Annotated in this window: 44 protein-coding genes and 1 tRNA gene (2 of these 45 running past the window's edge); 21 read left to right on the top strand and 24 right to left on the bottom strand. The window is 54.1% G+C overall.

Going from position 1 to position 57671, the window contains the following annotated elements; all coding sequences use genetic code 11:
- From FOE74_RS12675 to FOE74_RS12695, 5 genes are all read right to left on the bottom strand, one after another.
- Nucleotides 1-683, bottom strand: partial view of a tetratricopeptide repeat protein gene (locus FOE74_RS12675; RefSeq protein ID WP_149098993.1) — the beginning only. 1075 nt of this gene lie to the left of the window's left edge; the window shows 683 of its 1758 coding nt (coding positions 1-683); its start codon is at nucleotides 681-683; the stop codon falls past the left edge of the window.
- A 16-nt stretch (nucleotides 684-699) separates the two neighbouring features.
- Nucleotides 700-1707 (bottom strand): sugar phosphate nucleotidyltransferase, encoded by a 1008-nt coding sequence (locus tag FOE74_RS12680; protein ID WP_149098994.1) that lies wholly within the window; start codon nucleotides 1705-1707, stop codon nucleotides 700-702.
- 123 nt (nucleotides 1708-1830) lie between these two features.
- Nucleotides 1831-2277 (bottom strand): dUTP diphosphatase, encoded by a 447-nt coding sequence (dut, locus tag FOE74_RS12685; RefSeq protein ID WP_149098995.1) that lies wholly within the window; start codon nucleotides 2275-2277, stop codon nucleotides 1831-1833.
- A 19-nt stretch (nucleotides 2278-2296) separates the two neighbouring features.
- Nucleotides 2297-3796 carry a lipopolysaccharide biosynthesis protein gene (locus FOE74_RS12690; protein ID WP_149098996.1) on the bottom strand — a complete coding sequence of 500 codons (1500 nt, stop codon included), beginning with the start codon at nucleotides 3794-3796 and terminating at the stop codon, nucleotides 2297-2299.
- Nucleotides 3797-3945: 149 nt separating this feature from the next.
- Nucleotides 3946-4728: an enoyl-CoA hydratase/isomerase family protein gene (locus FOE74_RS12695; RefSeq protein ID WP_149098997.1), complete on the bottom strand. Its 783-nt coding sequence runs from the start codon at nucleotides 4726-4728 to the stop codon at nucleotides 3946-3948.
- A gap of 243 nt (nucleotides 4729-4971) precedes the next feature.
- Here FOE74_RS12695 and FOE74_RS12700 point away from each other — a divergent pair, with 243 nt between their 5' ends.
- Complete coding sequence (locus tag FOE74_RS12700; protein ID WP_188686735.1) at nucleotides 4972-5403, top strand: hypothetical protein; 432 nt, start codon at nucleotides 4972-4974, stop codon at nucleotides 5401-5403.
- A 622-nt stretch (nucleotides 5404-6025) separates the two neighbouring features.
- On the opposite strand, the gene infB is transcribed toward FOE74_RS12700, so the two are convergent.
- The 6 genes from infB to FOE74_RS12730 form a co-directional block, all read right to left on the bottom strand.
- Nucleotides 6026-9283: a translation initiation factor IF-2 gene (infB, locus tag FOE74_RS12705; protein WP_408014893.1), complete on the bottom strand. Its 3258-nt coding sequence runs from the start codon at nucleotides 9281-9283 to the stop codon at nucleotides 6026-6028.
- A 188-nt stretch (nucleotides 9284-9471) separates the two neighbouring features.
- Nucleotides 9472-10725 (bottom strand): transcription termination factor NusA, encoded by a 1254-nt coding sequence (gene nusA, locus FOE74_RS12710; protein ID WP_149099000.1) that lies wholly within the window; start codon nucleotides 10723-10725, stop codon nucleotides 9472-9474.
- Nucleotides 10726-10732: 7 nt separating this feature from the next.
- Nucleotides 10733-11206 carry a ribosome maturation factor RimP gene (locus tag FOE74_RS12715; RefSeq protein WP_149099001.1) on the bottom strand — a complete coding sequence of 158 codons (474 nt, stop codon included), beginning with the start codon at nucleotides 11204-11206 and terminating at the stop codon, nucleotides 10733-10735.
- 473 nt (nucleotides 11207-11679) lie between these two features.
- On the bottom strand, nucleotides 11680-13839 hold the full coding sequence (gene feoB / locus FOE74_RS12720; RefSeq protein WP_149099002.1) for a ferrous iron transport protein B: 2160 nt from the start codon (nucleotides 13837-13839) through the stop codon (nucleotides 11680-11682).
- An 11-nt stretch (nucleotides 13840-13850) separates the two neighbouring features.
- Entirely contained in the window at nucleotides 13851-14051 is a 201-nt protein-coding gene (locus tag FOE74_RS12725; protein ID WP_149099003.1) for a FeoA family protein, read from the bottom strand.
- 205 nt (nucleotides 14052-14256) lie between these two features.
- Nucleotides 14257-16536: a hypothetical protein gene (locus tag FOE74_RS12730; protein WP_149099004.1), complete on the bottom strand. Its 2280-nt coding sequence runs from the start codon at nucleotides 16534-16536 to the stop codon at nucleotides 14257-14259.
- Nucleotides 16537-16702: 166 nt separating this feature from the next.
- On the opposite strand from FOE74_RS12730, the gene FOE74_RS12735 reads away from it, so the two are divergent.
- Both FOE74_RS12735 and FOE74_RS12740 read left to right on the top strand, forming a co-directional pair.
- Nucleotides 16703-17401, top strand: a complete 699-nt coding sequence (locus tag FOE74_RS12735) for a glycosyltransferase (protein WP_188686732.1) — start codon at nucleotides 16703-16705, stop codon at nucleotides 17399-17401.
- Nucleotides 17402-17495: 94 nt separating this feature from the next.
- Nucleotides 17496-18245: a Bax inhibitor-1/YccA family protein gene (locus tag FOE74_RS12740; protein ID WP_149099006.1), complete on the top strand. Its 750-nt coding sequence runs from the start codon at nucleotides 17496-17498 to the stop codon at nucleotides 18243-18245.
- A 283-nt stretch (nucleotides 18246-18528) separates the two neighbouring features.
- Here the strand turns inward: FOE74_RS12740 and FOE74_RS12745 are convergent, their stop codons facing one another.
- Entirely contained in the window at nucleotides 18529-21000 is a 2472-nt protein-coding gene (locus FOE74_RS12745; protein ID WP_149099007.1) for a bifunctional UDP-N-acetylmuramoyl-tripeptide:D-alanyl-D-alanine ligase/alanine racemase, read from the bottom strand.
- Nucleotides 21001-21244: 244 nt separating this feature from the next.
- Here FOE74_RS12745 and FOE74_RS12750 point away from each other — a divergent pair, with 244 nt between their 5' ends.
- From FOE74_RS12750 to FOE74_RS12760, 3 genes are all read left to right on the top strand, one after another.
- The gene (locus FOE74_RS12750) at nucleotides 21245-22150 is read left to right on the top strand and encodes an EamA family transporter (protein WP_149099008.1); all 906 of its coding nucleotides are present in this window, start codon (nucleotides 21245-21247) and stop codon (nucleotides 22148-22150) included.
- Nucleotides 22151-22217: 67 nt separating this feature from the next.
- Nucleotides 22218-22685, top strand: coding sequence for a hypothetical protein (locus FOE74_RS12755; RefSeq protein ID WP_192576615.1), 468 nt, complete (start codon nucleotides 22218-22220; stop codon nucleotides 22683-22685).
- Between the two features lie 351 nt (nucleotides 22686-23036).
- Entirely contained in the window at nucleotides 23037-23474 is a 438-nt protein-coding gene (locus FOE74_RS12760) for a hypothetical protein (protein WP_149099010.1), read from the top strand.
- Nucleotides 23475-23580: 106 nt separating this feature from the next.
- On the opposite strand, the gene FOE74_RS12765 is transcribed toward FOE74_RS12760, so the two are convergent.
- The 3 genes from FOE74_RS12765 to FOE74_RS12775 form a co-directional block, all read right to left on the bottom strand.
- A complete protein-coding gene (locus FOE74_RS12765) occupies nucleotides 23581-23970 on the bottom strand; it encodes a VOC family protein (RefSeq protein ID WP_149099011.1) in 390 nt (129 codons plus the stop codon).
- Between the two features lie 76 nt (nucleotides 23971-24046).
- Entirely contained in the window at nucleotides 24047-26647 is a 2601-nt protein-coding gene (locus FOE74_RS12770; protein WP_149099245.1) for a DUF5686 and carboxypeptidase regulatory-like domain-containing protein, read from the bottom strand.
- Nucleotides 26648-26893: 246 nt separating this feature from the next.
- Complete coding sequence (locus FOE74_RS12775) at nucleotides 26894-27757, bottom strand: DMT family transporter (RefSeq protein WP_225840800.1); 864 nt, start codon at nucleotides 27755-27757, stop codon at nucleotides 26894-26896.
- A 171-nt stretch (nucleotides 27758-27928) separates the two neighbouring features.
- Here FOE74_RS12775 and FOE74_RS12780 point away from each other — a divergent pair, with 171 nt between their 5' ends.
- Nucleotides 27929-28411: a regulatory protein RecX gene (locus tag FOE74_RS12780; protein WP_149099012.1), complete on the top strand. Its 483-nt coding sequence runs from the start codon at nucleotides 27929-27931 to the stop codon at nucleotides 28409-28411.
- 600 nt (nucleotides 28412-29011) lie between these two features.
- On the opposite strand, the gene FOE74_RS12785 is transcribed toward FOE74_RS12780, so the two are convergent.
- Nucleotides 29012-29650: a DUF4230 domain-containing protein gene (locus tag FOE74_RS12785; RefSeq protein ID WP_149099013.1), complete on the bottom strand. Its 639-nt coding sequence runs from the start codon at nucleotides 29648-29650 to the stop codon at nucleotides 29012-29014.
- Nucleotides 29651-29809: 159 nt separating this feature from the next.
- Here FOE74_RS12785 and FOE74_RS12790 point away from each other — a divergent pair, with 159 nt between their 5' ends.
- Nucleotides 29810-30943: a hypothetical protein gene (locus FOE74_RS12790; protein ID WP_149099014.1), complete on the top strand. Its 1134-nt coding sequence runs from the start codon at nucleotides 29810-29812 to the stop codon at nucleotides 30941-30943.
- Nucleotides 30944-30974: 31 nt separating this feature from the next.
- On the opposite strand, the gene FOE74_RS12795 is transcribed toward FOE74_RS12790, so the two are convergent.
- The 5 genes from FOE74_RS12795 to FOE74_RS12815 form a co-directional block, all read right to left on the bottom strand.
- Nucleotides 30975-31901 carry a 1-aminocyclopropane-1-carboxylate deaminase/D-cysteine desulfhydrase gene (locus tag FOE74_RS12795; RefSeq protein ID WP_149099015.1) on the bottom strand — a complete coding sequence of 309 codons (927 nt, stop codon included), beginning with the start codon at nucleotides 31899-31901 and terminating at the stop codon, nucleotides 30975-30977.
- A 9-nt stretch (nucleotides 31902-31910) separates the two neighbouring features.
- Nucleotides 31911-32714, bottom strand: coding sequence for a cation transporter (locus FOE74_RS12800; protein ID WP_149099016.1), 804 nt, complete (start codon nucleotides 32712-32714; stop codon nucleotides 31911-31913).
- A gap of 120 nt (nucleotides 32715-32834) precedes the next feature.
- Nucleotides 32835-35252, bottom strand: a complete 2418-nt coding sequence (locus FOE74_RS12805; protein ID WP_149099017.1) for a YfhO family protein — start codon at nucleotides 35250-35252, stop codon at nucleotides 32835-32837.
- Nucleotides 35253-35314: 62 nt separating this feature from the next.
- Entirely contained in the window at nucleotides 35315-35608 is a 294-nt protein-coding gene (locus FOE74_RS12810; protein ID WP_149099018.1) for a DUF4834 family protein, read from the bottom strand.
- Nucleotides 35608-36360, bottom strand: a complete 753-nt coding sequence (locus FOE74_RS12815; RefSeq protein ID WP_149099019.1) for an FkbM family methyltransferase — start codon at nucleotides 36358-36360, stop codon at nucleotides 35608-35610. The genes FOE74_RS12810 and FOE74_RS12815 overlap by 1 nt, the downstream gene beginning before the upstream one ends.
- Nucleotides 36361-36689: 329 nt before the next feature.
- Between FOE74_RS12815 and FOE74_RS12820 the strand changes: the two genes are divergently transcribed.
- The 6 genes from FOE74_RS12820 (at nucleotide 36690) to FOE74_RS12845 (ending at nucleotide 44478) form a co-directional block, all read left to right on the top strand.
- Nucleotides 36690-37910: an acyloxyacyl hydrolase gene (locus tag FOE74_RS12820; RefSeq protein ID WP_149099020.1), complete on the top strand. Its 1221-nt coding sequence runs from the start codon at nucleotides 36690-36692 to the stop codon at nucleotides 37908-37910.
- A gap of 411 nt (nucleotides 37911-38321) precedes the next feature.
- Nucleotides 38322-39056, top strand: coding sequence for an oxygen-binding di-iron domain-containing protein (locus FOE74_RS12825; RefSeq protein WP_149099021.1), 735 nt, complete (start codon nucleotides 38322-38324; stop codon nucleotides 39054-39056).
- A 191-nt stretch (nucleotides 39057-39247) separates the two neighbouring features.
- Nucleotides 39248-40594, top strand: coding sequence for a serine hydrolase domain-containing protein (locus tag FOE74_RS12830; RefSeq protein ID WP_149099022.1), 1347 nt, complete (start codon nucleotides 39248-39250; stop codon nucleotides 40592-40594).
- A 237-nt stretch (nucleotides 40595-40831) separates the two neighbouring features.
- Entirely contained in the window at nucleotides 40832-42382 is a 1551-nt protein-coding gene (locus tag FOE74_RS12835) for a glucuronyl esterase domain-containing protein (protein WP_149099023.1), read from the top strand.
- A gap of 103 nt (nucleotides 42383-42485) precedes the next feature.
- Complete coding sequence (locus FOE74_RS12840; RefSeq protein WP_149099024.1) at nucleotides 42486-43715, top strand: serine hydrolase domain-containing protein; 1230 nt, start codon at nucleotides 42486-42488, stop codon at nucleotides 43713-43715.
- A 133-nt stretch (nucleotides 43716-43848) separates the two neighbouring features.
- Complete coding sequence (locus tag FOE74_RS12845) at nucleotides 43849-44478, top strand: transposase (protein ID WP_149099025.1); 630 nt, start codon at nucleotides 43849-43851, stop codon at nucleotides 44476-44478.
- Between the two features lie 160 nt (nucleotides 44479-44638).
- Here FOE74_RS12845 and FOE74_RS12850 read toward each other — a convergent pair whose 3' ends face one another.
- Entirely contained in the window at nucleotides 44639-45679 is a 1041-nt protein-coding gene (locus tag FOE74_RS12850; protein WP_149099026.1) for an LLM class flavin-dependent oxidoreductase, read from the bottom strand.
- Between the two features lie 150 nt (nucleotides 45680-45829).
- Between FOE74_RS12850 and FOE74_RS12855 the strand changes: the two genes are divergently transcribed.
- Nucleotides 45830-46744, top strand: coding sequence for a pirin family protein (locus FOE74_RS12855; RefSeq protein WP_149099027.1), 915 nt, complete (start codon nucleotides 45830-45832; stop codon nucleotides 46742-46744).
- 174 nt (nucleotides 46745-46918) lie between these two features.
- Entirely contained in the window at nucleotides 46919-47191 is a 273-nt protein-coding gene (locus tag FOE74_RS12860; RefSeq protein ID WP_149099028.1) for a DUF4242 domain-containing protein, read from the top strand.
- 379 nt (nucleotides 47192-47570) lie between these two features.
- Here FOE74_RS12860 and FOE74_RS12865 read toward each other — a convergent pair whose 3' ends face one another.
- Complete coding sequence (locus FOE74_RS12865; RefSeq protein WP_149099029.1) at nucleotides 47571-48506, bottom strand: hypothetical protein; 936 nt, start codon at nucleotides 48504-48506, stop codon at nucleotides 47571-47573.
- Nucleotides 48507-48545: 39 nt separating this feature from the next.
- A tRNA-Gly gene (locus FOE74_RS12870) sits at nucleotides 48546-48621 on the bottom strand.
- A gap of 179 nt (nucleotides 48622-48800) precedes the next feature.
- Here FOE74_RS12870 and FOE74_RS12875 point away from each other — a divergent pair.
- The 5 genes from FOE74_RS12875 to FOE74_RS12895 all read left to right on the top strand — a co-directional run.
- Nucleotides 48801-49979, top strand: coding sequence for an alpha/beta hydrolase (locus FOE74_RS12875; protein ID WP_225840801.1), 1179 nt, complete (start codon nucleotides 48801-48803; stop codon nucleotides 49977-49979).
- 800 nt (nucleotides 49980-50779) lie between these two features.
- A complete protein-coding gene (locus FOE74_RS12880; RefSeq protein WP_225840802.1) occupies nucleotides 50780-52729 on the top strand; it encodes an LTA synthase family protein in 1950 nt (649 codons plus the stop codon).
- 164 nt (nucleotides 52730-52893) lie between these two features.
- On the top strand, nucleotides 52894-53352 hold the full coding sequence (locus FOE74_RS12885) for a MarR family winged helix-turn-helix transcriptional regulator (RefSeq protein WP_149099030.1): 459 nt from the start codon (nucleotides 52894-52896) through the stop codon (nucleotides 53350-53352).
- Between the two features lie 56 nt (nucleotides 53353-53408).
- Entirely contained in the window at nucleotides 53409-54530 is a 1122-nt protein-coding gene (locus FOE74_RS12890; protein WP_149099031.1) for an alkene reductase, read from the top strand.
- A 496-nt stretch (nucleotides 54531-55026) separates the two neighbouring features.
- Nucleotides 55027-57671 carry the 5' portion of an ATP-dependent DNA helicase gene (locus FOE74_RS12895; RefSeq protein WP_149099032.1) on the top strand. 298 nt of this gene lie beyond the right edge of the window, so the window shows 2645 of its 2943 coding nt (coding positions 1-2645); its start codon is at nucleotides 55027-55029; its stop codon lies off the right edge, out of view.

Raw genomic sequence — 57671 nt, forward strand, 5'->3', positions numbered from 1 at the left:
AATAGATAGCGGACTTCCTCTGGTTTGGAGGAGATGAGGTTATCTCCTTCCTGAAGCGCCTTTACCAGGTTGTTCTGCTTGAGGTAGATTTGCTGCTTTTTAAAGGAGATTTCCTCAATCAGGCCGTATTTCTGCTCAATCTTATCCAGAGTGCGCAAGGCATCTTCCAGGCGGTTCTTGGCCAGGTACAGGTCGGTGAGGTTGAAGAGGTATTGTTCAGTGTTAGGGAGCTCTTGGGTAAGCCGAGCGTAGACTTTGATGGCATTGTCATACTCCTGCTGGTTCGTGTAAATCTGGGCCAGCAGCAGATGGTAATAGGCATTCTTGGGTTGCAGCTCCAGGGCAGCTTTGGCAAAGGGCAGAGCGCCCCGCACGTTGCCCAGCAGCAGGCTGGTTTCCGCTAATTTGTAATTGACCGCCGCGTTGTTGGGGCTGATGGCGTACGTCCGCTGGAAACGGTCAAGGGCTTTGTTATACTCCTCCAGCACGAAGAACTTCATGCCTTCCAGAAAATAGGACTCACTTAGCTGCTGCTCCTGCGGGCTCAAGCTAAGGGAAGGTGCTCCGGCGGTTTGCACCGCCGTCTCCTTCTCTTTCTTGCGCTCAGATTGGGCATAGCTTTTTTCTCCCGCCACTACCAACCCGCACAAAGCGGCCACTATCGTGAGTCCTCTTTTCAACATAACTTAATCCTCCTGTCTAGCCACGCAGGGTATTGTAGTCGCCTAAGCTCAAGTCTGACGGCATTCCTTCATATACAACGTGATTGCCTACCATTGAGTTAGCAATATGCGCATGGTTTATTTTGGTGCTTTCCTGCACAATGCTGTTGCTGATCACGGACCCGGTTACCTGGGTGTTGTTCCCTATGGAAACGTGCGGACCTACCACAGAATTGTTCAACACCACGTTTTCTCCCAGATAAACCGGCGGAATAATCACGCTGTTGTTCACTTGGGCCGAACCGGATACCAAACCTTCTTCATCCTGGATATACTCCAGGTACCGCTGGTTCGTGAACACGGTAGAATCTTTGTTTCCGCAGTCCAGCCACTCAGAGATCTGGCCGGGGATGAACACCGATCCTTTGCTCTTCATGTTCTCCAGGGCGTTGGTGATCTGGTACTCGCCTTTGTCTTTGATGTCGTTATCCAGCAGGTACTGCAACTCGCTGCGCAGGTACTCGCCGTCTTTGAAATAGTAGATGCCAATGATGGCTAAGTCAGACACGAAGTCCTGTGGTTTCTCCACAAACTCGGTGATATGACCAGCTTCGTTCAGCTTTACCACGCCAAACGGACGCGGGTCTTCTACTTTCTGCACCCAGATGGTACCTTCAGCAGAGGTATCCAGCTTGAAATCTGCTTTGAACAAGGTATCGGCGAAGGCCACTACCACGTTTCCTTTCAAGGCGCTCTGGGCGCACAAGATGGCGTGGGCGGTACCCAGCGGTTGATCCTGGTAGTGGATAGAACCTACGGCACCCACAGACTCTGCGATCTTCATTAACCGCGCTTCTACTTCTTTCCCAAAGTTACCAATGATAAAGGCTACTTCTTCAATGGGCTCCTGGCACACCTTGGCAATGTCTTCCACCAACCGCTGCACGATTGGTTTACCCGCAATTGGGATAAGGGGTTTAGGAACTGTAAGGGTGTGCGGGCGCATACGTTTGCCCATGCCGGCCATTGGTACAATGATTCTCATAGTGTCTCTTAAATAGGTTGCTTAAGTATGGCCTACCTACGGGTTTTTCCAGATTTAGATATGCTAATCTCCCGTTTGCAGGCTATTTCCTCGAAAATATAGTAAAAACCGAAGATAGCCAATTTATTGTTTACCCGTGCTGCCGTACCCGCCGGCCCCACGCTGGGTTTCAGTCAGCTCTTCTACGGCCTGCCAGGCCACGCGCTCGTAGCGCGCCACTACCATCTGCGCGATCCGCTCCCCGTCTTCCACCACAAAATCAGTGTCTGAGAGATTGACCAATAATACCTTGATCTCGCCGCGGTAGTCAGCGTCAATGGTGCCGGGACTGTTTACAACGGAAATGCCGTGTTTGAAAGCCAGGCCGCTGCGGGGCCTGATCTGGGCCTCGTGCCCCTCTGGTAGTTCAATACAAATCCCGGTGGGGATAAGCGTGCGCTGCAAGGGCTTCAGGGTCACAGACGCCTCCAGATTGGCTCTAAGGTCTAACCCAGCAGAGTGTTCCGTGGCGTAGGCGGGCAGCGGGTGCTTGCCCAGGTTGATGACGTTAACGGGGAGAGTTGTATTCATAGGAAGCTAATATACGGAATTATCTATTTACCTGCCGCTGCAGAGGCTTTTCCACCACCCATACCACCGCTAAAAATACCGCACACAGCCCCAGGTGGTAGGCTTGCCGCAGCCAGAAGTTCTCCATTTCCCAGGCATAAGCCAGCCAGATAAGGCCTGAAGCCAGTAACAGGTACCCAAAAATAGCTTTAATGGGGTAAGGCACCGGGAAATACTTCTGCCCAATGGCGTAGCACACCACCGCCATGGAAAAGTAGCAGAGAAACGCGGCAATGGCACTGCCCATGTAGCCCAGCACCGGAATCAGCAGATAATTGGCCACCACCGTGACAATGGCTCCAAAGATGGTGATGTACGTACCGTAGTGGGTCTTGTCAGTGAGCTTGAACCAGACGGTGAGGTTGTAGTAGACACCGTTGAACAGGTAGGCCAGCAGCAGCACCGGCACTATTTCTAATCCCGTCCGGTACTCTTCCTGCCCCAGGAAATACTGGAAGATGTCCAGGTTGGCACTGATCCCCAAATAGGCCAAGGCGCACACAATCACAAACCACCGCATGACCACGGCAAAAGTGGCAGGGGAATTCTTATCCTGCGCCTGCGCAAAGAAGAACGGTTCCGCCGAATATCGGAAGGCCTGGATCATGAGGCTCATCATGATGGCCAGCTTATAAGTGGCTCCAAACACGCCCACCGCCTGTTTATTGGTTACCCCTGGATAAAAGCCTTCGGGCAGCCAATGCTCCAACATAACCCTAGAGAGCATCTCATTGGTAGCCCCAGCCAGCCCCATGACCAGTATAGGAAAGGCGTACCCTAGCATAGGCTTCATCTGGCCCAGATCTAACTTAAACCGGAAATCAGAGAACTCGCGCCACAGCATGGGAATGAACAACAGGTTGGCTACCATGTTCACCAGAAAGATATACCCAACCCCTAAGGTTGGGTCATAGATGGCTTCTATCAGTGGCCGTAGTTCCGCCAGGTATTTCCCTTCATACACCTGCTGGCAGAATACGAGGAAAAAAAGGTTTCCGCCAATCACCAGGAAAATGTTGACCAGCCTGATCACCGCAAACCGGATGGCCTGGTTCTCTAACCGCAACCGGGCAAACGGAATAGCGGAGAGGGCATCAACCGCCATGGTAATGGCTAGCCAAATAATATACTTTTCCTTACCAGGATAGTCTAAGGCAGCGGCAATGGATGCTGCGTTAAGTAGAATAAGAACTGTTAGAAGAAGACTGGAAACCAGAATGAGCGTCTGCACCTTGTGGTAGAGTTCTCTCCTGTCCACCCCTGGCTTGTTGGCAAACCTGAAAAAGGCCGTTTCCATGCCATAGGTGTAGACAATATTCAGGAAGGCCACAATAGCGTAGAGATAGGTGACGACACCGTATTCTTCACGCTCAAAGACGGTGGTGTACAGGGGCACCAACAGATAGTTCAGGGCGCGGCCCACAATGCTGCTGAGTCCGTAGGCTGCGGTCTGCCCTACCAGTTTCTTAGCTAAACTCATAGTTGGTTAGGCAAGGGAATGGTGCCAGGAAAGGAAGTAGGCAAGGGATAGAAGTTTCTTATTTACACCTACTCCCGATTTTAGCCGCTTTTCTGAAAAACAGGCTAAAATCGGGAGTAGGCAATGATTTAAATGGGAGCGAGTGTATCTTATACTCCTTTGAAGGCTGGCTTGCGCTTCTCTAAAAAGGCCGAGGTGCCTTCTTTGAAGTCATCTGACCCGCAGCAGCGGCTGAAGGAGTTGGCCTCGGTCTGGTAGCCGTTCTCTTCTTTGTCATACCAGGCGTTCACGCAGTCCACGATCATGCCTACGGCCAACGGCGCTTTGGCCACAATCTTCTGCATGATCTCCAAACATTTGGCGTTCAGTTCTTCCAGGGTGGTCACGTGGTTCACCAAGCCTATCTCCTTGGCCTCTGCCGCAGAGATCAGGTCTCCGGTCATCATGAGTTCCATGGCTTTGCCTTTGCCCACCAATTGGGTTAGGCGCTGGGTTCCGCCGTACCCGGGGATAAGCCCAAGGTTTACTTCCGGCTGCCCAAAGCGGGCATTCTCGCTGGCGACTCTGATGTGGCAGGCCATGGCTAACTCACAGCCTCCGCCTAAGGCGAACCCGTTCACGGCAGCAATGACTGGTTTAGGGCATTCCTCAATCATGGAGAAAACGTCCTGGCCCCGTTCCGCGAAACGGCGCCCGTTCACCTCGTTCAGTTCCGCGATCTCTGAAATATCGGCCCCGGCCACAAAGGCCTTCTCCCCGCTTCCCGTCAGGATTACCCCCCGCACTTCGGTATCATCATACACTTCCTGGAAGGCGCTGTTGATTTCCTTTACCGTCTCAATGTTGAGGGCATTCATCTTGTTAGGACGATTTACCGTGATAAACAAAATACCGCCTTTGTTTTCCAGCAGAAGGTTATTGTAATGGGCCATGTTCTATTGTCTAAACGTCTGTTTTTCCCAAAAATAAGAACCGCAAATATAAAGAAATCCACACAGAATATTTCTCTTGTGGGGGTCCCTTTAAAAATACTCTTCATGCCGCCCTTTCCCGGCTTAAACCTTAGGAAAGTATAAAAATATTCTTCAACTTAACCTTGTCTTTGCGGAACAGTTCTCTGCCGTTTACCGTTACCCAGAATATAATATTTCCACCCCCTCAGCCCTTATTATCGGATGACACGATTCCTAAGATACATTGCCTTTGCAATGACGCTTGTCTTGTTGGGCGCGAACGCGTCTGAGGCCAAGGCGCAAAAGCCCCGCAAGGGAAAGCGTGAAGCGGCCCGGCGCGGCCCTGAAGGCATCAAGAAAGGCCAGGTTGGCACGGGCAACTTTGAGCGCACCATGCTGCTGGAGCGGCAGAAAGCCGTGGCCTCTGCCAAGACCAGCGGTGGCATGTACTCCGGCCCGCGGTACTCCATGCCAGATAACAAATATGACACGGGCGTAGGAAGGTTCTCTACGGGTTCTTACAAAAACAAGGCGACCTCTAAAAGAGCCACTAAAACTCGCAAGTCCAAGCGCCTCATTGACCAGGACAACCCCAACGGTAAGCTTTACCAGCAGAGCCTTAACAAGCGCAACCGTAAATTTTTGATTTTCTAATCTCTGCCAGCTGCTACAGCTATAAACAGGAAAGCCTCTTCTACCCGTAGAAGGGGCTTTCCTGTTTATAGCCCTTTTTCCAGAAACCTGGCCTAAAACAAAACCTGTGAAAGGTGCGTGCTGAGCCGCCCTTGGCAGAGACACTCGTAGGACCTGCGGACACTACGAGGTCTTTCTGAGAAACGGGATAGCGGCGGAAAAGAACTTCCCTTGGTTAAAAATGCACCAGTTGTTTTACGGCTCTTTTATTCTAAATGAGGCAGAAAAGGACCAGCACCTGAACCAAATAGCTCTAACTCAAAAGACCTCGTAGTGTCCGCAGGTCCTACGAGTGTCTCCGCCCATAGCCTTGCCTGTACAACTCTCTCTCCTGGCCATTCCCAAGAATCCATAGTCTCTTACGTGCCATTGTTGGTGGTATCACCAACAATCCTTTATCAGGCACTTTTATCAGGCACTTTCCAAAAACCACCATCAGACTGAAATGGATAGGAGTTGGTGGTGAGAACACCAACAACGGCACCCCTTTCCCGACTTTATTCTGAAAAACGAGCCTAAAGCCCCCAAACAAAAAGCCCCACCTGGGTAGGCGGGGCTCTCTTTTTATGTGAAACGGGGCAGGTTAAAGTGTCCGTTTGATTTCACGCTCTTCGTAGGCCTCAATGATATCTCCTTGCTGAAGATCATTGAAGTTCTTGATACTGATACCGCACTCGTAGCCTTGGCGTACCTCAGAGGCATCGTCTTTGAAGCGTTTCAGAGCCAGGATCTCACCGGAGTGTACCACGATCCCATCACGCACCAATCGGATTTTCGAGTTCCGGGTGATGGTACCATCTGTGACCATACAGCCGGCAATGGTGCCCACCTTGGTGATCTTGAACACCTCGCGTACCTCTACGTTGGCCATCACCACCTCTTGAACGGTTGGTGCCAACATACCTTCCATGGCGTCTTTCAACTCATTGATGGCATTGTAGATGATAGAGTACAGGCGGATATCGATTTGCTCGTTCTCTGCCAGTTTGCGGGCATTCACGGATGGACGTACCTGGAAACCAATGATGATGGCATCTGAGGCCGAAGCCAACAGTACGTCTGACTCTGAGATCTGGCCTACGCCTTTGCTCAGGATGTTCACCTGCACCTCTTCGGTAGACAGTTTCAGTAAGGAGTCAGAAAGTGCCTCCACAGAACCATCCACGTCACCGCGTACAATCACATTCAGTTCCTTGAAGGTACCAATGGCCAAACGACGACCGATCTCATCAAGGGTGATGTGTTTCTTGGTACGCATGCTCTGCTCACGCTGCAACTGCTGGCGGCTCACGGCAATCTCACGGGCTTCACGCTCCGTCTCCATCACCACGAACTTGTCACCGGCTTGCGGCGCCCCGTCAATCCCCAACACCTGGATAGGCATGGAAGGACCGGCTTTCTTATGGCGGCGGCCCAACACGTCGGTCATGGCTTTCACCCTTCCGTAATGCGAACCAGCTACCAGAATATCCCCTATTTGCAGGGTTCCGGTTTGTACCAGCACGGTAGCCACGTAGCCACGGCCTTTATCCAGGGCGGCTTCAATCACGGTACCCACCGCACGGCGTTCTGGGTTGGCTTTCAGATCCAGTAATTCGGCTTCCAGCAACACTTTCTCCAACAGCTCGTCAATTCCTTGTCCGGTCTTAGCTGAGATCTCCTGGGACTGGTACTTACCACCCCACTCTTCCACCAATACGTTCAACTGGGCAAGTTCCTCACGGATTTTGTCTGGGTTGGCGGTTGGTTTATCAACTTTGTTGATGGCAATCACGATAGGCGACCCGGCCGCTTGCGCGTGGTTCAGGGCTTCCTTCGTCTGTGGCATCACGCTGTCGTCAGCAGCTACCACAATGATTACCACGTCTGTCACCTTGGCACCACGGGCACGCATGGCGGTAAAGGCCTCGTGACCCGGAGTATCCAGGAACGTGATGTCTTTTCCGGCCTCAGTGGTCACCTGGTAGGCGCCAATGTGCTGCGTGATTCCCCCCGCCTCACCGGCGGTTACCTTGGTTCTTCTTATGTAGTCAAGCAAAGAGGTTTTACCGTGGTCAACGTGACCCATGATGGTCACAATTGGAGCCCGCGGCCGCAGATCCTCTTCGGCATCGTCCTCTTCAATTCCAATGTTCTCCTCTTCCTCCGCAGAAGCGAACTGCACGTCATAACCGAATTCATCGGCAATGATGGTGATGGCTTCAGCGTCAAGGCGCTGGTTGATAGACACGAACATACCCAGGTTCATACAGGTCTTGATCACGTCGTTCACGCTCACGTCCATCAGGGCGGCCAAGTCATTGGCTGACACGAACTCCGTTACGCGAAGGATCTTAGACTCCAGCTGTTCCTGTAATCTGCGCTCATCTGCGGCATCTGCCACGGCAGAGCGTTTTTCTCTCCGGTATTTGGCGCGGTTTCCTTGGTTTCCGCCTTTGCCTCCGCTCAAGCGGGCCAGAGTGGCCTTGATCTGATCCTGGATTTCCTTGTCCGTTAATTCAGCACGTGGCGCATTGGGTGCACCCGTCCGCTGTCCTGGTCCGCCGGGGCGCTGGCCTGGGCCTCCGCCGCCTGGACGGTTGCCTTGGTAGCCACCGCCAGCAGGACGGTTGCCTTGCTGGGCTCCACCGGCTCCGCCTTGGCGGTTAGCGGCTTGGCCTGTTCCTAACGGACGGTTACTGGTGGCTCTATCACCGGCGCGGTGTCCTTGCGGAGCAGCCGGGTTAGTACCGCCTTGGGCACCGGTTTTAGGTACTTCAATGCGTTTGCGTTTCTTCTTGTCTCCGCCGCCTTGGCCTGGCTGGCCGGGCGTGCCTGGCTGGTTGCCCCGCCGGCGCTCATCTGAAGATGCCACCGGTTTGCCGCCCTTGCCACGACCACCGCTTACCGGTAATTCAATCTTACCAAGTACGGTCAAGCCTTTCAGCTGGTCTGCCTGGGCTTTGATGGTTTCTTTTGGAGCCTCTGGTGTACTTGCCTCAGCTGGTTCATCGGGTTTTGAATGAGCAGCAGCAGGGGCCGGAGCTGGGCTAGCGGCTGCGGCTGGTGCCGAAGCCACCGGGGCTGGAGCCGCTGGTTGCTGGGCCTCTGGAGCCGGCGCTTTAGGCGCTTCCGCCACTGGGGCTGGCGCAGGTGCTGCCACTGGTGCAGCAGGCGCAGGGGTTGGTTCCACTGGCGCTGGCGCAGCGGGTTTCTCTACCGCAACGGGGGCCTCAGGAGCCTTTGCTTCTACCGGAGCGGGAGCGGGAGCCGCTGCCGGGGCTGCTGCCACGGGTTGCGCGGGCGCAACAGGTTTCTCTGCTGCCGGGGCTTCAGGCGCTTTTGCTTCTACCGGTGCCTCTGCCGGCTTGGCCGGTTGGGCCACAGGCGCCTGGGCTGCCGGAGCCGCAGGGGCTGGAGCCTGCTTGGGAACTGGTCTGCCTTTGGCATCCAACTCAATCTTACCCAGGATTTTGATACCGGGCAAAGAAGACGCAGGCGTAGCCGCCGCGGCTGGTTCTGGAGCAGGCGCCTGCACCGCTGGTGCGGCGGGCTTGGGCTGCTCTGCCGGCTGCGTTCTCACCTGGTTGGATTTGATAAACATTTCCGGCTCAGGCTCCGGTTGCTGCTTCTTAGGCTCTGGGCGCTCCTCTGGTTGCGGCTTCTTCCCAGGAAGGTTCAGATCTGCCGCCTCGGCCTTGGCCTGCATAGAGGAAGCAAACTCTTTCGACAGCATATTGAACTGCTCCGGGGTAATTTTTGAAGTAGGTTTATTCTCGATCTCAACCCCTTTTTTCCCCAGGAATTCCACTACCGTGGAAAGGCTGATGTTCAAAGTGGTTGCTACCTGTTTAAGCCTCATCGTTCTTTCTTCTGACATGTTCAAATATGCTGTTATAATTTACTTTTAGTAGTTACTTGTTTCTTACTCATTAAAAAGGATGGGTGGCCTTGACGACTTCGCGTTTTTGTCCTCTTCCCCGGAAAATAGGCCAAAAATGGCACCCACCCTCCAGTAAGGTCAAATAACCCGGCACATAAAGCGCACCACTAGTTGTTTTCTTCTGAATCAAACTCTTGGCGGATGATCTGGAGCAAATCCTCTACGGTCTCTTCTTCAAGCTCCGTACGGCGCACCAAATCTTCCTTGCTGACGGCCATCACGCTGCGGGCTGTATCCAGACCAATGCGCTTCAGTTCGTCAATCACCCAGCTTTCAATCTCGTCAGAGAATTCAGTCAGGTCAATATCCTCGTCAAACTCCTCGGCTTCGCGGAACACGTCAATCTCCAGGCCTACCAGTTTACTGGCCAGCTTGATGTTCTGCCCGCCTTTACCAATGGCCAGGGAAACCTGGTCTGGTTTCAGGAACACAGAGGCGCGTCCGGTTTCTTCGTTTATCTTGATGCTGCTGATCTTGGCAGGGCTCAGCGCCCGCTGGATGTACAGCTCCATGTTGTCTGTGTAGTTGATCACGTCAATGTTCTCGTTCTCCAACTCCCGCACAATGGTGTGGATACGCGAACCTTTCATGCCCACGCAAGCTCCTACCGGGTCAATACGGTCATCATACGACTCCACGGCCACCTTGGCGCGCTCACCTGGCTCGCGCACGATCTTCTTGATGGTGATGAGGCCGTCAAAGATCTCGGGCACTTCGCCTTCAAACAGACGCTCCAGGAATTGTGGAGAGGTACGGGAAAGAATGATCTTTGGGTTACCGTTGATGATCTCCACGCGCTGCACCACCGCCCGCACCACGTCACCTTTGCGGTAACGGTCTTTGGGGATCTGCTCAGATTTAGGGATCAGCAACTCGTTGTCTTCTGAGTCCAGGATCAACACCTCGCGGTTCCATACCTGATAGACCTCGCCGGAGATGATCTCCCCTACCTGGTCTTTGTATTTCTGGTACAGCAAGTCTTTCTCCAGGTCTTTCACGCGCTGAATAAGGGTCTGGCGCGCTGTCAGCACGGCTCTACGGCCGAAGTCTTCCAGCTTGATCAGCTCAGAAACCTCTTCCCCTACTTCAAAGTCGGGCTCAATCTTGCGGGCCTCAGAAAGGCTGATCTTGTCATCGTCCCAGATATCCTCTGAGTTATCGTCTACGATCTCGCGGTTACGCCAAATCTCCAAGTCGCCTTTCTCTACGTTCAGGATGATGTCAAAATTCTCATCTGTCGTCCACTTCTTCCGGATCATAGTGCGGAACACGTCCTCCAAGATCCGCATCATGGTAGGGCGGTCAATGTTCTTGAATTTAGCGAACTCCGCAAACGACTCGATTAATATTGAACTATCCATGTCTTTCTTATTTAAAAGAGATTACAATCTGCGCTTTCACAATGTCTACGTAGGGCACTTTCACGGGCTCCTGCAAAGACACCTTATGTTTCTGTTTTACCTCTTCGGCAAATAAAATTCCGTCTTCCACTACTTCCTGCAGCACCCCCACTTTCTCTCCGCCTGCCGCCAAGGTGATCTTGATGTTGCGGCCCACGTTCTTGGCGTACTGGCGGGCCTCCGTAAGGGGATAGTCTACGCCTGGTGAGGAAACCTCAATGGAATACTCCATCTCTTCGCCGTACACCTCCTCAATCTTCTTGGACACCCGACGGCTGATCTTGGCGCACTGCTGGATGGTGATCCCCTGGTCGCCATCGGCTAGAATGGTCACCTTGGGCCGCACCGGTGTATCTGACACCTGTACTGACACCAGGAACAAGTCTGGCTCCGGCAACGCTTCCTGCGCAAAATCTGTTATTGTTTTCTGATCTAAGGCCATTCGTGCTCTGGATAACAAATAAAAAGGGGGACTCTCTCGTCCCCTCCATTTCACTTTAATCGCACAAATGTACAAACAAATCCACTGAAACACAAGCAACAGCGCATTATGTACGCGTTAAGATATTATCTGGTGAGAACTGAGAGAAGAAAATACCCAAAACCCATAGCCATAGAACCCAAGGACGCAGGGCTTTCTATATAGGAATTAACCTATTGGCTGGGTGAATAGTTCAACGGGCTTATGCTAGATTGAGCCTCTTTTTTAGGAAAAAAGGCAAAAAGCAGCTTCTGAATAGTGAACCCCGTAGAGACCAGGCACAGTTTTACTCCACGAACTACAGTTTTCAGCAACGGTTGCTTTTGCTTCACGAAATGCAATGACCGAGACCGAAGGCTAACGCTGAGACAAGGCAGTGCCTTGTCTCTACCATTTTTGAACCTATTTCCCCAAAATTTGGCTAAAAACGCTTTCTAAGAGAACAACCGGAACACCAGGAACGCAGAGCCATACGCCAGGCCTGTCATATACAACAACTGCAGGATAGGCCATTTCCAGCCTTTGGTTTCGCGGTACACCACGGCCAGGGTGCTCATGCATTGCATGGCAAAAACGTAGAAGATGAGCAGCGAGAAAGCCCGGGCCGGGGTGAAGAACGGCTGTCCGTTGGCATCTTTCTCGGCCATCAGTTTTTCTTTCACGGTAGAGATGTTCTCAGAATCACCCACGCTGTAAATGGTGGAGATAGTGCCTACAAACACCTCGCGGGCGGCAAAAGAAGTCAGCAGCGCAATCCCGATTTTCCAGTCATAGCCCAACGGACGGATGGCCGGCTCTATGAATTTCCCAAACTGCCCGGCGTAGGAAGCCTCTAACTTCTGCCCACCAATGTGCGCCTCCGCGTCGGCCTCGTTCAGGTCCAAGGTGGTGAGTTCAGCAGTAGCCCGTTCCTCTGCTTGCTGCATGGCGTTGCCGGGACCATAGGAAGACAACACCCACAAGATCACGGAGATGGCCAGAATGACTTTACCGGCCTGGAACACGAACGCCTTCACTTTCTCTACAATGGTGAGGCCCACGTTTTTCCAGCGCGGCATCTTGTAGGTAGGGAACTCCATGATGAAGTAACTGCGCTCTTTCGTTTTCAGCACCCATTTGAGCAAAGCCGCCGAAAAGATAGCCGCTAGAAAACCGATGAGATATAAACTCATCAGCACCAGTCCCTGCAAGCTCAAAAAGCCTAGGTAATAGGTTTCTGGCACCACCAGCGCAATCATGATGGTGTAGATGGGCAGACGCGCCGAGCAGCTCATGAGCGGCGTCACGAAGATGGTGATCATGCGGTCTTTCCAGGAGTCAATAGTACGGGTGGCCATGATGGCCGGCACCGCGCAGGCCACGCCTGAGATAAGGGGCACCACGCTCTTGCCGTTCAGCCCGAACTTGCGCATGATCTTGTCCATAAGGAAGGTAACGCGGGCCATGTAACCGGTCTCTTCCAGAATAGCGATAAAAGCGAACAGCAGGGCAATCTGCGGAATAAAGATCAAAACGCCGCCCAAACCGGCCAACACCCCATCGGTGAGCAAGTCTACCAGCGGCCCATCTGCCTGGGTATGGATCCAGGCGTTCAGGGTGGCTACGCCCGTGTCTATCAGATCCATGGGGTAGGCTGCCCAGGCGAAAATAGCCTGGAAGATCATGAACAGTACCCCGAAGAAAATAAGGTAGCCAAACACTTTATGCGTGAGCACCTGGTCTAGCTTGTTGCTGAACTGCTCGTTGTTCTCCGCTTTGGTCACGCGCATGGCGTCCAGCAGCAGGCCATTGATGCGGGTATACCGGTCAATGGTCTCAGAGGCCTGCAAAGCCTGGGACTGAAAGCCGTACTGTTTCACCAACTCCCCAATATACTGCTTGTCGTCTTCTGACAGGAAGGAAAGTTTGTGGTATTGGTGGGCGTAGTGCCAGGCCAGGTAATCATTGCTGAGCTCAAAGTAGTAGCGGATCTGGCGCACCATGACCAGCAGGTGCTCCGGGATCTGGAAAAAGGTAGACTTAGGGGCCTCCAGTTCCTGGGAGAGGAGGATCTTCAGCGCCGCCAGGCCGCTCCCGGTACGGCCGTTGACCGGAATCACGGGCACACCCAGTTCCTGCTGCAACTCCGCCAGGTCAATCTTGACGCCATGCTTCTCCGCCACGTCCATCATGTTCAGGGCCAGCACCGCCGGAATCTGGAGATCCGCGAGCTGGGTAAACAGCAGCAGGTTGCGTTTCAGGTTAGCGGCATCTGCGGTGATGATAAGCGCGTCTGGGTAAGAGTCGGCTTTTTTATCGTGTAAAAGGTCAATGATGACCTTCTCATCTAATGATTTGGGATAGAGGCTGTAGGTGCCGGGCAGATCAATGACCTGGGCCTTGAGGCTGGGGGTCAGCTGACTGATGCCGGTTTTCTTGTCCACGGTCACCCCAGGGAAGTTCCCCACCTTTTGGTTCAGCCCGGTCAGGTGGTTGAACAGCGAGGACTTCCCGGAATTGGGATTGCCGATCAAAGCGATCTTGGCAACCTTGCGGGAAGAAGCAGTGGTGGTATGGGGCACAGAGGCGGGAGGCGGCGCAAGAACTTGTGACATAGACTAAGCCTTTACTTTAACTTGATGGTAGCAGCTTCGTCTAAACGCAGGGAAAGGGTGTAATCGTTCACAATGATGGTAATGGGATCGCCCAGGGGGGCGCGGCTGTTGAGTTTCACCTCTTCGCCGGGAATACAGCCCATCTCCAGCAGTTTCAAAGACATCTCAGGGTCGGTGAGGCAACAGATAATGCCTTTCTCCCCTATTTTCATATCCCGCACACTTTTCTGCTGTTCCTGCACCTTCTTCGCTTTATTTAGACTCTTTATAAACTGTTGCAAGGTACAAGGTGTTCCATTTGAATCCAAAAAGATACGCGCCTTTCCCTCGCCCTCGTCTATAATAGTTTCGTTTTCAGGCCCAAACCAGTATTTATTCAGAAACCTTCAGGAGCAGAATCCTGCGGCTTGCCAGCTCCTATTTTTGAATAATATAATTATTATACAGCAATTTTTGGTTGGGCAATGGCCAGTACACTCCAGTGCCTACTGGTTTCAGCAGGAAGGAGCTTGCCCATATATCACTGCCCTCTAACCAGATCTTGACAGATTTTGCGGCAGGCAGTTTGGAAAGGGCAAGGTCAAGCTTCACCCAGCTTCCATACACTTCAAAGGAGGCAGCCCCAAGCACCCTTTCCTGAGCCAGCACGTTGCCCTGGTCATCTACTTGCTCATAGTGGAGCACTGGCAATTGCCGGTCAGCAGCGGCATTGCTCCAGACAGAGGCTTCCCACAGGGTGTCTTTTCCGGCCGGCAAAGCCCCGTTAAAAAGCACTAGAGGGCCTTTTCCCACCCGCAGGGCACCTTTCCCGAAAACGCCGGCCGTAGATTCGGCTCCCAATACGGTCCAAACAAAAGGCTTGTCCTGGCTTAGGCACCAACTCCCTTTTTTAGGCAAGGCTGCTGAATCTTGAGCAAATTCCTGTGCTATACGCGCCTTTTCATTTTTGCGCAGCGCCTCTAGCGGCAACGTATAGAAGTCTAAGTTACCCTTCCTGAAAAGGAAGGAGGCTTTCTGCCGGAGTTGCTCCTCTGCGGAAGTTCTCTTTTCTGGGGTGACAATGAGCAGGAAAGGCTTTTGGTTAGGCAACTTCCCTAAGAGTGATTTCTCAATGAAGGCACTGCTCAGCAACTGGGCCTGGGCCAGCGCCTGAGCTTGCGAGGTGCGGGCCATCATCATGGTAGCCAAAGGAAGCCCCGTCTGCAGAGACACCCGCATGCCTTCGTAAACTGATTTGTAGGGATAGCCTACGTCTATCTTCTCTGACCCAATGCAAAAGTAGGGCAAAGGCACGATGGCCTGAAACTCCTGGACTGCCTGCCCATGGGCTTCCAGCGCCTCCACCAGATTGTCTTCTTGCCCATTGAAGGAATACCCCACCGGGAAAGCCCGCAGTGTCTGGAATTCTTTTTTGAGGAAAAAGACCGCATCAAGAGCCCATACAAACAAAGCGGCAGCCAGCACCGTAACGGCTACCGTCTTGTTTACTCGCCGCAACCGTCGGTACAAAGCATACAACAAATAAGCCACCACGGAGGCGTACACATAATAGAAAGTCCAGGCAAAGCGGTACAGCACCCGGAACTGCTCCAGAAAAGGAGACCCTTCCACTATTTCCTCCAGACCATACTTAAGGGGGATGGCCATGGAAAACAAAAGCACTCCTACTGCCGGCCACACGCTCCATCGCAAGGCACGGGGAAATACCGGTTTCAACATAAGCTGGTATTTTTTCCTGAACACATACCGCAGCCCTTTCCCCACAAAGACCAGCACGCAGAAAGTACCAATTATTCCCGCGTAGGCATAACTCACCTGGCGGGAATCCTGCAAGGTGGGGAACACCTTCTGCAGGAGAGGCAGGTAAAAAAGATCATAGGGAAAGAAAATACCTTCCAGGTTCGCCCGGTGCACAAAGAAGCCTTCCGGGTGCTGGGGCCGGTCAGGCACCTGGTCTACGGCAGCCATAAACAGCAGGAACAACGCGCTGGGCAGCAATACCCCCACCAGCAGCTTTGCGGATACCTTGAATTGCTTCTCTTGCAGGGCATAGACCAGCGCCACCCCCACCCCAAAGAGCCCATTCATGGCCAGAAAATACACATGGATGAACCCGATCGCCAAAGAAACTGCCACATACGCTCCCCACCACTTCCACTCCCCTTGGTTTTCAAAGTATTTCATCAGCAAAAGCCAGGGCAGCAGCATCGCGAAGGTATAACTGAGCGCATACTGGAAGTCAAACTGTGTGCTCTGCGGGCTCATAGCCACCACCAATAGCGCCGTGGGCACCGTGTACCAACCCGGCAAATGGAACCTAAGCAATATCCGTTGCATAATCCAGGCCCCAATGGCGAGCGAGAAGATGGAAAACAGGTTCTGGCCGGCCGTTGCGTACTGCGCTATTGGCCAGACATAGTGGTGAATGAGGGCCAGCGGGAAGGAGAGCAGCGGCTGGTTATCTGAGAAAAGCGCAAGCTCCCCAAAGGGGTAGTTCATGCCCGTGAACCAAAGCCCCACATTATATTTCACGTAGTACGCCACCACGTAGTAATTCTTGATATGGTCCCCGTGCATCTCAAACAGATACCGACCCGGATGCAGAATTACCTCTATGCCCACCACCGCTATAAAGAGAAGCAGCATAGCTCCCGCACTGATCAAGGCATATCTTCTGGCACCGTACTTATTATCCATGCTTTTCTTATTCTATCTGGCAAAGGTAAAGGGGTTGTTGCTAACAAGGCCCATAACCGCCTTCATGTACTACCCTAGCTTATTTGGTTGCAAGCTACTCTCTAAATATCTTTAATTTGCAGTGAATTAACCGCCCACGCCCATAGCCCCTGTATTTGACCTGGTAGTGCCCTGTTATAACCCTGCTCCAGGCTGGGCTTATCACCTGTTGAGCAACTTCCAGAACTTGCAGGCGTGCTACCCTGACCTAGCCCTTCACCTGATTTTGGTGAACGACGGCTCTACCCGGGGCATTCTGCCCACTGACGTCGCGTTCCTGCAGGACCACCTGCGGCATTTTACGTATCTCCACCATGAGGCCAACCAAGGGAAAGGCTTTGCCGTGCGCAGAGGCGTGCAGGCAAGCGAGAACCCGTTGTGCCTGTACACTGATATTGACTTTCCCTACACTCTGGAGAGTATGGCCAAGATCATCAATGGGTTGATGCAAGCCGAGGCAGATATCCTGGCGGGGGTTAGGGAAACCGAATATTATGCGCAGGTGCCGCCTATCAGAATTAAAATCTCGCAGGCCCTCCAGCTCCTCACCAAGCACCTGCTGCACCTGCCCATCAATGACACCCAATGCGGTCTGAAAGGGTTTAACCAGAAAGGAAAGCAGGTGTTTCTGAAAACCAAAACCAACCGCTACCTGTTTGACCTGGAGTTTATTTATCTTCTATCCAAAGCGCCTTCCCGCCCATCTATTCAGCCGGTGACCGTGGAGCTGAAACCGGAGGTTACCTTCTCCAGGATGGATGCGAAAATCCTTTTTCAGGAAAGCTTCAGTTTCCTGAAGATCCTATTCCGGTCCTCTGTAGATTAAGCCCTTTTCCCAAAGGATAAATATCCCGGTTCCCTTAAGCCTACTTGCGCGCCTGCCGGATTTATCGTAAATTTCGTAAAACCAACAAAAAACCATGTCCCTTTTCACATCCAACAACCCCGCTCTTAAAGAAGAAGCGTTTACCCAATCGGCTGAAACGCAGCTGGTAGACGGACCCGCCATGACCCTGAACGGCACCATTGGCAAATCTGCCTTGCTGGTGGGCATCGTACTGGTCTTCGCGGTTTTTGCCTGGGATCTGTTTAGCATGATGGGCGTGCCCCTGCCCTTTTTGATCGCCATTCCGTTGGTGGGTGTGGGCCTGGCATTCCTGATTACTTTCAAGAAACATTGGGCGGCGTACATAGCCCCGGTGTACTGTGCCTTGCAAGGACTTTTCCTGGGCGGCGTTTCCGGCATGCTGGAACTGAAGTTCCCGGGTATCGCGAACCAGGCCATGCTATTGACCTTTACCGTGTTCGGTGCCATGCTGCTTTTGTACAGCACCCGTGTCATCAGAGCCACTGAACGGTTCAAGTCTATTATCATAACCGCCACCTTCGGGATTTTCTGTTATTACATGATCTCGTTTGTGTTGCAGTTCTTTGGCGTAGAGATGGCCTTGATTCACAGCAGCGGCATGGCAGGCATTATTTTCAGCTTGTTTGTGGTCATCATTGCGGCCATGAACCTGATCCTGGACTTTGACACCATTGAGCAGGGCGTGGCTCACAGCGCCCCCAAGAACATGGAGTGGTATGCTGCCTTCGGCCTCACCGTCACCTTGATCTGGTTATACATTGAAATCCTGCGGTTGCTCTCTAAGCTCAACAGCCGCAACTAGGCCACTGAAAACGGGCTCTTTTTTAAAAAGCCTTCTATAAACAGAACAGCCACTGGACGACCTCCGGTGGCTGTTCTGTTTTATACCTGATAGAATGTCATCTTGCTTGTGGCTCCCGGCGAGTCCGGAGACTCGCTTCATCCCTGGGCACGAGTTATAAACTCGCGCCAGTAGAGCCCGAGACAATAGTATCGCGCCAGTAGATTCTTCATCTGTGAGGTCTCCAAGACCTCACAGATTTCTGCGTTTCTCACCTGTTTCCGCAAAAAAACCGCTGAAACGGCTACGCGTTGAAAAACACCCGCTTTACCCGCGTGCCTACGTTGGTGAGCAGCTCATACGGAATGGTGCCAATGCGCGCGGCCAGTTCAGTGAGCGGCAGCCCTTCCCCGAACACCAGCACCTCATCTCCAGCGCGTACGTCCAGGCCGGTTACGTCTACCATGCACATGTCCATGCACACACTCCCGATGAGGGGCGCCCGTTGTCCGTTGATGAGCACCTCGCCCACCCCGTTCCCGAAGCGGCGGTCATAGCCATCGGCGTAGCCGATAGCAATGGTGGCGGTCTGTTTGTCAGAGGAGGCTACTCCCCGGCGGCTGTAGCCCACGGTTTCACCCGCTTTTATAGATTTCACCTGTGATACGGTGGTCTTCAATTGGCCCACGGTCTGCAGGCTGCTTTGCTCCTGGCCAGCCGATTCTACGCCGTACAGGCCAATGCCCAATCGTACCATGTCAAAGGCAGCCTCCTGGCCAAACCGCACAATGCCCGCCGAGTTGAGGATGTGCTTGGTCACGGGGTAGCCTAATTCCTTCTCTACCTGGGCAGCCATCTGCCTGAAAAGGGTGATCTGCTCCTGAGTGAAGTCATTGAAGAGGGCTTCATCGGCGCCGGCCAGGTGGCTGAACACGCTCTGCACGCGCACGTGTGGCATCTGGTCCAGCACGGTGAGGGCTTCTTCCAGCTCAGCGGCGTCAAACCCCAGGCGGTGCATGCCGGTGTCCAGCTTCAAGTGGATCTTGGGCGTTTTGCGGCTCTTTTTGGGAAAATAGTCCAGAAACTGGTGCAACAGGTCAGCGGAATAGATCTCCGGCTCCAGGCTGTACTGTTGCATTTTCAGGAACGAGTCTGGGCTGGGGTTCATGACCATGATGGGCAGCGTGATGCCATGCTCGCGCAGGGCAATGCCTTCATCGGCGTACGCCACGGCCAGGTAATCCACGCGGTGGAATTGGAGCAGGTTGGCGATCTCATAGGCCCCGGCCCCGTAGGCGAAGGCTTTCACCATGACCATGATCTTGGTTTGGGCGGGTATTTTGGTGCGGTAGTAGTTGAGGTTGTGGACCAGGGCATCCAGGTTCACTTCCAGCAGGGTACCGTGCACCTGTTGCTGCAGCGCCGCCACAATCTTCTCAAACTGGAACACGCGTGCGCCCTTCACCAGAATGGTTTCCTGCCGGAAAGTCTCCGGGCGAAGCTGCCCCAGAAAGGAATCTGTGCCCAGGTAGAACTCGCTGCCCGCGGGGAAAAGGTCTTGGTGACGGGTGATGATATCGCCTATGCCAATGACGCGGTCTACGCCGCGGGCGGTGATTTCCTGCGCCACCTGCCGGTAAAGTGCCAGTTCCTCTACCCCCGCCTCCAGCAAATCTGAGACAATGAGGGTTTTCCGGCCCCGCCGGGCCTGCTGGCCCAACACGTCCAGGGCAATGCGAAGGCCGGCCAGGTCATTATTATAGGTGTCGTCAATGACGTAACAGCCGTTGATTGCTTCTTTGCGTTCCAGGCGCATGGCCACCGGGTGCAGGCGCTCAAACCGATGGGTCAGTTCCTGGGGTTTCAGGCCCAGGTAGAGCAGCACCGCCAGGCAATGCAGCGCGTTTTCCAGCGAGGCGTCATCGGCGAAGGGAAGGTTAAAATCCTGGCCCTGGCCCGCGTACCGGAACCTGATTTTGGTTTTGCCGTGGTGCATCTCCAGCACCTTGATCTGCACCTGGGCCGCGGGGTGCTCGTGCGCGCTCCACGCGAAGCCGGGGAATCCGGCGGCCTGGATGGCGGCCTGCACGGCGGGTTGGTCGGCGCAGTAGATGAGTTGGTCTGCATGCTCAAACAGTTTCAGTTTCTCCTGCATTTTCTGGGAAGAAGAGGAAAACCCTTCGTCATGCGCGGAGCCCAGGTTGGTGAACACGCCAATGGTAGGCTGCAGCACGCTGGCTAGGTGCTCCATCTCGGCTGGTTTGGAGATACCGGCCTCAAACACGCCAATGGTATGGCTCTCATTGATCTGCCACACCGAGAGCGGCACCCCGATCTGAGAATTATAGCTACGGGGACTCTTGACCACCCGTTCAGAAGCACTCAACAGCTGGGACAGCCACTCTTTGACAATAGTTTTGGCGTTGCTGCCCGTGATGCCCACTACCGGAATGGTAAACTGCCGCCGGTGATAGGCCGCCAGCCGCTGTAGGGCCTGAATGCTGTCAGGCACCAGCAGCACGTTGGCAGCCGGGTAGGCAGACAGATCCAAAATTCCCGCGGCGTCTTCCACCACAAACTGCCGCACCCCCGCGGCATAAAGTTCAGGCAGGTACTGGTGCCCGTCATGGAATTCGCCCCGAATGGCGAAAAACACCGAGGAAACGGCATTGGCGATTTTACGGCTGTCGGTGAGCAGGTGCTGCACCGGGTATTCTCCGTTGCACTGCACCAACATGCCGCCCATTACCTGGGCAATTTCTTTGAAACTAAACATGGTAGGGACGTCTGTTAGTCAAATATACAACACAAGCCCTACTCCGTCACCTTGAATTTCCCCGGAGGGCTGAGCGCCTGGTCTGCGTTTTCTGGCTTTTTTGAAGAAAAGAGGCCAGAAATAGACAGGCCAGGCTTGTCAGAGGCAGTTTCAAAAAGGAACCCTTCCTTTTTAGCCTGAACGGCCTGCGAATTAGGCGGTACCCACGGCAACTTCTTACCTTTGGGCTTCTGAAAAAAAATCCGTGAAATTCAATCGCTACCACGTCGCTGCCATCAGCGCCTTTGTTATCTGGGGCTTTATCCCGTTTCCGCTGAAAGCCCTGCACGATTTCCCCAGCAGCCAGATCCTGTACTTCCGGGTTCTGGTGGCGGTGCTGACCCTGCTGGTGGTTTCCGGCACCACCCGCCGGGAGCAGTGGCGCCAGACGCTGGGCCGGTTCAAAGGGCAGGACCGCTTGGAGAAACGCCGGTTCATCCTGTTCACGCTCCTGGGCGGGGCCTTGCTGGCGATCAACTGGCTGGCCTTTATTTACGTGGTGAACCATGTAGACATCCAGACCGGCTCCTTTTCTTACCTGCTGTGCCCCATTCTCACGGCGGTGCTGGGGTTCCTGATCCTGCGGGAGCACCTGCGGGTGAACCAGTGGTTTTCGGTGGGGCTAAGCTTTATGAGTTGTCTGCTGGTGGGCACAGATTCTTTGTACAACCTGCTGTTTGGGTTGCTCATTGCCGCCTCTTACGCCTTTTACCTGATCACGCAGCGGTTGCTCAAAGACTATGACAAGATCGTGCTGCTCACGCTGCAGCTGCTGCTGGCGTTCCTGTTCATCGGGCCTAGCTACCCCTGGTTCGTGGGCGAAGACGCGCAACCTATCACCGGTCATTTTGTGGGCCAGATTGTGCTTTTGAGCTGGCTTTTCACGGTGATCCCGTTGTTTCTGAACCTGTACGCGCTCAAGGAACTCAAATCGGCTACAGTGGGTGTGCTCATGTACCTAAACCCCATCATCAACTTCACCATGGCGTTCCTGTACTTCGGGGAGGTGGCCAGCCAGCAGAAAATCATCGCGTATGGCGTGATTTTCCTGTCGGTGATACTGTACAATCTGCCTATAGGGAAGAAGCAGGAAGCTCAGCCCGTGGCATAAATTTTAGGAGGCTGCAACCTTTGGGCTGGGACAAGGCTCTTCTTGGAAAGGAACCTCAAACCGCTGTATGATGAAAACAAAGCTTCTACCTTTCTTCTTGCTGGCCCTGGCTTTTGGCTGCACGCGCCCTGATTTGGTTTCACCGGAAGAGGAGGAAGCCATCAGACAGGCCCGAGCCAAAGGGGCTACTATCCTGACGGTGCAGAAACCTACTCCCATTGGCGGGCTGGTGGTCAACTTGCTTACGTTGCAAGACTGCCGATGCCCCAAAGATGTGATTTGTTTTTGGTACGGCCACGCCGTGGCTACCCTTCATCTGCAAGACGCCAATGGCCAAACCCTCAACCAGCAACTCTATCTGGGCGAACAATTACCGGCCCCCAATAACCGCGGTTTCCGGACGGCAGACACCGTGCTCGTCCAGCTCAGCAACAAACCCTACCGGATTATCCTGAGCGATGTACAGCCCTATCCCGGTTTCAACAACCCTTCTCCCAGCGAGAAGAAAGCCATGGTCTCTGTTTCAGCCCTGTAATTCCTAAAACACATCGCAATTAAACTGAAAGCCGACCTCACCGTCGGTTTTCTTGCTTTAGGTAAAAGGCGGCCCCACGTTAGAAGTGCTTTCGCTAACAGGTCATCTATGGCACGGCAGAATCTGATCATTCCAGCGGGACATGGGTACCGTACGGCAGCAGAACAGACCAAAAGACATAGACAACCAGCTTGCTATATTAGATACTCCGCTTCCGTTGTTTCTGGCTCGTTTTCAGGAAAGTAGCCACAAAAGAAAGGATGCAAAAACATGAGGCTGGTGCAACCTTCGGCCTGGCGGAAGGCTCTTATAAACGAAGGAGGATAACCTGCCCTTTTTCCAAAAACACCTATGAAGCGCCAACGCCTCTTTCCTCTTCTTATCGTCTTTCTCCTGCTGGGCTGCGCCCGAACCAAACAGGTAGCCTCTCAGGAGCCGCAGATACCCCCACCGCCGCTACAGCCGCTCCAACAGAGCCCTCCGGTGGCGCTCTCCTGGCAGAAGCCCATTGCGGTAGGCAGTCTTACCGTCACGCTGCAGAAGATAGAAGATAGCCGCTGTCCCAAAGATGTGCTGTGTATCTGGGCCGGAAGGGCCGCGGCAGACGTTCAGTTACAGGATTCCAGCGGCACCAGCATTTCTAAAACCCTTGCCCTGGGCAGCATGGTCACCGTTCCCTTCGGCAGTAAAACCTACCGGGTCACGCTGAGAGAAGTCACGCCCTATCCCATGATTTCAGACCTGCACCCAGCGGAGAAAGAAGCCTTCATCTCCGTTTCTGTCCTGTAATTTTTAACTACTAGCGAAGGCACCAGCCCCACGTGCAAGCAGCGGGCGTTATTTTCATCCTGGCGTTTCAAAGCACTTTTAGAAAAACCTGCCGGAATCCGGCCTGTTACCCTTCATACAACTCCAGCGGCAACCCATCTGGGTCAGAGAAAAAGCAGAAGCGTTGGCCGGTATGCTCATCTACCCTGATTTCCTGTACGGTGACCCCGGCATTCATCAGTTCCTGGCGGGCGGCGGCTACGTCCTCTACCGCAAAGGCCAGGTGCCGCAGACCGGCGGCCTCCGGGAAAGACAGGCGGGCGGGCACCTGGGGGAAAGAGAACAGCTCTACCACGTACTGCCCGTTCAAAGCCAGGTCTGCCTTGTAAGAATCGCGCTCAGCCCGGTAGATTTCCTGGAGCAGCGTGAGCCCCAGTACCTGGGTGTAAAACGCTTTGGAAACGGCGTAGTCGGTGCAGATGATGGCAATGTGGTGGATGCTCTTTAACTGGATCATAAGGCAAAAATACGGAGTACCGCTTTACAGGCATACGCGCCTTTTATCTTCCGCCCGGCGGAAAAGGAGGCGTTTTCTAGAAACCGTACCCAATCCGGAAGCCGGAACTCACTTTCTGGCGCTCCTGGAAACCAGTCACGAAATCAACCCGGAAGATCTTGAACAGGTGCTCTAGGCCTACGCCCAGTTCCAGGTAATGGCCGGCGGCCGCGGTGTGCAGGTAGTTCACGCTGCCCACTTCCTGCCACTTGAGTTTGCGCAGCAGCGGTACCTTGTTCAGGATGAAACCGTTGAAATGGTGGCTGTAATGGGCTTCCACGTACGTTCGCTGGGTGCTGTAACGGTAATAGTCCAGCAACTGGAACCCGCTGAAATCACCGGACAGGATGGTGCGGTTGCCGGAGAAATGCTTGAAGTCCATGAAATACAGCTGGTTTTTGCGCAGGAAAGAACCCACGCTCACCGAATAGTCACTGGTGCCCAACAACCCCAGCTGCAACTCATCGCTCACACCCAAAGACAGGAAATCATAATCCACATCGCTGCCCAGCACGCCGGAGAGGCCTTTGCGGTAGAGGAAATTGAAAGTAGGCCACTTGGAACCCAGGTTGATCTTGCGGTCTGGGTGGGAGATGTACTCCGCCCCCGGGCGGAAGGTAAGGGACACGGCGGCAGTCAGCGCCTGATGACGCGGAAAGGCAGTACTGCCCACCTCGGCATTGACCGGCTCATTGGAGGTGAATTCCTTCGTGGGCCGGTCGCGCACCACGTAATGGGTGGTGTTGAACATCATTTCGCGCTGGGCATAGTCTACTGTGAACGTCCCGGACAAGCCGTTCACCAGTTCCCGGTTGTGCCACAGGCGCAGGAACTCCCGCTGGTACAGCTTTTGGTAGTTTTCCTTCAAAAGAAGCGTGTAAACGGTATTCACAAACGGCGTGATGGGCTCTGCGGCGTTGAACTGACTAACAAACCGGCCGCCCTCAAACCCGACGGACCGGCGCTTGATCAGGTCATAGGAATAGGTACCCATCAGCTTGGCCTGGGCTTTCTCATTGCTGAACCCGTACCGCAGCGTGGGTGCCAGGTAAAAACTGCGGCGGTCCTCGAACTGTTTGGTGTAACCAATGCGCAGGTTGGCCACCAGGCCCTCCACGGTGTTGTACTGCCAGATGCGGGTCAGAGGATCTATGTTGAACCGGGTGCGTGCGAAGCTGTTGCGGTACGTGTAGCCCGAGAGTAGCAGGTCGGTGGCTGAGAATTTGTTGTTCTTGCGATCCAGGGAGTCTTTGTAGGGCTTGGAGTCTTTGATGACCTGCAGGCTGTCTTTGGTATGGTAATCCCCTACCTCTTCCTCGGTGAGGGGCACGGGCCGAAGCGCGGCCCAATAGGCGCTGTCACGGGTATTGGCGTCTTTCTCAATGAGGAGCACTTCCTTCTTCTTGAAATACTCCGCTTCTGGCACGCCATTGGCCGGTGGGGCATTGCGTAGCGCCTTACGCTCTTTTTTGGTGGGCTTGAGAACCGGGGCCTCTACGGCGACGGGTGCGCTGGCGGCGGGCGCCGAAACCACAGGGGCAGTCGGGGCGGGTGCCGGAGTCTGCTTCACGAAGGCGGCGGGTTTTACGCGGTATTTGCTGTAAACGGCCATGAAATAGCCATTGCCTTTGAACCCGTAGCCCTCTACATCAAAGGTAAACTTCTGTGACTGCAGCACCCACACGTTGCCGGGTGCCGGCGTGAACTGCTGCGTGATGCGCAAAGTGTCTACGAACTCGATCTGCTGGTCTTTGGTCACGTACAGGTTCAAGCTCTGCAGCCGCCAGGAGCCGTCCACGATGTACAGGTAGCCCGTAACCACCGGATCAGTCCTGCGCTTGGGAATGACTTTGATGCGGTGGATGAGATGGCCGTTGTTCTGGCTGCTGCCTACCAGCTCATACTTGTAGAAGAACATGGCGTTATTGGCCAACGGTGATACGAATCCGCGTTCGTTCACGCCCTGCGCTTTGACCAGGTTCTGGTAAAAATTGACGCTAAACTCAGAGGCTTGGTTAAAGCTGAAGGCCCGGCTGTTGCCGCTCACCTTAGAGGAGATCATCCGCTCGCGGTACTTGCCGGGCTGCATGAAACTCAACTCCGCCACTGACTCTGACAAATACAGAATTCCGGGCTTGAGTCCGGCCGGCACTTTCATGATGCCCAAAACGCGCTTGGGCACGTTGATCAGGCGCTGCAAGCCCTTCACGTACACCTGGGCCGTGTAGGCCTGCACTTCCTTGAGGTGGTATTCCCGCTTGGCGATGGCCTGCTGCATGATGCCGTACGCGGGGTCTTTGCCACTGAGGCTTACCCGCACCTCGTTCAGGTTATAGACATCGGGGAGCAGTTGCACGTTGAGCACCAGCGGCTGAGGGGTTTCCTCCTGGGGCACCTCAATGGTACGGGTCTGGCTTTTGTAGCCCACGTACTGGAACACCACCGTATGCTTGCCGGCCTCTACCTGGAACTGGTAATCGCCTTGCTCATTGGTGGTGGAGCCCACGGTAGAGCCCTGCAGGTAGACCGTGGCAAAAGCCAGGCCCGCCCCTTTCTCATCGGTCACCTTGCCTTTCAGCACCCCGGCCTGGGCCCAGGAGGCCAGCAAAAAGCACCAAGCACCAAGGAAAAAGACCATCCGGCCACGGGTCGACAGAGAAAGGCAAGGAAACGAAGAAGACATGGGCGTGGGATTTAGCAGCATAACGACACCGGCTTCCGTTATGACACATTCCTTTATTCAAAAACTTTAATATTTATTCATTGCTGGTTTTGCCTGAGAAAAACCCATTCCGAAAAAAAATAAAGTAAAGGGAAGATGCGCTACAAAACAAAGCCCGCAGGCTATTAACGGCCTGTTTTACTCACTAGATGCCCAAAACGCCTAGGCAGTTGCCTGCGCTGCCTCGCGTTGGCGTAATTTCCTGCTGTACTGCATGTTCAGCGCCACGCCCAGCAGCACCAGCACAATACCCAGGTAGGCGTAGAGCGAGAACGTCTCGTCAAAGAACACCATGCCCAGTACCACCGCGTAGAGAATACCGATGTAGTTGAGGTTCGCCACCCGGGCCAGCTTTTCTGCCTGGTAAGCCCGCGTCATGAAGTACTGGCCCAGCTGGGTCAGGATGCCCGTCAGCCCCAGCCACAGCCAATCGTCTCCCTGCACCGGCACCCAGTCAAACAGGCAGAACACCACTGATAGCGGCAACGACACCAGCGGGAAGTAAAACACAATGACCAACGGGTGCTCGGTCTCGCTCAGTTTGCGCACCGAGGTGTAGGCCACCCCAGACAAGAACGCGCTGCCGATGCCAATAAGCAGGTAGTACAACGAGATCCGCGTGTCTACGCCCTCAATCACCAGCACCCCGGCAAAGGAAATCAGGAAGAACACCCACTGCCACGGCGCCACTTTCTCCTTGGCAATGAACACTCCCAGCAAGGCCGTGAAAATAGGCGCCAGGTACTGGATGGTCACCGCCCCCGCCAGCGGGATATTCTGAAGGGTGGTGTACAGCATCAACAGCGAAAAAGCCCCGGCCAACCCCCGCAGCAGAAGAATGGGCTTCCGGTTGCCCCACGGCGAGACCTTTACCCTCCGGATCATGGTATAAGTTAAAACCAGCGAGATAATAGACCGGAACAGCACCACTTCCATGGGCGGCAGGTGCGACAGGAACTTCACGCACACGTTCATGAAGGCGAAGAAGAACGTGGAAAGCAGCATGTACTGGACACCTTTGGTCATGGCAGAAAGCGGTAGTAATTTGCGAGGGCAAAGGTCGGGGATTTCAGGCTAGCATCCGCCGTATTTTTGGCTTTTCCCGCTCCTTTTGGGGCTTTCAGACAAACTGTTTGGGCGTATTTGGGGTTTATAGAAGTATACCTGCGCCGGCAGTTCCACCTAACGATTCCTTCTGTGTTCTCACCCAAGAAAAAGAAAATATACACCAAGAAAGAGGCGCTGCCCAAGATAGCCGCCTACTGCGCCTACCAGGAACGCACCCAGAACGAGGTGCGCACCAAACTGCTGGACTACGGCCTGGACTTGGACGAGGCCGATAAACTGGTCATCCTCCTCACCCAGGAAAAGCTCCTGGACGAGGAACGGTATGCCCAGTCCTTCGTGCGTGGCAAATACAGCCTCAAGCGCTGGGGCCGCCGCAAAATCCAGCAGGGCCTCAAAGCCAAAGGCATCTCCGACTTCTGCATCCGGAAAGGCCTCCAGGAGATAGACCCCGACGTGTATTGGGAGAACCTCTTGCACCTGCTGGAGAAGAAGAACAAGTCCGAAGGCGAGCGCAACCCCCTGGCCCGCCGCCAGAAAATCCAGTACTTCCTGCAAAGCAAAGGCTACGAACTAGACCTGATCCAGGATGCGTGGAAGGAACTGGGGTTGTAGACTTTTGATTTGGAGATGTGGAGATGTGGAGATGTGGAGATTTGGAGATGTGCTAATGTGGGAATGTGCTAATGTGGGAATGTGCTGATGTGCTAATTTTTTGATTTGGGAATGTGAGGATTTGAAGATGAGGAGATTTGAAGATGTGGGGTTGTAGAAATCAGGAGATTTGAAGGTAGGGGAATTGGGGCAACCAGGTTATTTTGGGTCCATTTTGATAAAACAAGCCGGTAATGATTCTGACTAAAATGATTTTAAGTCTTTAGAATCTACTCAGCCTACTACTGCCGCCTCGCGCCAGAGGGGAAGAGGGTTGGCTTTTGCCAGAGAGGCTCCCTCTCTCTGGTTCAAGTTTCAAACTTGGACTTACCATGACTTGAAGTTTTCAACTTCAATGAGGCACAGCCTCAAAATACCTTTCCCTCTATAAGGCAAATTAACTTTCGTGACCTGCGGAAACCTGAAGAAAGCGGCCTAACAGTGATTAAGCCTAAGAGCCCTGTTGGTGTTTTCAACACCCACCACATCCGCTGCCATCTCCATATTAGCACATTTTCACATTAGCACATCTCCACATTTTCAAATCTTCAAATCCCCACGTCATCTTTTCTTAAGCACGGGCGGGGGCGCCATGGTTTCGCGGGGCATGAGGTAGACTTTGCGGCCGGTCATGTTCTCCAGCATGGGTTTCAGGATCTTCTCGGCGTTCACGGAGGTCTGTTTCAGAATCCCGCTAGCTAGGGCAGCCTTTTTTACGTTTTCCTCGGCGTATTTATAGCCTTCATCCACCAGGTCGGCATCCTGGAAATACGTATTCTCTTTGCCGAACACCTTGGATTGGGTATGGTCAATGCGGTAGTAGCAGATCTCGGGGGCGGGCAGGCTCACGTGCAGGACAGAATCACCTATAAACTGTAAGTCGCTGGCCTGGAGCTTCTGCAGGTCAATACAGCCCACCGCCTCTCCACCCACAATCAGGGCCACTTTGGAATTGGGCAGGAAACGGGAGACTTCTTTCTGGTACTCCACCACATCTTTGAAATTGAAACGCACCAGCTCTAGTTTACCCATCTCCTCAATCTTGGTTAGCACGGTGTGATGGCTCACTTCTACCGTAGGTTCTTCCACCGGATTAAGGAAATTCTTGACCGGCAGGAGCAAGTACCGCCAGGCCAGACCAACCACCACACAAATCAATAACCAAGGAATAAGCTTACGCAAGACAAAGAGGAGTCGCATGAAAATAATAGTAAAGGTCACTTGGTATATGCGAAAACCGCGCCGAAGGTTATCCCTGCCATTTTGGATAGGTTTTTAGAAAAGAAGCCTGAAACAGGAAAGCCATTCCCTACACAGGAAGAATATGTACCTTTGACGCGCCTCATGAAGGATAATTCTATGACTCCATTAAAAGGTGCCAAGATGGTGCTTGCCTTGGGCTGGCTTTTGATGCAGGTGATGCTCTTCCAGCACCACGGTGCCAGAGTCGTCTTTGACAGCCACCGGTTTATTTTGTTCGTGCAGGAAATATTGGCAGACCAGCCCGTGACTTACATGCAGGTGTGGCGCTACCTGGGGTACCCTCTTTTTCTGCTCCCGTTTTTTAAGGCGGGTCTTGCCCTGAAGTATGTGGTATGGGCCCAGATGGCCTTCTCCGGTCTTGCCGCCCTGACCCTCTACAAAGCCACCCAGCACCTCACCGGACACGCCTGGTTGGCCGTAGGGGCCACGGCCCTCTTCGTCTTCAACCCTGATCTACAGGCCTGGAACTGCTATATTCTCACGGACTCGCTTTTTACCAGCCTTTTCACCATTAGCCTGTGTTTGGCGCTGCTGCCCAAGACCCGCACGTTGGCCATCGCCTTTGTCTTAGCGGTTGTCTGGACTACCCTTGCCAGGCCCAACGGCTTTGTCCTGCTTCTGACTCTGGGTGCCTATTATATCACCCTCTACCAGCCATTCGCCAGGTTCAATAAATGGGCTTTGGGATTGGCGGGTTTGGCCTTGGCTGTCGGCTTCTATTTTGCCTTAGATAGATTTCTGCTGAAGGCTTTCGTGCTGATGATTCCCTACGGGCGAGGAGACATGATCTACGGCTATACCGGGTTCCTGCTCACCGACTATCATCAGCCCCAACTCCCGCCGCCCACCCTTACCCAGTTGGGACAAGTGCTGTGGTTTGTCTGGGTCAACCCGCTGTATTTTCTGGTCATGGCCCTGTTGAAAGGCTTCTTCTTTTTCATCCATGCCAAGCCTTTCTATTCGCTGGCACATAACCTGGCCATTCTGGCGTACCTGCTGCCCGTTTACGCGCTGGCGTGGATAGGCTGGAAGAAAGGGAACCTCTCGGCCCCCACACAAACCCTGCTCCTGACGCCGATTGTATTGCAAGCGGGCATCACCATGCTCACCATTGAAGACTGGGACGGCCGCTGGCTTTACCCTATCCTGCCGTGCTTCCTGCTCCTGGCTGCCGTGGGCATCAAGGCGAAACTGCCGCAGTTCATGAAGCCTGTAAAGCAGGCAACGTAATTCCTTTTGCTCCCTGTAAAATTACCTGCACCTATTGCCCATCTGAAATAAAATCCAGCGCCAGCTTGTACCGTTGGGCATAGCCGGCCCAGCCCTGCTGCCCGCCTGTATGCACGGCCACTAGTTGGGTACCCCGCGGGAAGGAATCTTGCCTGATCAGGTCATATACGCCGTAGAGCATCTTGCCCGTGTACACCGGATCCAGCAGAATGGCGTGTTGCGCATGGAAGGCTTGAATGAAGGTCAGCAGTTCTGGGGTATGCTTGGCGTAGCCGCCGAAGTGGTAATGGGTCTGCAGCTCCCAGTTCTGGAATGTGTGCCCGGTAGACGCCTGCACCAGCCCCGTTACTTCTTGCTTTAGAAATTCGCCGCCTTTGAGAGCGGGAAACCCGATGACTCTGCCTTGGCCGGCAGCGCCTGCCACCATGCCAGCTAGGGTGCCACCCGTACCAGCGGCTACGCACAGCACATCCCACGGCTCCCGCAGATCCGTCACTATTTCGGTGCAGCCTTGTACGGCCAGCAGGTTGGTGCCGCCTTCAGGAAGCAGGTAGGGCTTGGAGGCTGTTTTTAGGATTTCGGCCTGAAAACCGGGGTCTTGGCGCAGGCGGTAGTCGGTGCGGCCGAGGTAGCGCAGTTGCATGCCACACGCGGTGGCGTACTGGAGGGTGGGGTTCAGCGGCAACGTCTCTTCGCCCCTGATGTAGCCCATGGTGGCAAACCCGAACTCCTTCCCGGCGGCGGCCACGGCGGCGATGTGGTTGGAAAAGGCTCCCCCGAAAGTGACCAGGGTCTCACACTGCTGCGCCCGCGCCGCCTGCAAGTTGTATTTCAGTTTGCGCCATTTGTTTCCGGGAATGCCGGGGCGCAGCAGGTCCTCGCGCAGCACCCGCAACGTTACTCCTTTGTCATGCAGGAGCGGGTCTGTAAGAAGTTGCAGGGGCGACGTTTGTGACACAGGTTATTTCTATGATTTGGCAAGGCTCAGGATCCTGAAAGCGCCGCGGGCTACCAGCAGAAACACCAGCACGCCTATGACCAGATCCGGCACCGCCGATTGGGTAACATACACCAGTACTCCCGCCACCATCACCCCCAGATTGGCCATAACGTCAGTAGAAGTGAAGATCAGGCTGGCTTTTAGGGGTATTTGCTGGCGGGATTTCTGCAGCAGGTACAAAGAAACGGAATTGCCCACCAGCGCGAAAGCAGAAACCCCCACCATTGTCCAGAAATCTGGTAGCGCCTCAGCGCCCATGAACCGGCGCACCACCTCCGCCAAACCCAGCACGGCCAGTCCCAGCTGGAAATAACCGCTCAGTTTGGCAATATTCTTCTGCCGGGTTAAAGTACTACCCACTGCCCAAAGGCTCAGGCTATACACCAGGGCATCAGCGAGCATGTCTAAGGAATCAGCTACCAGGGCCATGGAGTTGGCCCACCAACCGGCAACCATCTCTATGAAGAAAAAGGCCGCGTTGATGAGGAGCACGATCTGCAGCAGCTTCCGCTCCTGGTTTGAGGTCTCTGTCTTGGTATGAGGGGCGGCCTTCTCTGAGTATTCGGTTTGAAGCAACCGGGCACCCAAGCCCAAGGTAGACAGAGCCGAGGAAATGGGCCGTATCTCACCCGTGTGCCAGACGTCTACCTGCCGGGCCGCCAGGTCAAAGGCCATCCGTTTCACCGACTGCTGTCCGTCTAGCTTCATCCTGACCGTATGCTCTTCAGTGGCGCTGCCCATTTGCGCGATATAGAAGGTTGATTTCTGCATAGGCTTTATAACGGTAAACCGGGCAGACGAAGTACGACAAGCGCAAAAAAAGAAGCAGCCGTTTTAAGACCGTTTCCTCTAAAACAACCCTAAAACGGCAGCGCCTATCTTCTGTACTTCTTATGCCTGGGTTGGCCGTCTGCGGTAGCCGTACACCACGGCCCCGATAAGGCCCGCGAACAGCAGCAAAGACGAAACCAGGGCCACGGTGTTACCCAAAGCGTATTCTTTCGGCTCAAATTTGAACTCTATCACGTGGCTACCGGCCGGCAGGTTCATGGCGCGCAGAATGTAGTTGGCCCGGAAATGGTCTACCGGTTTGCCATTCAAATAAGCTTGCCAGCCATCGGCGTAATAGATCTCAGAGAACACCGCTACCGCGGGCTGCGCTACCACGGCGGTATATTTCAGGTAGTTGGGCTGGTACTCAATCAGCTTGATGATGGAGCCGGCGGGGTTGTAATTCTGCGGCTTCACGTTCGGGAATTTAGAGATGTCCACAATGGCCTCATGCTTGGCGTCTATGCCCTTGAGGGCGGCCAGTTCCTCGTCTGGAGAATCTACGGCGCGCACTTCATCTACGTACCAGGCATTGCCCAGGTAGCCCGGAATGAGCTGCACCGGCTGTTGCTCCTGGCCGGTAATGGCGTACTTGGCGTTGAGCATGTTCAGCACCTGCACGTTACCTTGCGCAATGTGGTGCTCAATCACGTCTTGGTAGCGGCGCAGCTTAGCCCCGTGGTACCCGCCAATGGACTTGTGGAAGTACGAGGTACGGGCATCGTTGAACGGATTGGCTACGTTGTACACGCGGTAGCTCAGGTCTTGGTCTTGCAGAATGGCCAGATCAGCGGGCGTAGGCTGGAAGTAAGCCTTGCTGTAGTCTTTCTGGAAATCGTCGTTGTTGAGGTAGCGCTTGTCTACGGTCCAGAGGTCTACCAGAATCAACAGCCCTATCACCCCGGTGGCCATGAACGCGGTCATTTTCCGGTTGATGTACAGGTACAGCGTACCGGCCGCCAGCAAGATGAAGATGAGGGAACGAAGGGCATCGCCACGCAGCATAGACTCGCGGTCTTCTCTGATGGCCTGAATAGGGTACTGGTACTGGGCCAGTTGCTCATCTACGGCGCCCACGTAATCAAACATACCGCTGAACAACACCAGCAAGAGGCAGAGCCCGCCCGTGATGCCTGCGGCCGTTAACAGCTTCTTCTGCAGTTTCTCAATGGGCTCATCCTGAAGCACGCGGCACAGGGCCAGAATAGCCAGCAGCACCATGGTCACCTGCGCAATCACCAGCGCCATGCTCACCGCCCTGAACTTGTTGTAGCCCGGGAAGTAGTCAAACATGAAGTAGTTGAAGGCCTCAAAGTTCTTGCCCCAGCTCAGGATGAAAGACAGAATAGTAGCGCTCAACAACCAGACCCAGAGACGGCGGGGCGTCACCAGCAAGCCCAGCACAAACAAAAAGCAGATGATAGCCCCCATGTACACGGGGCCGCCCACAAAGGATTGGTCTCCCCAATAAAAGGGCATGGTAGCGTTCTGCAACTGTGCCTCAGGCACGCCGCCCTGCACCAGTTGCTTGTAGGTTTCAGAGTCTTTGTCTAACGGCCCTTGTGAGGCACCGCCGTAGAAATTGGGCACCAACAAAGTCATGGTCTCGCCCACGCCGTAGCTCCACTGGAAGGCATACTCGCGGTCCAGGCCGGTACCTATCTCCGAGGCGTCTTTGCCCTGGGTCAGTTCAGATGCGCCCCTGATGGAGTATTTGCCGTACTCCGCGGTGGTGTAGATCCGTCCGAAACTCACCCCGGCGGCCAGGGCAGCGCCCAAGGCCAGAATCAGGGTGCGTTTGAAGAAATCGGCGGCGCGGCCTTCCTTGGCCCAATGCACCAGTTCCACCAGCCCGAAGATGAGCACAATGAACAGCAGGTAATACGTGATCTGGAGGTGGTTCATGCGGATGTGCATGGTCAACCCGAAAGCGAACAGCGCCGCACCCAGCCAAAGGTTCTTTCTATAGGCGTACCAGAGCCCGCCCAGCACCAGCGGCAGGTAGGCAATAGCCAGTGATTTGGTGTTGTGCCCCGCTTCCAGAATGGCGAAGTTATACGACACGAATGTGTAGGCGATGGCTCCTACCGCCGCCAGCATCGGCCGCAGGCCGAAGAGGACGAACATGATATAGGCGCACACCAGCGTGATGAAGATATTGGAGGCTACCAGCGGCAAACCGGCGGTGAAGAGGGTGTGCACGTACTGGAACAGGTCACCGGAGAACTGCACGCTGATGAGGTAGGCCGGCATACCGCTGAACATGGAGTTCGTCCAGAGGGCTTCCTCGCCGGTGCGGGCCCGGAAATCGGCGATCTCTTTGGCGCCGCCCTGGAACTGCACCACGTCGTGCTGCATGAGGCTTTTGCCGTCAAAGAAAATAGGTGAGAAATAGGCTACTACCAGCAGCAGGAAAAAGAGAAGCACCAGCAGGTGCGGCAACACGTGGCGGTTGAAATTGATCTTAGGAGAGGCCATTGTGGTTTGATTGCAATAAAAAAGCCCGATGCGGAAGGCATCGGGCTTGAAAGATACTCAGTTTATTTCACTTCTTCATAATCTACGTACTCACCGCCGGGGAAGTCTTTGCGCGGTCGCTTTTCCTCTGGCACAAACGCCACCTTCACCTTGCCGCCGGCCGCGCCCTGACCATGACCTTGCGGCCGGGCCTGCTGGTATTGCTGGTGCTGGTGCGCCTGGCCCTGAAACGAAGCGTATTGCTGGGCCTTGCGCATCTGTTTCTGGACAAATGTTTTGAGGAGGAAGCGGATGATGTACGGCATGAGGTACCGCAACAGGAACATCACCGCCAGCGTGATCAAAATAAATTTCACTAGGCGTATGGGTTTGGTTTAAAATAAAAGTCGCCGCCCTGGTACTCTTCAATTTCTTGCGGGCTACAGGCTGATAACGTGTGTTTAGGGGATAACGTGTACACGCCATACCCCATGCGGGTTAAAATCTCCACCACCGCGCGGCGGTTCTCTGAGCCATTCAGCTCTGTCTGGATCAACGGTTTATGGCGTTTTATAGTTTCCTGCAGGTGGGCAAACACCTGGTGTTCATACCCTTCCACGTCGCATTTGATAAAATGAAGCTGCTCCAGATCGGCGAATAACTCGTCTGGCACGCGCATTTCCACCTGGTAGGTCTGGGCATACTGCTCCTGCGCCGAACTCGCGATTTTGGTCATGCCGTGGTGCACCAGGCCGTCGCGCACGGGCGTGCCCATTTCAATGGTGGTGTTCTCGCCACCTAGGGCAAATGGTAGTAGGGTGAGGTTGTCTACGCCGCTGGCCCGCACGTTGTCCCGCCAGATGCGCCCGAACAGCGGCACCGGCTCCACGGCCAGCACCTGGCCGTTAGGCCCCGCCAACCGGGACATGAACGTGGAATAGTAGCCCAGATTGGCCCCAATATCAATACAGGTGGCCCCCGGACGGATGATTCTTTTCAGGAAGAACAGCTCTGGGTACTTTTCACGGCCCCGGCCCGAGCCCACCATGATGATGTACATGCGGCTGACCAGACGCAGATAGCCCTCAAACCCGAGCGCCTTGACCAATACTTTGCGGAGAAGTTTCACGCGGTAAAGTTCAGGAATATGAGGGGAGAAAACAAAGGGGTGGGTTTTGGCGGTGTTTTGGGGAAAGCAGAGGTAAAATGAAGAAAAGCGATACTACCAATGGCATGACTTTAAACTATACCTGGAAGCATATATAATCCGACGAACGGGAACAGCCGGAGGACATTATGACACTTCTAGAGAAATTGCACCCCCTGTTGAGATGAAAAAAATCACTGCTTTTCTTGAGAAAAGATGTTGTCAGCTTCTTCCACCGGAAAAGTGCGTAATAATGGTATCATCAATTATCTGTTTCATCTGCCACTACGGCCGCATCTAAGCGTTACACGATGTTCCTGCTGCTATCTGCCTTTTATCTGTGCCAGATTCTCTTTAGAGCGGGCAAGTGCCCCCGTTTTCTCACGAGGCATGTACCGGCACAGCAATGGCTGGGGGCAGTTATTTTTGCGGTAGGCGCTACTCCTGCTACCGCCCAATCAGATTCTACCGCAGCAATAGGGCCTGCCGCGAAGAGGGAAAAACCGCTTTTCTCTCTTGGGCTTGGGGTGCAGCAGGGCTTTATTTTCGCGCATTCTGTAGAGGTGCAGAACACCAGGGGCGCCCGGCCAACCGGCTTAGAAACCATCCTCAGTTGGCAGCGCAATGATTCCGCCACTTTTTCCCTCTGCAACTGCTACCCCCGGCAAGGCCTGCTGCTGGCCTATTATGATTACGATGTGGGAGTATTGGGCAAGAGCGGCACCGCCGCTTATTTTCTGGAACCCACCTACCGGCTTGGCGACCGGGTGCTTCTCTCCTTTAAAGGTGCCGCAGGACTCTCCTACCTCACCAACCCGTATGATAGCATAGAAAACCCGGGCAACCAGTCGTACAGCACCCGCATGAGCGCCTATCTGCTGGTGGGTGTTGGTGGCTGGGTGCGGCTATCGGAGCGGTGGTGGCTGAACCCGAGTGTCAATTACCAACACATTTCCAATGGAGGTTTCCGCCAACCCAACAAAGGCATCAACTGGCCCACGGCTGGCCTGGCGGTCAGTTACCAACCCAACTCCCGCCCCTGGTATTCCGGTACGCGCACCTCCCAAAAATACTGGCGAAACTACTCTACCCGTTATGATGCGGCCTTGCTGGGCAACCTACGCCGTGGCTCTGATGGGGCAGGTAACCGCAAGCGGTACCCGCTGGGTGGGCTGGCGCTGCAGGCGGGACGGCAGGTAGGTCGCCTGAGCATGCTCACGCTGGGAGCCGAAGCCTACCACGACGAGGAGCTGCAAGCCAGGATGCGTAGAGAAGGCCTTGCTGCCAGTCCGGTAAAAGCGGGGCTGCTGCTGGGGCATGAGTTTTTGCTAGGCCGGTTTCTGTTCAGCCAGCGCCTGGGCGCGTATGTCTTTGACCAAACGCCCTACTACGACTGCCTCTTCCACCGCTGGGGTTTGCAGTACCGCGTAAACCGCCACTTCAGCGCGGGCTTTCAACTGCTGGCGCATCGGCAGACAGCAGAGTTTGTAGACTTCCGGTTAGCCTATACCTTTCAGAAGCGGCATGAATAGGGTTCCCTTCGGCAAGATTCTGGAAACTAGGGAGTGAAAAGATTAAGTGCTTTAGGCTCCTTGTTTGTCTCTGTCTGTTACATCAATTTACGCCTTGCCTCAGTCCCCTTTTGTTTCTATAAGGTTTTTATTAAATTGATTTCTAATGGATTAACACTAAGACCTTCACAAATAGAGTAACAGATAAAAACGTAATTGCCTGCTATCTCCATTTGTGAGGGCATTCTTTCATTCCTCTTTTTACGCGGCAATAGCACAAGCAAAAACTTGGCACCTGAAGAATATTCGGGGATGATGGTCGGGTTCTTACAATTCTTTGGGCAGCATTAAAAGTTACGATCAATACAGCAAAACCTTGGCGCCTCAACCTTCTGCTATACCATCGCTTTTCTCACCCAAACGTGTACTGTTATGACAACCATCAATGAAATTGCCCCAGACCTGTACCGCATCTGTGTATGGGTACCTGAATTCAATATGCAGTTTAATCATTTCCTTATCAAGGACGAGGAGCCCATGCTCTACCACACAGGCATGCGTTCTATGTTTCCAGTGTTGCGGGAAGCTGTCTCTAAAGTATTAGACCCCAAAGAATTGCGCTGGATTGGCTTTAGTCATTTTGAAGTGGATGAGTGCGGTGCTCTGAATGAATGGCTCCAGATTGCCCCCAACGCGCAGGCTGTTTGCAGCGAGGTAGGCGCTTTGGTGAACATGGGTGACTTCGCCCTACGACCTGCCAGAGGGTTGACGAAGGCAGACCTCCTGAAAACCGGCAAATATCAATACCGGTTTATTCCCACGCCACATTTGCCTCATGGTTGGGATGCCGGGGTTCTTTTTGAAGAAACCAACAAAGTGCTTCTCTGCTCAGATCTTTTCCACCATGATGGTAATGTACAAGCCCTTACTACTTCTGACATTCTGGACCAGGTCCGTACCACTCTAGCTACTTACCAGAAAAGTCCCCTGCACAGTTACATGCCCTACCACAACAACACCAAACGTTTGCTGCAGGAATTAGCCACCTTGCAACCTACTACTTTGGCCACCATGCACGGATCTTCTTTTCATGGGAATTGCTCCCAAGCACTGCTAGACCTTGACCTTGTCATGAAGGAGGTGTTGGGAGGAGAAGAACTGCTCTAGAAGCTCATCATCTAATAAGGAGAAAGGGCCGCGGACAGTAGCCATCGTTTTGTAGGCGGCAATTCATGCAGCCCATGTGAATGCGTCTTTCCCCCTACCACCCCGCTCCCAAAAACTTCACGGCCCAGCAGGACCACCAGCACATGATGAAGTAAAACTAGCCTCATAAAACCTTACTACATGAGCCCAAAATGACAAGAATCCTTCTCTCCCTTGGTTTGGTTTTGGTTTTCACGTTACCCTTAAGGGCACAAAGCAAAGAAATGGATGCTTTGATCATGCCTTATGTGCAAACCAACAACTATAGCGGCAGTGTGTTGGTGGCCCAGAATGGCAAGGTCCTGTTTTCAAAGGCCTATGGCCAAATGAACAGGTCCTACAACCTGCCCAACACCACCCAGACTAAATTCTTCTTAGCCTCCGTTTCCATGATTTTTACTTCGGCTGCTATCATGAAATTAGCCGAGGAAAAGAAGCTGTCTCTAGATGATCCGGTGGCAAAGTATCTTCCCGGTTATAAACACGGGAACCGCTTAACGGTACATCACCTGTTAACCCAGCGGTCTGGCATCCCGGCTATTGGCGAAAACCAAAAAGTGGATTATGATAGCATCACAAAATTCCAGCATTCCTTAGATCAACTTATTCACTACATCAAAGAAGACTCCCTGCTGTTCGCTCCGGGTAGTAAGTACAACCACGGCCGTTCTGATTATATTGTTTTAGCCTACATTATTGAAAAAGTAACCGGAAAACCATTTGGCACCTATTTGAAAGAAAGCATTTTCAATCCCCTGAAAATGACCAATACCGGCCATTCCCACGGTGAAAGTGAAATTATCACCAACCTTGCCAATGGGTATGCACCGGTGGGCCATTACGAGGTAGAAAATGCCTACCACATCAACTGGACTTCTAAAACCGGGCACGGCTCCATTTACTCCACCACAGAAGACCTCTATAAATTTGCGACCGCCATCTTAAACCATGCGCTGTTGTCAAAAGAATCATGGCAGAAGGTTTTTACCGATTACGGCGATAATGTAGGATACGGTTGGTTTATCCGGAATCATCTAGACAGGAAAAGAGTGCAGATGAATGGCCGGTCGCCGGGTTTCTCCTCTTACTTTGGCATTTACCCAGAAGAAAAACTGACGGTCATTGTCCTTTCAAACAACTACATCTCGCTACCGGCAGACCTGGGAATGCAGCTGGCGGCCCTGGTATTGAAAAAGCCCGTCGCAAAGACTACCCTCACTAAGAGCATTATTCATCCTGAGCAAGCAGCGCGTTTGGTGGGCCAATACCAATTTGACTCTGATTTCTACCTCAAAGACTTTGTCATGGAAGTCAGTTTCAAAGATGGTAATCTGTCTTGCTCCTGGGGTGCCTTGATTCCGGTAGCCGAAGCAAAAAAACATGGTACCAAATTTATTCAGCGCACCTACTGGTCAGACGTGGAGTTTGCCGCAAACAGCGAAGGAGAAATTGACACCATGCTGGTAGACGGGTACAAAGGCGTAAAAATAAAGCAATGACCAGACTTGAAATTTCAGAAGCTTAACACTGGGGAGCATCAGCGCATTAATAAGGCGGTTGATATGCTTAGTTCAGCCTGGACCTAAGCATCATTCTTGAACACCAGGACCAAGATGCCACCACTCCTCAAATCCGCTCAAAATCAGCGAAATACCCTAGAATAATTTAGAATAAGAGGAGCTTCACTACCCTTCTGGTTCTACTTAATAATTATCTTGAGGCATTAACCGGCCCTCATGAAAAACCTCCTCTACCTTCTACTCGCCTTCACCATTTCCCCTGCCTCCGCGCAACAGGCTTCTACGGGTACAACGGCCGCCAACTACCCAGCTCCTATCAACTTCACCGCTGAGCAGGACCATCAGCACATGATGAAGCAGTTGGGCATCAAGGCGCTTCGGCCGGGTCCCAGTGGAGACGAGAAAGCGCCCAATGCAGCCAACTATGATGAGGCCAAGGCGAACCCCTACCCTAACCTGCCGGAGTTGCTCACCCTGAAGAACGGCAAGAAGGTCACCACCCCGGCCATTTGGTGGAACCAGCGGCGGCCAGAGATCGTGGAGGAGTTTGAGCGCGAGATTTACGGCCGAATTCCGAAAAATGTGCCCAAAGTAACTTGGCAGACGGTAATCTCTGAGCGGGAAATGGTGGGCTGGATTCCTGTCAATGCGAAACAGTTGGTAGGCAAGGTAGACAACTCGCAGTACCCTTTGCTGGAGGTGAACATTGCTATGACCGTGGTCACGCCCGCCAACGCCAAAGGTCCGGTGCCGGTCTTGATGATGTTCAGCCGAAGCGCCTTACCCGCGCCTGCCCAGCCGCCCAAAGAAAGCATGGAGAAAATCAACGCTGCTTTCAAGGAACTGCTGGTGAAACAAGACCCTTCGCTGAAAGCGGTGTTTGAGCAATACCCGGCTTATAATCCCCTTACCGCCGCCTCGCCTACCTTCGGGCCCCCACCCGCCGGTGACCCGCCTCCTACGCATCAATTGCTGGCGGCCGGCTGGGGCTACGCCCTGATTGAACCCGGCAGTATCCAGGCCGATAACGGCGCGGGACTGACCAAAGGCATCATCGGCTTAACGAACAAAGGCCAGCCCCGGAAGCCAGACGATTGGGGAGCGTTACGCGCTTGGGCCTGGGGTGCCTCCCGCGGACTGGACTACCTGGAAACCGATCCGGCGGTAGATGCCAAACGGGTGGGCATAGAAGGCGTGTCGCGGTTCGGGAAAGCGGCTTTGGTGGCGCAGGCGTTTGACCAGCGCTTTGCCATGGGCCTGATCGGTTCTTCCGGCGAAGGCGGGGCCAAGCTGCACCGGCGCAACTTCGGCGAAGCCGTGGAAAGCCTCACCGGCAGCGGCCAATACCACTGGATGGCGGGCAATTTCCTCAAATACGGCGCCTCTGAGGCTACCTTTGGCCCAAAAACCGCCAACGATCTTCCGGTAGACGCGCACCAACTCATTGCCTTATGCGCCCCTCGGCTCACGTTCATCAGCTACGGCATCCCTGAGCAAGGCGACGCCAAGTGGCTAGACCAACAGGGCAGTTACATGGCGACGGTGGCGGCCGGCCCGGTGTTCAAACTGCTGGGTGCCCGTGACCTGGGCGTAGGCCATGATTACAAAACCGCGAAAATGCCGGCCGTAAACGTGGGTTTGCTGGACGGGGAATTAGCCTGGCGCCAACATGACGGCGGCCATACCGATGCCCCTAATTTCAAGTTCTTTCTTCCCTGGGCCGATAAGATGCTGAAACAAAAAACTGCCTCCCCTCCCAACCGCTGACCAGATTCTGAAATGTTGCCCCAGACAATGGTGAAAATTTTCTTTCGTTGTCTTATCTGTTGCCTTATCTTTAGAAACTGTTTTCTTGTTGGTAATCTTAGGTATGGTCTTTCTCAGCGCAAAACGTTTACTGTACAGATGTCTCCCCGCCTCCCTTTTCTGCCTCCTGCTGCTCAGTTGCCAGGAGTCGGGGAAGAAGAAGAAATTCTGGGGCAAGGAGGAGGAAACAAAGGAGGAGATCGCTATTCCGGCGTCTTTCACAGCAGACAGCGTCCGGAAACTGGGCCATCAACTGGATTCCGTTTTCAAGCACTTTCACAAAAGAAGGGGCTTTAACGGCACGGTGCTGGTGACCAAGTATGACCAGGTTGTCTACAAGGGCGCCTTCGGCATGGCCGATTTCTACAAGAAAGATTCCCTTACCGTAGAAACCGCTTTCCAGCTGGCCTCGGTCTCCAAGCAGTTCACCGCCATGGCCATTATGATGCTGAAGGAAGACGGCGAACTCCGCTATGAAGACAGCGTGCAGCAGTATTTCCCGGAGTTCCCGTACCACGGCATCACCATCCGGCAGCTGCTCACCCACCAGAGCGGCCTGTCTAACTACACCTATTTCAGCGACAAACTCTGGCCAGACCGCAACAAGAACCTCACCAACCAGGACGTCATCAACCTCATGGTGGCCCACCAGCCCAGACCGTACTACAAACCCAACGTGCGGTTTGACTACAGCAACACCGGCTACAGTTTATTGGCCTCTATTGTGGAAAAGGTATCTAAAAAGTCGTTCGCCACGTTTCTGCGGGAGCGCATCTTTGAGCCGCTGGAGATGAAGAACACCTTTACCTACAGCCCAGACGTGGCCACCCTCACCGGCAAGATTGCCACCGGCCACACCCGCTTCCGCCAGAAACGCACCTCAGATTACCTGGATACCGTGCTGGGCGACAAAGGCATTTACTCTAACGTAGAAGACCTCTACAAATGGGACCAGGCCCTGTACACACAGAAATTGGTCAGCAAAGAAACCCTGAAAGAGGCGTTTACCGGCGGTATTCTGAATAAGAAGAAAAAGCAGGAGGAAGATTACGGGTTCGGGTGGCGCCTGAAGCCTCTGGAAAACGGTGATACCGCCGTGTACCATGGCGGGCTGTGGCACGGCTTTTCCACGTATCTGCTCAGGAACCCCAAAGAGCACAGCGCCCTCATCATCCTCAGCAACTTGCCCAACGGCAGCTTCAGCTACCTGCAGGAGATCCGGAAATTCCTGTACCCGCCTCACCCAGACAGCGTTGCCCAGAACCAGAAACTGGCGGCCCGTACCCGGAGATAAGGTTCTATTTGATGGCGTGATCAGATACCGTAGAGACAAGGCATGCCTTGTCTCTACCACGCATTCCTTTCTCCTTCAAAAACTTATTATAGATTAGCCGTTTATCTATGGATAAAAATTAGATAAACAGGGCATGCCTGATAAATTCCAACATAAATACCGGATTGCTTCTGCCCGTTTGCAGCACTGGGATTACGGATGGAATGCGGCCTATTTCATCACCATCTGTACCAAAGACCGGCAACATTATTTTGGAAGCATTCTTGATGGGGAAATGCAGTTATCAGAGATTGGCAGATTGGCCTATACGGTTTGGGCTGAGATTCCCAGCCATTTCCCGTTTGTGGAATTAGATTCCTTTGTGGTTATGCCCAACCATGTGCATGGCCTCCTTCTGATTCAGAAACCGGAGGAACCACCTGCGGATCATTCGGCAGGCCCCTCAACCCCTGTAGAGACAAGGCAGTGCCTTGTCTCTACGATTCCTGGTCCGCCTATTCTTGATTCACCCGTTCAAGAACCTCCTACTGATAAAACAATAGGTCAACAACGGTTCCAGAACCAGGGCAAACACACCTTATCCTCTATTATTGGTTCCTACAAATCTGCCGTCACCAGATTTGCACGTTCAATTCAGCCTAATTTTGCATGGCAGGCACGGTTTCATGACCATATTATCCGCAATGCAAAAGACCATAAAAATATTGCCCATTACATTTATCATAACCCGCAGAATTGGGCTGATGACAAATTCTATTCATAGATGTTTGCTGTTCCAGCGGAAATGCGGATTTGCACTGTTCTTGGTGGAAATGATCGTCCTTGTAGAGACAAGGCATGCCTTGTCTCTACAAGGACGATCACGGTATCTGCAACGGAATACATTCAACGCGGCATAAAAAATCAGATGGCCATTTTAGGAATCACCCCTTTTCTGCCACTGCCTTCTTCACCGCCGGGGCCACCACGGTACCTAACAACTCAATAGCCCGCAGCACCTGCGCGTGCGGCAGGGTGCCTACGCTGATGTGCAGCAGGAAACGGGTGTTGCCGAACAACTCGTGCTCCCATAGGATCTTGTCAATCACCTGCTGCGGACTGCCTACCAGCAAGGAGCCCTCGGGGCCGCGCATGAGGTCATACTGTTCGCGGCTCATGCCAGACCATCCGCGCTCGCGGCCAATTTTGCCCATGAGGTACGCGTACGGGCCGTAGAACTCGTTGGCCGCCTTCTGCGAATCATCTGCCAGGTAGCCGTGCGAATTAATGGCCAGTTGTAGGTTCTGCGCCTGAAACCCAGATTGCAGGTAGACTTTCTTGTAAAGGTCCGTGAAAGGCACAAACCGTTCAGGCATGCCGCCAATGATGGCCAGGGCCATGGGCAAACCATACTGGGCGGCCCGTATGACCGATTCTGGGGTTCCGCCCACGGCTACCCAAATGGGAAGTTCCGCCTGGTAGGGCCTGGGGTACACGCCCAGGTCATCAATGGCCGCGCGGTGCTTGCCAGACCAGGTGACCTTCTCGCTTTTGTTCAACTGAATAAGCAGGTCCAGCTTCTCCGCGAACAGCGAATGGTAGTCTTTCATATCCTGCCCAAAAAGCGGAAAAGACTCAATAAACGACCCGCGCCCTGCCATGATCTCAGCGCGGCCCTCAGACAAGAGGTCCACGTGCGCGAAATCCTGGAATACCCGCACGGGGTCATCTGAGCTTAACACCGTCACAGCGCTGGACAGCTTGATCTTTTTGGTTTTCACCGCGGCCGCGGCCAGCACCACCGCCGGCGAGGAGACAATGAAATCTGAGCGGTGGTGTTCCCCAATAGAGAAAACATCCAGGCCCACCTGGTCGGCGAGCTCAATTTCTTCCATCAGGTTCCGCATCCGCTCGTGCGGGGGAAGCACTTTTCCGGTAGCCGGGTCTGGGGTATTCTCTACGAAGGTGGTGATGCCTATTTCCATAATCAATGTTACTACATCTTTTAGAACGATAAAAGTGTGAAGGAGTTGAGGAAACCAGGTTTCTCAGAGAAACCCCTCTTTTGCCGGTTCCTGCTTGCCATCTTCCTGTTTTACGGCTAACTTCAGGAAACCACAGCCAAAACACTGCCTATGCTGGACCTTGTGATTGATGCCCGAAAAGCCTCCCTGGCTCCCGGAATGGAGGTTCGCCGGATTCTGCCTTTCCGCCTGCGCCGGATGGTGGGTCCCTTCATCTTCATGGACCATGCCGGCCCGGTAAACGTGCAGCCACCCTTGGTGACCTCTCTGGATGTACTGCCGCACCCGCACATAGGTTTGTCCACGGTCAGTTACCTGTTCGGTGGGCAAGTCACGCACCGCGATAGCCTGGGCGTGGAGCAGATCATCAGACCCGGTGAGGTGAACTGGATGACCGCCGGCAGCGGCATTGCCCATTCAGAACGGTTTGAAGACCCGGCTACCCTGGCCGGCGGAAAACTGGAGATGATCCAGACCTGGGTGGCCCTCCCGGAGAAAGACGAGGAAGCCGCCCCCGCCTTTGACAATTACCAACCGGAACAGCTTCCCATTTTCACGGAGGCCGGCGTCTGGATGCGCCTCATTGCCGGTGATGCCTATGGGCTGAGAAACGGGGTTAAAACCCACTCGCCACTTTTTTACCTGCACGTGGTACTGGAGCAGGGCACCCGGTTTGGCTTACCCCAGGAACACACAGAGCGGGCCATTTACGTAGCCAAAGGCAGTATTGAAGTAGCGGGCCGCACGTACGGCACGGGCCAGATGCTGGTCTTCAACCAAGGCATAGATCCTGTTATTTTGGCCAAGGAACCGGCTACCCTCATGCTTCTGGGCGGTGAACCACTGGGCGAACGGTTTATCTGGTGGAATTTCGTCTCCAGCCGGAAGGACCGCATTGAACAGGCCAAAGCCGACTGGAAAGCCGGCCGCATTCTGTTACCACCCACCGATAACCAGGAATTCGTGCCGCTGCCCGAAGACAAGTCGCGACCCGCTGGTAGCCCTTCGCCGCAGGCACTCTCCTAGTGCGCGTTTGAAGCTCCTCTGAACAGGCCACTGCCTGTTACTTGCAACCCTCAGATCCTCTAGCGATCATCCCAATGGATCCTCTCTGAACACCAGGTGGAGACCAGAAACCACAAAGAAACGGGGCGGTTCCGAAAAGCCAGACGAGTAGGTTCACCTTCATTCAGACCAGCCATGCCCAAGTACCTCATTGAACGGGAAGTTCCCGGCGCCAGCCAACTCACCGCCGACCAACTGAAAGGCATTTCACAGACGTCTTGTAGTGTCTTGTCTCAAATGGGCCCTCAGATCCAGTGGCAGCAAAGCTATGTTGCCGGTGACAAGATCTATTGCGTGTACATTGCCCCAAACGAAGCGATGATCCGGGAACACGCCCAAAAAGGAGGTTTCCCAGCCAACTCCATCAAAGAGGTTTCTTTCATCATTGATCCCACTACCGCAGAATAAGGCGGCTTCTATTCGCTCGGGAAGCAACGCTTCAGATAAAGCACCCTTTATGGAATCTACAGGAGAAAGGGTACCAAGGAAAATCCCTCTTGGTACCCTTTCCCATTCTGCCATCTTGTTTCAAAGCCTCTGCGGGGAGAGGCAAGCGGCAGGGCAAGGCTTCAATCCTGCCGCTTGAGGCTGTCGCTGCTCCGGTATCTTTCAGGCCTCTTTTCTGAAAAACAGGCGCAAAAAGCACCCTGCCGGAGGGGCCTTTACTAAATCAGAAAGCCCTGGGATTGATATCTAGTATCAATCCCAGGGCTTTTATAGTTATCTAGCCGCTTTTACAAGCAATCATTTTTGGCCTACTTTTCAGGAAAAAGGCTTGAAACAGCCGTTAGCGTTTACTGGTCTTGCCCTGCCCCAGCCCTATCTGCAGGCCTAAAGACGGCACAATGGTGATGCCGGAATAACTTTCCTGCTCGTTCTGCAGCAGATTATAGGTGCCGTAATTCTGGTAGTACATAGACAGGGCGGGCAGAAGATAGATGCGGCGGGCACCAATCTTGGCATTCACGAAGAACCCGTAAGACGGGAAACTCTGTTTCTGGGTGAGGCCTTCCACCTTCATTGATTTCCCACCTACTTTCTCGTACAGGCGTCCTGGCTCTAGACCGTATTCCAGAAACGTATGGTTGTAGGCCACCCCAAAAGAGACGTTCCCGAACTCTTCATCCACGCCAAAGGATTTGCTGAACACCAGGGGCACCAGCACATCGCGGCGGGTGGCTTTGAACTGCACAATGGGGGCCAGCTTATCCAGGAAGATGCCCTCCAGAATGCCTGAACTCTGCCCGGCGTACTGTACGCCCATGCTCCCGTACCACTGACCAGAGCCGCCGGCGGTGGTTCCGCCTAACGGGCCCATGAACTGGTACATGGCATCTAGCACGTGTACACCAGAGGCATATTTGTACCCCACGTCTACCCGGGGCACCAGGCCGTAGCGCACATAGAAATCAAAGGTGGGTCCTACGGGGTCCAGGGTGTAGGCAAGAGCGGCCTTGGTAGCCACCCGCACCTGGTCGTTGTAAAAAACAGTGTCACGGTTGGCTAGGGCCTCAATGGCAGCCTCGGTGATGTCTTTGAGTTGGCTGATGGGTTCCGTGGCCACGTTGCCGCCTACGTTCGCACCTATCTTGAACTCCCCGTGGGGCGTTACCCGGCCCGAGTGGATGATGGATCGGGGAGCGGTGCAGCTTGCTGCCGCTGAGACTACTACCACACATGCAATCGCCTGCCAAAGGCGCAGGGAACTCAGGACTCTACACATACCCATCTTAAAGAAACCGGAACGAAAAAGGAGAAAATTTGGAGCGAGAAACGGGATTCGAACCCGCGGCCCTCAGCTTGGGAAGCTGATGCTCTACCAACTGAGCTACTCTCGCTGAATGCCTGCTTGGCTGAACAAATATAAGCGGGTTTTCTATGAACCACAAGCCCCCAGGCCTCCTTCTTCTTGCCTGTTCTCCATCTTTGCCCCCTTAAAACAATCCGTATTTATAGCGCTTGCGTATGTTAATTACCACAGACAGCTCCTGTTTGCCTTAATCCTACTACTATGATAATGAGAACATTACCTAATACCTACCTGGGAAGCATGGCCTTGATAGCCGCTTTTTGCATGCTGGTTGGTTCCTGTGAGAGCAAACGTAGCGTGGAGACAGAGCGCCAAGCCCGCGATGAGGCCGCAGATACCGCCACTCCCTCTGGCACTACCAACACGGCAGACTCCATTGAACTGGTAGAAGAAGGCCTGAAGCCAACTGGTGCCAAACCGGTCTGGGCAGATGAGATCACCGGTCCCATGCAGGCGGTCATTGACAAGCTGTCCAGCTATAACGCCAAGCCTATTCCGCAGCTCACTGCCCAACAGGCCCGCCAGAACCCCACGCCTACCACGGCCGTCCTGGACCTGATGAAGGAAAACAACATTGCCATGCCGCCTTCCAGGGTGGATACCGTGGGCAAAAAGATTCCCGTAGCCGGCGGACAGATCCATGCGCGGGTGTACACGCCCAAAACCGGCAAGGCTTCTTACCCAGTGATTGTGTATTACCACGGCGGCGGCTGGGTCATTGCCGACCTGGACACGTATGATGCCTCGGCCCGTGGGCTGGCCGAACAGACAGATGCCGTAGTGATTTCCGTAGCGTACCGGCAGGCCCCTGAAAACAAATTCCCTACCGCGCACAATGATTCCTTTGCCGCCTACAAATGGGCGTTGCAGAATGCCGCGTCTCTCAAAGGTGACCCTAAAAAGGTAGCCGTGGTGGGCGAAAGCGCCGGCGGCAACCTGGCCGCCGCCGTGAGCATGATGGCCCGCGACCAGAAAGTACAGATGCCGGTGCACCAGGTATTGGTGTACCCCATTGCCGGTTACGCCACCAACACGGAATCTTACCAGAAATACGCCGCCGCCAAGCCCCTGGACAAGCCCATGATGGAATGGTTCTTCCAGCAGTACCTGCGCACTCCCGCTGACGGCAAGAACCCTTGGATCAACCTGGTAGGCGCCAATCTGAAAGGCTTGCCTCCCACCACCATCATCAATGCCCAGCTAGACCCGCTCCAGACTGAAGGCCAGCAGTTGGCAGATAGACTGGAGGCAGCCGGCGTTGAAGTAGACCACAAAGTGTATGATGGCGTCACGCATGAGTTCTTTGGCATGACTACGGTGCTGCGCGAAGCAAAGGCGGCCCAGAAACAAGCCGTGACGGGTTTGAAAGATGCCTTCGGTTTATAAGCTGTTTTTTTACCTGTTTTTCTGAAACCAGCTTTGAAACGAGGTTCTCGTTCCATAGCTGATTTTTTCTTTTGCGCCAGAAATGGCTGCGAGAGGTTTATCAGCGCCCTTTGCAGGTATTTTTAAAGCTATTATATGCCTTTTGCCATGGCTGGTGCTCTCTCCGGTCAGGAAGGGGAACATGTACGACGTTACAGTGTAACGTCGCTACAGAATACCCGATTAAGTAGCCTCGTTACAGGGAAACGAGGCTGTGCTAATCAAATGGAATCTAGCCTGACGCCAACCAGAAATTGTTGGATAACCGCTTCCTGTGCACGCCTTTTGCCGTTGCTGGCGTGGTGCCCTGCATTGGCATAGGCCCTTATGCGGCTCGTTGCATGGCTGCCCTCCGATCGCTCACGGCCGCGAGGCCCCGTCTTCCCCTCTCGCACTGCCCTTTCGGCCTGAGCTGTCTGTTCCATTTAGTTATCGTCTATCCAGGGCCAAAAGCGAGGCGCGCTCGGGAAAGACTGGAACAGGGGAAAGTAGCAGAAGCAGTAATGATTTCCCATGTAGAGACAACGGCACCGCCTTGTCTCCACGCATTCCTCTCTCCCACGCATTCCTTCCTCCTGCAAAAGTATTCCCCTCCTGGGAAGAAGGATGGTTGACCTCACAGGTTTTCAAAACCTGTGAGGTCTTGCTTATTGATAAATCCGCGCTACAAAAGGCTTCCTCGGGAACAGGCTGGCGTTTTCAGCACTTTCGTTCTACCACTCCGTGATATTTCCTTAATTTTGTGGTTCTTCTGTTTGAACATGATGAATTCTTTTAGGCCTAAGGCGCTAAAATGTAGTGTACACCTGGCCATGCTGTTGGCGCTGGGAGTGGTGATGCTCCTCTATACCGTTTGCCGGCTGCTCTTTTATTTTTTCAACAAGGGCTTTTTCGCGGAGACTTCCTTCTCTGACCTGCTGTACCTCATGTGGGGTGGCCTGCGGTTTGACCTGGTGGCGGTCCTCTATACCAACCTGCTGTTTTTGGCCCTCATGCTGCTGCCGTTCCGGTTCCGGCACCACCCGGGGTACCGCAAAGTGGTGAAGTGGGTGTTCCTGGTCTTCAACGGCATAGGTTTGGCCCTCAACTGCGCTGATTTCATCTACTACCGCTTTACCCTGCGCCGTACCACCGGTAGCGTGGTGAAAGAATTCGCGAATGAGAGTTGGGGTACGTTTGCGTCCAGTTTTCTGGTGGATTTCTGGTATGTGGCCCTTATCTGGCTGGCCTTGGTGTTGGCCATGGCCTGGCTGTACAACCGCATCAGGCTGGAGAAAGCCCCTACTTACAACCCGTGGTTCTATTATCCGTGGCACACCGTGGTGCTGGTGCTTACCGTGGGGTTGGCCATTGGGGCCATGCGGGGCGGGTTCCGGCACAGCACGCGGCCCATCACCTTGAGCAACGCCGGGGAGTACGTGAAACGGCCGCAGGAAATGTACCTCGTCCTGAACACGCCTTTTTCGGTGATCAGAACCATCAACAAGACCAGCTACCAACCCATCCATTACTTTTCTGACCAGGAAGTGGCGCAGCTCTACTCGCCGGTGCACCAACCCGCAGACTCCGCCCGGTTCCAACCTAAGAACGTGGTGGTGATCGTGTTGGAAAGCTTCGGCAAGGAAGCCATTGGCGGCTATAACCGGCACCTGGAGAACGGCACCTACACCGGCTTCACGCCTTTCCTGGATTCGCTCATGGGCCATAGCAAGGTCTACTGGAACTCGTTTGCCAACGGCCGCAAGTCCATTGATGCCCTGCCCTCTGTGCTCACCAGCATCCCCAGCATTCAGGAGCCGTTCGTGCTGACGCAGTACGTGAGCAATAACTTGCCCAGCCTGCCCCGCACCTTGCGGCAGAAAGGCTACCACACCTCGTTCTTCCATGGCGCCCCCAACGGTTCCATGGGCTTTGACGCCTTCATGAACCTGATTGGCGTGGAAGAGTACTACGGCATGACCGAGTACGGCAAGCCCGAGGACTTTGACGGCATGTGGGGCATCTGGGACGAGGAGTTCCTGCAGTTCATGGCCGGCAAGCTCAAGACCTTCCAGGAGCCGTTCATGACCGCCGTCTTCACCACCTCCTCGCACCACCCGTACAAGATTCCGGAACGGTACCAGGGCCAGTTCAAGAAGGGCCCCTTTGAGATCTTTGAGTGCATCGGGTACTCAGACATGGCCCTGCGCAAGTTCTTCCAGACCGCCAGTAAGGCCCCCTGGTTCCAGAACACGCTTTTCGTGATCACCGCCGACCATTCGGCCACTCACACCTATTACCCCGAGTACCAGACCGCCTGGGGAAACTTCGCGGTGCCCGTCCTTTTCTTCGCCCCCGGCGATGCTTCTTTCAGGGGCGTGGAGCGGGACCGCGTGGTGCAGCAAATAGACATCATGCCCACCGTGCTGGGGTATCTGGGCTATGACCAGCCGTATTTCTCCTTCGGGAAGAACATGCTAAACCCGCAGGAAGGCAACTTCGCCATCAGTTACCAGGGCGGCTACCAATGGACCGAGGGCGACTACTTCCTGCAGTTTGACGGCACCAAAACCCTGGGCCTCTTCAACTACCGCCAAGACAAATCCCTGAAGGAAGACCTCCAAGACAAAGAGCCCGCCCGCAGGATAGCCATGGAAAACCAGCTCAAGGCCTTCATTCAGCAGTACAACAACCGCATGCTGGAGAACAAACTGCAGGTTTCCCAGAAATAGCGCTCAATACAAACCCTCTTCTATGGTTTAGGGCCTGTTTTGAAAAAAACGGGCCCTAAACCAGTACTTTCCCAGAAGAAACCGGCCGCAAGGGAAACTAAACAGGTGCAATAATTGTATATACAATAGTTATCACTAGATTTGCTACCCCACCGGTCCCGCCCATGAAACTGGAAGACGAAATAAAACAGAAGAGCTTTGGTACCCCGCACCGGCGTATGCTGGTAAACGTGATGTTTACCGGCAATTGGCTGCAAAAAGAGCTAGCGAGCCAACTGAAGCCGCATGGGTTGTCTTTGCAGCAACACAATGTGCTGGGCATTCTCAGGGGGCAATATCCTACCCCGGCTACCTTGGGCCTCATTCAGGAACGCATGCTAGACCGTGACTCCAATGCCACGCGCCTGGTAGACAAGCTGCTGGAAAAAGGCTTGGTGACCCGTTGCCAATGCTCTGAGAACCGCCGCAAGGTAGACATCATCATCACAGAGAAAGGCCTGGAACTGCTTCAGCTCACAGACTTCCTCATGCAGAATCTGGAGGAGAAATACCCGCAGATCAGCCCCGAGGAAGCCACCCAGATTGGTGATTTTATGGACAAGCTGCGCGAGAAGAAGAGCTGATATTTTTTTACCTATATAGTTGTATACACAACTTATGTTTACACAGAAATAAAACAATGAGCCAAATAGAAAATCAACCGCTGTTACAACCATACCACAAAGGCGCCTTACAACTGAGCAACCGCCTGGTCATGGCCCCTATGACCCGTAGCCGGACCAATAACCCCGAAAACGTACCCACTGAGCTGAACGCCGAATACTACGCCCAGCGCGCCAGTGCCGGTCTCATCATCTCAGAAGGCACGCCGGTAAGCCCGCAGGGCGTGGGCTACATCAACATTCCGGGCATTTATTCTGCTGCGCAGGTAGAAGGCTGGAAACTGGTGACCCAGGCCGTGCACGCCAAGGGCGGAAAGATCTACGCGCAGCTATGGCACGTGGGCCGCATGTCGCACCCAGATTTCCACAACGGCGCCTTACCGGTGGCTCCGTCTGCCGTGAACCCCAATGACCAGGCCTTTACCGAGGAAGGTTTCAAGCCAACCGTGACGCCCAGAGCGCTGGAAACCGCCGAGATCAAGGGAATAGTAGCCGATTTCAAAAAAGCGGCCCAAAACGCGGTAGAAGCCGGTTTTGACGGCGTGGAGATCCATTCTTCCAACGGGTACCTGTTCCACCAGTTCTTCAGCCGCTGCTCTAACCAGCGCACCGATGAATACGGCGGTACCATTGAGAACCGCGCCCGCTTCTTCTTTGAGGTGCTGGATGCCGTGAAAGAGGTGCTTGACCTGAGTCGCGTAGGGGTGCGCCTGAACCCGTCTATGCACGAGCAGTTCGGCATTACGGTAGACGAGGAAACCGCACCCACGTTTGAGTACATCATCAAGCGCCTGAACGACTATCACCTGGCCTATCTGCACCTCACGGAGGCGTCACCCAAAGTAGCGGAGTTGCCTTACGCCATCAAAGAGATCGCGAAGCACTTCCGTCCGTTGTACCACGGCACGCTCATCATCAACGGCGGCTTCACGCAGGAGACCGGCAACAAAGTAGTAGAAGATGGGCTGGCTGATCTGGTAGCTTTTGGCCGGCCGTTTATTGCCAACCCAGACCTGGTAGAGCGCTTCGCGGAGAACGCGGAACTGAACGCCCCGGATTACAACACGTTCTACAGCAATACCGGTGAAGTGGGCTACACAGATTATCCTACCCTGAGTGAAGTAGCGTTGGCTAAATAAGGAACAACACAACTGCATATATAGAAAAGGGCCGCACGCTTTGTGCGGCTTTTTTCATTTTGGGAGGGTTTCGTCCAAAATAAGCTAGAAATGTAATCTGCTCCATGCGCAAGCGGATGATTAGAAACCAAGGGAGCGTCAGGACATGAGTTACAAGCGCGCCATAGAGGGATTCCAATGGAACTTCCTCCAATTTGTCATCTTGAAAAGATCTTGTAGACGAATTAGGAAGGCATGAAAAAAAGGACTCTATCGTTTGCCCACAAGATCCTTTCAGGATGACAAAATGAGGTTGAATTATTCGTTCCAATGCGTCCGGACACGAGCGGGGCGCTCGCGCCAGCGAAGCCTCATTCACCTCTTTCCTGTTTTCCGTACTTTTTGTCAAAATCGGCTCTAAAACAAATCCTCCTAAGCTCCTTAGCATCACGCACTATTTTGCGGCAAATTCCTTGGCATAGAGTACCTTTGCCCGCTGTTGACGTGTGAGGTCCTGATGAAAGCTGCTTCCCCTTCCTTTGCCCTTCTGCATTTGTTCGCCACGGGCTCCTATGGTTCCAAACATGGGTTGCTGCAGGTGGGCGTGCTGTCGTTGCAGAAAGGGAGTGCGGTTATGAGGGAGTGGTTCTTCAACCCCGAGGTGGAGTTTGGCCGTAGCGTGCAGCAGCAGTCTAAAATCAGCAAGGAGCAGGCGAAAAGCGCGCCTCTCTGGCAAGAACTGAAAGCGGAGGTGCAGGCCCATCTGGCCTCCTTCACGCACGTGTTCTTCTTTCAGGAGCGGCACGAGCAGACTTGGCTCAAGCATTACGTGCTGGCGGGCATGGCCTCGCCGCCCATCTGCGCTGATCTGGCCCTGCTCTCCTCGTTCTTTCTGCCGCACCTCAACCTCATGGAGATGGGCGATGTGGTGGCGCGTTCCACTGCTGCCCAGAAGAAACCGGCTTCCCAGCCCATGCACGTCGCGCTGGCGGCCCTGCACACGCACCTTTTCCAACTCCTGGAGGTACTGTTGCAGAACATCCCCAGCACCCCAGAGAATGCCCCCGGCGAGCCCACGCTGTTCATGCAGTTGCTACGGCAAGTGCTCAAGTTAGGCTCCATTTTCATGGGCAGCGCCTGGCGCGCGGTGCAACACGCCGCCGAGCGCATAGAGACGCTGGAACCGCTGGATCTGCACTGGCTCACGCCTCCGGCCACCACAGAGGTACCCGTGTTGCCTTTTCACCTGCGGGAGCAGCTTACTTCCTGGCTCCCCACGGTGCCCGAGGCCCCGGTAGTAAAACCCAGGGTAGACATCGCGCCGCCCTCTGACCAGCTCGTCTATGACGCGCTACACGCCTGGTGCAGGAAACACGGCCTGCCCGAGCGGTATGCCCAGCTGCAATACGCCCAGTTCTGCAACAAAGCCCTTACCGGGAAAGGCACGTTCGTGGCCGAGGCGGGTACGGGCACCGGCAAGACCATGGGCTACCTCATGGCCGCCGCCGAACTGCTGCGCCTCAACCCCGGCCGCAAGGTGGTGGTGGCCACGGCCACCAAAAACCTGCAGGAACAGGTCATGCAAGGCGAGATTCCGCGGTTGCGCTTCAAGGGCGGTTTACACGCGCACCTGCGGCCCGCCATTGTGAAGGGCAAGAACAACTACCTGTGCGTATCTGCCCTCCTGGATTTGTATGACGAGCTGGTAGTGCAGGAGAAAGGCACCATTAGGGAAGGGCTGAGTTGGCTTTACCTGGTGTTGCGCGTGCACCATACGCAGGGCGAAGTGGAGGAAATCCCGCAGAACATCAGGTCTATTCTACCAGACACGTACCGCCTGCTCACTGAGGCCAATGCCCAGGAAGTCTGCGTGCCCAAACTGTGCCTGGAACCGGCCAAGTGCACCTACGCCCGCCACATGGAGCAGGCCTACGCCGCTGACATTATTGTGACCAACCACCACAAACTGCTGCAGCTGCCGCCCAAACTCACTGACACCATCCAACACTGCATCATTGATGAGGCCGACCAGTTCCCCGACTTCGCCCGCAGCGCTTTGAGCATGAACTTCAGCCTGGGCATTGTGGAAGCCCGGCTCCTGAAGCCCTTACTGGGCACTGACCGGCGGAAAGGCTTCCTGGAAGGGGTGGCGAATAAGGTGGCGCACCAATTGGATACGGAGACCTCCCTGCTGGTGCTGGACGAGATAGATTCCATTTACCGCGACTGCGCCACCATCAGGGCCAGCGGTGAATTGATTCAGGCGCTGCCTATTCCGGGGGGTGAGCAGCGGTGGCAAGAGGAGATCTCTCTGCAGGAAAACGGCCGCTGGGTCAAGAGGGAGTTCAGTGCTGCTATTGAACAGGCCCTGCAGGAACTGCTCACCGCCCTTCAGTTTGTGGCCGCCAAGATTGACCGCATGTTGCGCCTCCTTAAAATGCCCGAGGACAAAACCTTCAGCCGTCTGGAGACCTACAAAGAAAAGGCCGCTGAGTTTGCCGATTCGCTGCAGAAGATCACCAGTGACTTCCCCTCGCGCCGCTGGATCCATGTGCTGGAGAAAGGAGGCCACTACTGGGCCGTCTGCAAGATGCCCTACTACCTGCAAGACGAGATGGAGAAGCTGCAGCACGTCTACCCCAGCCTGCTGTTCACCTCGGCCACCTTGTACGTGGCAGGCAACACGCAGTACTTCCGGAACCAGCTGGGCCGCTCAGAGCCCTTTGAGCAGGAAGTCCGCTATCTCTCGCCGTTCAACTATGAGCAGCAGGAAAAGGTACATGCCGTAGTGCCCGCGTTTATTCCCTGCTATGAGCACAAAATGGCGCAGGACCAGAAGCATGACTGGCTGCAGACCTCCATGGAAACGCTGCTGAAATGCATTGTGGCCTTAAACGGCCGTACCCTTGTGCTTTTCACCAGCCGCCGCGACATGGAAGACGCCTACCGGTGGCTGCATTCCCGCCTGCCGGCTTATGACATTGAACTCCTGAAGCAGGAAGGCACCAGCCTGTGGGAGATCAGGCGGTTCCGGCAGGAAGAGCATTCTGTGTTGCTGGGGCTGGACCGCATGTGGTCTGGGGTGGATTTTCCGGGCGTCACGCTCTCGCAGGTGATTGTTTTCCGGCTGCCTAACCCGTCGTTGGGCAATCCGTTGGTGGC

Source organism: Rufibacter glacialis (assembly GCF_008271745.1).
In the GTDB taxonomy this organism is placed as follows: domain Bacteria; phylum Bacteroidota; class Bacteroidia; order Cytophagales; family Hymenobacteraceae; genus Nibribacter; species Nibribacter glacialis.

Bases quoted from the DNA above. Each gene is read 5' to 3' on its own strand.
- FOE74_RS12680 (WP_149098994.1), bottom strand. From the start codon at position 1,707: ATGAGAATCATTGTACCAATGGCCGGCATGGGCAAACGTATGCGCCCG.
- dut (WP_149098995.1), bottom strand. From the start codon at position 2,277: ATGAATACAACTCTCCCCGTTAACGTCATCAACCTGGGCAAGCACCCG.
- FOE74_RS12690 (WP_149098996.1), bottom strand. From the start codon at position 3,796: ATGAGTTTAGCTAAGAAACTGGTAGGGCAGACCGCAGCCTACGGACTC.
- FOE74_RS12695 (WP_149098997.1), bottom strand. From the start codon at position 4,728: ATGGCCCATTACAATAACCTTCTGCTGGAAAACAAAGGCGGTATTTTG.
- FOE74_RS12700 (WP_188686735.1), top strand. From the start codon at position 4,972: ATGACACGATTCCTAAGATACATTGCCTTTGCAATGACGCTTGTCTTG.
- infB (WP_408014893.1), bottom strand. From the start codon at position 9,283: ATGAGGCTTAAACAGGTAGCAACCACTTTGAACATCAGCCTTTCCACG.
- nusA (WP_149099000.1), bottom strand. From the start codon at position 10,725: ATGGATAGTTCAATATTAATCGAGTCGTTTGCGGAGTTCGCTAAATTC.
- FOE74_RS12715 (WP_149099001.1), bottom strand. From the start codon at position 11,206: ATGGCCTTAGATCAGAAAACAATAACAGATTTTGCGCAGGAAGCGTTG.
- feoB (WP_149099002.1), bottom strand. From the start codon at position 13,839: ATGTCACAAGTTCTTGCGCCGCCTCCCGCCTCTGTGCCCCATACCACC.
- FOE74_RS12725 (WP_149099003.1), bottom strand. From the start codon at position 14,051: ATGAAAATAGGGGAGAAAGGCATTATCTGTTGCCTCACCGACCCTGAG.
- FOE74_RS12730 (WP_149099004.1), bottom strand. From the start codon at position 16,536: ATGGATAATAAGTACGGTGCCAGAAGATATGCCTTGATCAGTGCGGGA.
- FOE74_RS12740 (WP_149099006.1), top strand. From the start codon at position 17,496: ATGTCCCTTTTCACATCCAACAACCCCGCTCTTAAAGAAGAAGCGTTT.
- FOE74_RS12745 (WP_149099007.1), bottom strand. From the start codon at position 21,000: ATGTTTAGTTTCAAAGAAATTGCCCAGGTAATGGGCGGCATGTTGGTG.
- FOE74_RS12755 (WP_192576615.1), top strand. From the start codon at position 22,218: ATGATGAAAACAAAGCTTCTACCTTTCTTCTTGCTGGCCCTGGCTTTT.
- FOE74_RS12760 (WP_149099010.1), top strand. From the start codon at position 23,037: ATGAAGCGCCAACGCCTCTTTCCTCTTCTTATCGTCTTTCTCCTGCTG.
- FOE74_RS12765 (WP_149099011.1), bottom strand. From the start codon at position 23,970: ATGATCCAGTTAAAGAGCATCCACCACATTGCCATCATCTGCACCGAC.
- FOE74_RS12770 (WP_149099245.1), bottom strand. From the start codon at position 26,647: ATGGTCTTTTTCCTTGGTGCTTGGTGCTTTTTGCTGGCCTCCTGGGCC.
- FOE74_RS12775 (WP_225840800.1), bottom strand. From the start codon at position 27,757: ATGACCAAAGGTGTCCAGTACATGCTGCTTTCCACGTTCTTCTTCGCC.
- FOE74_RS12785 (WP_149099013.1), bottom strand. From the start codon at position 29,650: ATGCGACTCCTCTTTGTCTTGCGTAAGCTTATTCCTTGGTTATTGATT.
- FOE74_RS12790 (WP_149099014.1), top strand. From the start codon at position 29,810: ATGACTCCATTAAAAGGTGCCAAGATGGTGCTTGCCTTGGGCTGGCTT.
- FOE74_RS12800 (WP_149099016.1), bottom strand. From the start codon at position 32,714: ATGCAGAAATCAACCTTCTATATCGCGCAAATGGGCAGCGCCACTGAA.
- FOE74_RS12805 (WP_149099017.1), bottom strand. From the start codon at position 35,252: ATGGCCTCTCCTAAGATCAATTTCAACCGCCACGTGTTGCCGCACCTG.
- FOE74_RS12820 (WP_149099020.1), top strand. From the start codon at position 36,690: ATGTTCCTGCTGCTATCTGCCTTTTATCTGTGCCAGATTCTCTTTAGA.
- FOE74_RS12825 (WP_149099021.1), top strand. From the start codon at position 38,322: ATGACAACCATCAATGAAATTGCCCCAGACCTGTACCGCATCTGTGTA.
- FOE74_RS12830 (WP_149099022.1), top strand. From the start codon at position 39,248: ATGACAAGAATCCTTCTCTCCCTTGGTTTGGTTTTGGTTTTCACGTTA.
- FOE74_RS12835 (WP_149099023.1), top strand. From the start codon at position 40,832: ATGAAAAACCTCCTCTACCTTCTACTCGCCTTCACCATTTCCCCTGCC.
- FOE74_RS12840 (WP_149099024.1), top strand. From the start codon at position 42,486: ATGGTCTTTCTCAGCGCAAAACGTTTACTGTACAGATGTCTCCCCGCC.
- FOE74_RS12845 (WP_149099025.1), top strand. From the start codon at position 43,849: ATGCCTGATAAATTCCAACATAAATACCGGATTGCTTCTGCCCGTTTG.
- FOE74_RS12850 (WP_149099026.1), bottom strand. From the start codon at position 45,679: ATGGAAATAGGCATCACCACCTTCGTAGAGAATACCCCAGACCCGGCT.
- FOE74_RS12855 (WP_149099027.1), top strand. From the start codon at position 45,830: ATGCTGGACCTTGTGATTGATGCCCGAAAAGCCTCCCTGGCTCCCGGA.
- FOE74_RS12860 (WP_149099028.1), top strand. From the start codon at position 46,919: ATGCCCAAGTACCTCATTGAACGGGAAGTTCCCGGCGCCAGCCAACTC.
- FOE74_RS12865 (WP_149099029.1), bottom strand. From the start codon at position 48,506: ATGTGTAGAGTCCTGAGTTCCCTGCGCCTTTGGCAGGCGATTGCATGT.
- FOE74_RS12875 (WP_225840801.1), top strand. From the start codon at position 48,801: ATGAGAACATTACCTAATACCTACCTGGGAAGCATGGCCTTGATAGCC.
- FOE74_RS12880 (WP_225840802.1), top strand. From the start codon at position 50,780: ATGATGAATTCTTTTAGGCCTAAGGCGCTAAAATGTAGTGTACACCTG.
- FOE74_RS12885 (WP_149099030.1), top strand. From the start codon at position 52,894: ATGAAACTGGAAGACGAAATAAAACAGAAGAGCTTTGGTACCCCGCAC.
- FOE74_RS12890 (WP_149099031.1), top strand. From the start codon at position 53,409: ATGAGCCAAATAGAAAATCAACCGCTGTTACAACCATACCACAAAGGC.